Genomic DNA, 57,671 nt, shown 5'->3' with positions numbered 1-57,671 from the left:
TCAAGAAGTGCCGTCCACCATGCAGGACGCGGACAAGTTCTCAGGATGCGTGCATCCTTTTGCGCTCCCCGTGCGTCTCGTTCCCGGGCCTTCGTTTCCCTCAGACCCCCCAGACGTCCCTTTTCAGCGCATTCGCGAACTCGGAGCGTTTCCTTTGATATCCAGCCTCAAGGGCGTGCGCAGAGCCGCCGCGGTCACTCTTGCCACCGGCGTGCTGCTGACCGTCTCGCCCATGGCCTCGTCGTCCGCCCAGGCGGCGACCGCGCCGACCGTCTCCGCCAGCGGCGCGTACATGATGCTCGGCTCCAACGGCACCCCGCTGTACAGCAAGAGCGCGGACACCAAGCGCCAGATGGCGAGCACCACGAAGATCATGACGGTCGCCGTCGTGCTCTCCACCCCCGGGCTCGACCTCAACCGCAAGGTGACCTCGAAGCAGGCCTACCGCGACTATGTCGTCGCCAAGGGCGCCAGCACCGCCGATCTGCGCAGCGGTGATGTACTCACCGTCCGCCAGCTGCTGTACGCGACGATGCTGCCGTCCGGCTGCGACGCGGCGTTCGCCCTGGCCGACACGTTCGGCACGGGCACCACCCGCACCGCCCGCACCCAGTCCTTCATCGCCAAGATGAACGCCAAGGCCACCGAGCTCGGCCTGAGGAACACCAAGTTCGACTCGTTCGACGGCAACTCGACGGCGGGCAACAACTACACCACCCCGCGCGAACTGGCGAAGATCGCCCGCTACGCCATGGGCAACGCCAACTTCCGCGCCGTGGTCAAGGCGCCCTCCTACAAGAGCACCGCGCCGACGAGCACCGGCGGCACCCGCACGTACACCTGGTACAACACCAACAAGCTCCTCGGCTCGTACAGCGGTGCCAACGGCATCAAGACCGGCACGAACACGCCGGCCGGCCCCTGCATGGTCTTCGCGGCCACCCGTGGGACGAAGACCCTGATCGGTGTCGTCCTCAACGACGCCAACCGCTTCACGGACGCCGCAAAGATGCTGGACTACGGCTTCGGCTCCAGCACCGCGAGCACCATGCAGCTGCGCAAGCTGCCCCAGGGCGCCCAGCGCGACTGATCCGGCACCAGCCGCATGCACGAGGTCCCGTGACGCCGATGTGCGTCACGGGACCTCGTGCATTGCATCACGGGCCGGCCGGGCCCTCGGGCTTTCGGCCCGTCACGCCCAGGTGATCAGGCGCTTCGGCTGCTCCAGGACCGCGGCGATGTCCGCCAGGACCTTCGAGCCGAGCTCGCCGTCCACCAGCCGGTGGTCGAAGGACAGTGCCAGCGTGGTGACCTGGCGCGGCTTCACCTTGCCCTTGTGGACCCACGGCTGGAGCTTGATCGCCCCGACCGCGAGGATCGCGGACTCGCCCGGGTTCAGGATCGGGGTGCCGGTGTCGACGCCGAAGACGCCGACGTTGGTGATCGTCACCGTGCCGCCCTGCATCGCCGCGGGAGTGGTCCTGCCCTCGCGCGCCGTGGCCACCAGCTCGCTCAGGGACTCCGCGAGCTGCGGCAGGGTCTTCTCGTGCGCGTCCTTGATGTTCGGCACGATCAGACCGCGCGGTGTCGCGGCGGCGATGCCCAGGTTCACATAGTGCTTGAGGACGATCTCCTGGTTCGCCTCGTCCCAGGCGGCGTTGATCTCCGGGTTGCGCTTGATCGCCACCAGCAGCGCCTTGGCGATGAGGAGCAGCGGGTTCACCCGGAGTCCGGCCATGTCCTTGTCGGCCTTGAGCTCCTCGACCAGCTTCATCGTGCGCGTCACATCGACCGTGACGAACTCGGTGACGTGCGGCGCCGTGAACGCGGACCCGATCATCGCCTGCGCGGTGGCCTTCCGTACGCCCTTGATGGGGATACGGGTCTCGCGGACACCACCGGCCACAGCAACCACCGGCTCCGGCGCCTCGGCCTGCGAAGCCTGTACGGGCACGGCGGCGGGCGCGACCGGAGCAGCGACCGGTGCGGGAGCCACCGCCGCGTGGACGTCCTCGCGGGTGATGATCCCGTCGGGCCCGCTGGGCACGACGGTCGCGAGGTCCACCCCGAGGTCCTTGGCGAGCTTGCGGACCGGGGGCTTGGCCAGCGGCCGGGGTGCGGTGGGCACCGCGGTCCCGTGCCCGTTGAGCTCGGCCTGCACGGCCGCCGCGGCCTGGGTCCGCTCCGCCACCGGAGTCCCCTTGCGCGGACGCCGCTTGGTCGAGGACTCGGCGACGCCGTAGCCGACGAGCACCGGCTGGCGCCCGGTCGGTGCGGCCTTCGCCTCGGCCTCCGGCTCGGCGGCGGCGAGCGTGGGCTCGGTGGCCGCCGGCGGCGGCTCCTCGGCCGTGCCGGAGCCGGGCGCCACGTCCACGGTGATGATCGCCGTACCGACGTCCACCGTGGTGCCCTCGCCGAAGCGGAGCTCGTGCACGACACCGTCGTACGGAATGGGCAGCTCCACCGCGGCCTTCGCCGTCTCGACCTCGCACACCACCTGACCGTCGGTGACGGTGTCACCGGGCTGGACGTACCACTTGAGGATCTCGGCCTCGGTCAGTCCTTCGCCCACATCGGGCATCTTGAACTCACGGAAGCGAGCAGAAACGTCAGTCATCGTCGTCACGACCCTCTCCTCAGTACGCCAGCGAGCGGTCGACGGCGTCGAGCACCCGGTCCAGTCCCGGAAGGTACTCCTCCTCCAGCCGGGCAGGCGGGTACGGAGCGTGGAACCCGCCCACACGCAGCACCGGCGCCTCCAGGTGGTAGAAGCACCGCTCCGTGATGCGGGCGGCGATCTCCGCGCCGGAGCCGTAGAAGACCGGAGCCTCGTGGACGACGACCAGCCGGCCGGTCTTCTCCACGGACCGCTGGACGGCGTCGAAGTCGATCGGCGACATCGAGCGCAGGTCCAGGACCTCGACCGACTTGCCCTCCTCCTCGGCGGCCGCTGCGGCCTCGAGGCAGACCTTCACCATGGGCCCGTACGCGGCGAGCGTCAGGTCCGTGCCGGTGCGGGCGACGCGGGCGGCGTGCAGCGGGTCGGGGATGGCCTCGGTGTCGACCTCGCCCTTGTCCCAGTAACGGCGCTTCGGCTCGAAGAAGATCACCGGGTCGTCGCTCTGGATGGCCTGCTGGAGCATCCAGTAGCCGTCGGACGCGTTCGAGGGGGAGACCACCTTCAGGCCGGGCACGTGCGCGAAGAGCGCCTCCGGCGACTCCGAGTGGTGCTCGACCGCGCCGATGCCTCCGCCGTAGGGGATACGGACGACGACCGGCAGCTTGATCTTGCCGAGCGCACGGGCGTGCATCTTGGCGAGCTGGGTGACGATCTGGTCGTACGCGGGGAAGACGAAACCGTCGAACTGGATCTCGACGACCGGGCGGTAGCCGCGCAGTGCGAGGCCGATCGCGGTGCCGACGATGCCGGACTCGGCGAGCGGGGTGTCGATGACCCGCTCCTCGCCGAAGTCCTTCTGCAGCCCGTCGGTGATCCGGAAGACTCCACCGAGCTTGCCGACGTCCTCACCCATGATGAGGACCTTGGGGTCGGTGTCGAGGGCCTTGCGCAGCGACTCGTTGAGCGCCTTCGCAAGCGACATCTTCTCTGTGGCCATGGCTTACTTGCCCTCCTCGGCAGCGTCCGCGAACGACGCCTGGTAGGCGGCGAACTGCGCGCGCTCCTCGTCGACGAGGGCGTGCCCGTCGGCGTACACATTCTCGAAAATGGCCATGTGGTCGGGGTCGGGCATGGCCCGGACCGCCTCCCGGACGCGCTTGGCGAGCACGTCGCTCTCCTCGTCGAGGGCGGTGAAGTACGCCTCGTCGGCGAGACCCTCCCGCTCCAGGTACGTACGCAGACGCAGGATCGGATCCTTGGCCTCCCAGGCCGCCCGCTCGTCGTCGTGCCGGTACTTGGTGGGGTCGTCGGACGTGGTGTGGGCACCCATCCGGTAGGTGTACGCCTCGACCAGCGTCGGGCCCTCACCACGGCGGGCGCGCTCCAGTGCGGAGCGGGTCACGGCGAGGCAGGCCAGCACGTCGTTGCCGTCGACGCGGACGCCGGGGAAGCCGAAGCCCTGTGCGCGCTGGTAGAGCGGGACACGGGTCTGGCGCTCGGTGGGCTCGGAGATGGCCCACTGGTTGTTCTGGCAGAAGAACACGACCGGGGCGTTGTAGACCGCGGAGAAGGTGAAGGACTCGGCGACATCGCCCTGGCTGGAGGCACCGTCGCCGAAGTAGGCGATGACCGCGGAGTCCGCGCCGTCCTTCGCGACACCCATCGCGTAGCCGGTCGCGTGCAGCGTCTGCGAACCGATCACGATCGTGTACAGGTGGAAATTGTTGGTGTTCGGATCCCAGCCACCGTGGTTCACGCCACGGAACATCCCGAGCAGGTTCGTCGGGTCGACCCCGCGGCACCAGGCGACGCCGTGCTCCCGGTAGGTCGGAAAGACGTAGTCGTCGTCGCGCAGGGCACGGCCGGAGCCGATCTGCGCGGCCTCCTGACCGAGCAGCGACGCCCACAGGCCCAGCTCGCCCTGGCGCTGCAGGGCGGTGGCCTCGGCGTCGAAGCGCCGGGTCAGGACCATGTCCCGATAGAGCCCGCGGATCTCCTCGGGTCCCAGGTCGATGTCGTACTCCGGGTGCTCGACCCGTTCACCTTCAGGCGTCAGCAGCTGTACGAGCTGGGGCTCGGAACTCTGCGGCTTCTTCGCGGCGCTGACGCGCTTACTGCTGCGGCGCGGTTTGCGCGCGGCAGTGCTCTCCACGGTCACGTGCGTTGCTCCTCCGTCGGTCCGGCCCCCGGGTTCGCCGGGAAGGCCAGTGCGGCTCGCCTGTCTCTGTACGTGTGCACGGGGTGGGTGCGACTCGTCCGGGACGGGCGTGACAGGTGCCCCGGCGAGCGCCCTGCCAAAGGCACGTTACCCAGTGCGACACATTACTGCGAAACCCCATTTGACCTGCGATTTTGCTTGGATTTCCAAGTAAATCGAGAAATGCGGGAACAACCACTGGTCACAGCCTTGCAGGCTGCCGGAACAACGGCACGTTATCCCGGTGACCCCGGGCACGGGAAGAGTGAGTATGTGAGACTGATTTCGTGGGCGAAGACGGAAAAATCACGGTATTCCTCTTGGACGACCACGAAGTCGTCCGGCGTGGCGTGCATGATCTGCTGACGATCGAGGACGACATCAAGGTCGTCGGAGAAGCCGGAACAGCGGCGGATGCGCTGGTGAGGATTCCCGCCGTGCGCCCCGATGTGGCAGTTCTGGATGTCCGCCTTCCGGATGGCAACGGCGTCGAGGTGTGCCGTGAGGTGCGGTCCCAGAACGAGGACATCAAATGCCTGATGCTGACGTCGTACGCCGATGACGAGGCACTTTTCGATGCGATCATGGCCGGCGCCTCCGGGTACGTCCTCAAGGCGATCCGCGGCTCCGAGCTGCTGACGGCGGTACGGGACGTGGCCGCGGGCAAGTCGCTGCTCGACCCGGTCGCCACCGCGCGCGTCCTGGAGCGGCTGCGGGACGGCAGCAGCCCCCGGGGGGACGACAAGCTGGCAGGACTGACCGATCAGGAGCGCAGGATCCTGGATCTCATCGGGGAGGGGCTGACCAACCGGGCCATCGGCGAGCGACTGCACCTCGCCGAGAAGACAATCAAGAACTATGTCTCCATCCTGCTCGCCAAGCTGGGCATGGAGCGCCGCTCCCAGGCCGCGGCGTACGTGGCGAGGATGCAGGCGGAGCGGCACTAGCGCAGGCCCCCGAGGCCCCCCGGCATGCCGGCGCTCGCCCCCGGCACCGGCTCCCCTGTGCCGACGGCCCCAGTCCCTGCACGGACGACCGCTGCTCCGGCTGCCCGTGCGCAGCCCTCCTTCCGCTGCCCGTGCGCAGAGGACTGCTCCTCACGGCCACCGCGCACGGGCGTCTGCACGCCCGGAGCAGACCGAAGGACTGTTGCCGAAGAGCGACACGCGCGACACGCAGTGTGATCTATCATCTGACGGGTGCCGCGCTCATCTGCTACTGCCCCACCTCCCCTGGGTGAACTGCTGCGCCGGTACGAGAATCCCGGCGAGCCTCTCTCCTGCGAGCCCGTCACCCAGGGCCTCCTCAACCGCGGCTACCGCCTCGCCACCACCCGCGGCGCCTACTTCCTCAAGCACCACCTGGACGCGCCGACCGCCGACCGCGAGACCATCGCCCGCCAGCACCGCGCCACCCAGCGCCTTCAGTCCCTCGGCGTGCCCGTCGCCCCGCCCGTCCAGGACACGACGGGAGACACCGTGGCCGTGATCGGCGGCCGCTGCTACGCCCTCCACCCCTGGGTCGACGGACGGCACCGGGACGGCGCCCAGCTCACCACAGCCGAGTCGCGCCGCCTCGGCGCACTGCTGGGGCTGGTGCACACCGGTCTCGAGCGGGTGATGGACGTGCCTCGGCACGGCCGGGAGCACGACGAGGACCACAGCAGCGCCGACCCGGTCGACACCTTCGCGCTCATCGACGAACTGCTCGACCTGGTGCGCGGTCACCGGCCCCGGGACGCCTTCGACGCGCTCGCCGAGCACCGGCTGCTGGAGCGCCGCGCCCTGCTGGCGCGTCATGCGCACCGACGGCCTCCCCCGGGCGCGGCCAGCGGCTGGGTACACGGTGATTTCCATCCGCTGAATCTGCTGTACCGGGGTGCGGAGCCCGCCGCGATCGTCGACTGGGACCGGCTGGGGGTGCAGCCGCGCGCCGAGGAAGCGGTACGGGCCGCGGCCATCTTCTTCGTCAGCCCGGCCGGTGAGCTGGAGCTGCCGAAGGTGCGGGCCTACGCGCGGGCCTACCGGCGGGCGGCGGGGGCGGACAGCGCGGAACTGGCCGCGGCCGTGCACCGGGTGTGGTGGGAGCGGCTCAACGACTTCTGGATACTGCGCTGGCGCTACCAGCTGCACGACCGAAGGGCCGACCCGCAGTTTCCTGCGGCGTCGGCCCTGGCGGTGTGGTGGACGCGGGAGTACGAGACCGTGTGCGAGGCGTTCGCCGGGTGAGGACCCCGCCCGGGGCACGCAGGCGGACCGGGCGCGGTCCGCACGCGCCCTTCGTGACCGGTTCGGGCCGAAGGGCAGGACACGTAGTGACGGGTGTGACAAGCGTTACGGGAGGGTGCCGCCGTCAGCGCCCGCGTCCACACCTGTGGAGGTCCCGTCCGAGGTGCCCTCGGACGTCCCTTCGGTCGTCCCCTCCGTGGTGCCCTCGGTCGTGCCCTCCGTGGTGCCTTCGGTCGTCCCCTCGGTGGTGCCTTCGGTCGTCCCCTCGGTGGTGCCCTCGGCGGTGCCGTCCGTGGTGCCCTCGCTCGCGGTCGGCGGATCCGAGGGCGGGTCGACCGGGCTCTCCGGCGCGGAGGGCGTGTCCTCCTCGGACGGCGTGTCCGACGGCGTCCAGGGACGCTCGTTGCCCCCGGTCTGGTGCTCCGGCTCCTCGCCGCTCTCCTCGCTCTCCGTGTCGGAGGGTTCGGGGCTCTTCTCCTCCGGCTTGGCGGGAGTCTCGGTAACCGGCGTCTCCTGCTTCTGGTCCGTGGTGTTGTCCTTCGCCCGGTCCAGCGCGAACACCACACCCGCGGTGATCGCGATCAGCGCGAGCGCGACGAACAGCAGCACCTTGCCCCGGCCACCGCCGTTCTTGCCGCCGCCGTTCGCACCGTGGTAGCCGTTGAAGCCCCCGTCGTCAGGATTGCGCGGCGGCAGTATCGAGCCCTGCGAGGTGTCGCCGTGGGTCGGGTGCCCCATCACGGTCGTCGCTGCCGTCCCCATCGACGGGGTGTGGCCGCCCTCGTGCATCTCGACCGGGCCGGTGTTCCACGTACCGGTGTGGCTGCCCGCCTGCTGGAGCATCTGCAGTCCGTACTGCACCATGCCGCGCATTTCCTCGGCGCTCTGGAACCGGTCGTCCGGGTCCTTGGCCAGTGCCCGCACGACGAGACCGTCCAGCTCCGGCGGCGCCACGTCCGAAGCCTCGGACGGGGGCACGGGGGCGTCCTGGACGTGCTGGTAGACCACGGAGAGCGGGGTCTCGCCGGTGAACGGCGGACGCAGCGCGAGCAGTTCGTAGAGCAGACAGCCCGTGGCGTACAGATCGGAGCGGTGGTCGACGGCCTTGCCGAGCGCCTGTTCGGGAGAGAGATACTGCGGGGTGCCCATGACCATGCCGGTCTGGGTCATCGTCGTCGCCCCGCCGTGCAGAGCGCGGGCGATGCCGAAGTCCATCACCTTCACCGCGCCGCCGTTGGTGATGATCACATTGGCGGGCTTGATGTCGCGGTGCACGATGCCGTGCTGGTGCGAGTACGCGAGCGCCTCGAGGACGCCCGCGACGATGATCAGCGCCTGCTCCGGCGGCGGTGCCTCGGCATTGATGAGCAGATCGCGGATGGTGCTGCCCTCGACCAGCTCCATCACGATGTACGGCACGGACTGACCGTTGACGACGTCCTCGCCGGAGTCGTACACGGCGACGATGGCGTGGTGGTTGAGCCCGGCGACCGACTGTGCCTCGCGCGTGAAGCGCGCCTTGGACACCGGGTCCTCGGCGAGGTCGGCGCGGAGCAGCTTGACGGCGACGATACGTCCGAGCCGTACGTCCTCGGCCGCGAACACCTCGGCCATGCCGCCGCGGCCGAGACGGTGCGTCAGGCGGTAACGGCCGTCGCCGACGAGTCCGCCTTCGCCCCAGGAGTCCACAGCATCCGAGACTCCGCCGCCACTTGCTTCGGGTTCGGGTGCCATCAGTCCTCGCCGTCGTATCTTTAACCGCGCCGCGCGCCCGCGGCCCGTGTCTCGGGTGCTTTGCCACGTCACGCTACAGGCTCCGCGCTGCGCCCCGGTCCGGGATGGACCGGTCATCAAACCCGTTGCCGCTGTACCCAGGCAAATTCCATGAGTTTCCTGTAACGCTTGCGAGACGCTTCTTGTGCGTACGGTCACGGAACGGGCACCCGGCTTGACGTGTCCGTGCCCTCGGGCAGACTTGGCCCGTAAATCCGGATCATCGCCGCCGCCAGGCGCGCCTAGGGGGAAGCACGACATGAGCCAGGACGGGGCACACGGCGGCGGCCGCTACGCGGGCGGCTCGGTCGCGGGCGGCCGGTACCAGCTTCGCGACCTGCTCGGCGAAGGCGGCATGGCTTCCGTATATCTGGCGTACGACTCCGCGCTGGACCGGCAGGTCGCCATCAAGACCCTCCACACCGAACTCGGGCGCGAGCAGTCCTTCCGCGAGCGCTTCCGGCGGGAGGCTCAGGCCGTCGCCAAGCTCTCCCACACCAACATCGTGTCGGTCTTCGACACGGGTGAGGACGAGCTGGACGGCTCGCTGATGCCGTACATCGTCATGGAGTACGTCGAGGGCCGGCCACTCGGTTCGGTGCTGCAGGCCGACATCCAGCAGCACGGGGCGATGCCGGCCGACAAGGCGCTGAAGGTGACCGCCGATGTGCTGGCGGCGCTCGAGACGAGCCATGAGATGAGCCTGGTCCACCGGGACATCAAGCCCGGCAATGTGATGATCACCAAGCGCGGTGTCGTCAAGGTCATGGACTTCGGTATCGCGCGGGCCATGCAGTCGGGCGTCACCTCGATGACGCAGACCGGCATGGTCGTGGGCACCCCGCAGTACCTGTCCCCCGAGCAGGCGCTGGGGCGCGGTGTGGACGCGCGCAGCGATCTGTACTCGGTCGGCATCATGCTCTTCCAGCTGCTGACGGGCCGGCTGCCCTTCAACGCGGACTCGCCGCTGGCCATCGCGTACGCGCATGTACAGGAGGAGCCGGTCGCACCGTCCTCGGTCAACCGGTCGCTGACCCCGGCGATGGACGCCCTGGTCGCTCGGGCGCTGAAGAAGAACCCGAACGAGCGCTTCCCGAGCGCCGCCGCGATGCGCGACGAATGCATGCGGGTGGCGGCGGCGGGTCAGACCGGCGCTCCGGCGATCATCGCCGGCGGTCCGGTCAGCAGCGGGGCGGGGGTGGGCTCGGCCGTGTTCCCTCCGGTGGACCAGATGACCCAGGCCCCGCCGAACGTGCACCAGCCGTACCAGCCGGGCCCCGTTCCGGGACCGCAGCACACCCCGGCTCCCGGGCCGTACGGGCACCCGACAGCGGCTCCCGTGCCGACGCCCTCGCCCGGCTACGGCTATCCGCAGCAGACCCAGCCCCCCGCTCCGGCCTATCAGTCGCAGACTCCGCCCCCGTACACCGTCTCGCCCCAGCACACGGGTGGTTCCGCGGGCGGCAGCAGCGGAGGCGGACGGAACATGCCGGTGATCGTGGGCTCGATCGCGGTGGCCCTGCTGGCCATCGGTGGCCTGATCACCGTCCTGAACCTGGGCGGCAACGACGAGGACCCGGACGCGCGCGGCGGGGGCGAGCCGTCCGCCAGCCAGTCGGAAGTGGCGGGACACAGGGGCCCGAACCTCGGCGCCACGATCGACCTGGAGGAGTGCACCGACCCCCAGGAGGGCAGCGACCCGAAGAAGTTCCAGGCACCGGACTTCCGGTACAAGAACATCGCTTCGGTCAAGAAGTGCATTCAGGCGGCAGGCTGGTCGGTCGTCAAGCAGATCCCGATCGACGAGAACATCTACGGCGAGGGCACGGTCCTGACCCAGTTCCCCACGGACGGCACGGAGCTGCCCGAGGGCGAGGCGGAGTTCACCCTCGAGGTGTCCACCGGTAATCCGCAGTAGCCACGTACGAAGATCAACAGATGGGCCCGGCCAGTCCTGCTCCGCCGTGCAGGTCCGAGGCGATCGCGCTTCCGAAGGGGCACCTCCCGCAGGAGGACCACGGGCTCGACTGAAGAAGGGTCGTCCGCGGCTGCGGATCTGCGGCCCGCCCGATCCCCTCATGGGCTGCTCCAGGGCCCGTTGCGCGTCGCAGCCACGCGCGGCGGGCCCTTCGGCTGTCCCGGAACGGCCAAGGTCCCGGCGTATCGCGCCACGCCCCGGATGCCGCGAATGCCCCGTCATGTGACGCTGAGTCCGACGATCCTGCATCCAGGCATCTCGGCGACTCGCACGGGAGGGGGGTCACCCCAGTGACTCCGAAGCCCCACCTGCACTGCGTGACGACCCTTGCGGCCCTTGCGGTACTTGCGCTGGCCGCGCCCGCCGCGGTTCATGCCGATGGGTACGGGAAGGGTTCCCCGGGAGCTCAGGGAGCTCAGGGAGCTCAGGGTCAGGGAGCTCAGGGAGCTCAGGGAGCAGAAACGTTTTGGCAGCCCGCCGAGGGCACGTACACCGACGACGGACGGGGCAGCCGGGACTCGCGGCACCATGGGGAGCAACGGGACCGCGCCGACGGCAGGGACCACGGGAGGCACGGGGACCGGCAGGTCGGTCACGACCACCGCGCTCCCGGGAAACCCCTCCCCCCGCCATCCGTACGGCTCAGCCGCTCCGACGCATCGGCACCCGGCAATGGCGGCCGCAGCGGCGGCAGTCCCGCCGAGGTACCGGACGCTGGAGCGGACCCACGACCGGCTACGGGCACGGGCACGGGCCCGGATCGAAACCCGAACGGTGGCGCGGCAGCCGGCCCCAGGAGTCCGACACCCTCGCCCTCCCTGGCGGGACGCAGGGCCGGCGAAGGGCTTGACCGGCCCGGTCGCACGGCCCCGCCCATCCCCGTCGCACCCAGTGCTCCGGAGACGTCGGACGACCACGATCACGGCCGGTCGCACGTACGCGAACCCGGCCGGACCACCTCGGCGGCGCCCGAGCACGACACCCACGGCAACACCGTCTCCGCACCGCCCGTCCCTGTGCCCCCGGCGGACCCCCCTGCCACCACCGCACCGGCCGCCGTCGGCAAGGCGGCACCCCAGGCCGCCACCCGGCCGCTGGAGCGGGAGATTCCGATACTGACCCTCGGTACCGGATGCGCACTGATGGGGCTGGGGCTCGGCTATATGGGACTGCGCCTTCGCCGCTACTGAGCCCGGTCCCGAGGGCGGCCGGATCCCCTCCTCGGGTACCGCCGTCCCCCGTACGGCCTACATGACGCATCCGTCTCAGGTCGGTTGTCCCCGCGGACATACTCGGTATACATACTGAGTATGTCGATCCGTCACGGCCTTCTGGCCCTCCTCGAACGCGGCCCTCGCTACGGCTCGCAGCTCCGCACCGAGTTCGAGTCCCGCACAGGATCCACCTGGCCGCTCAACGTCGGCCAGGTCTATACGACCCTCAGCCGGCTGGAACGTGACGGCATGGTCGTACAGGACGGGGAGGACGGGGCCGGGCATGCGCTCTACGCCATCACCGACTCCGGTCGGGACGAACTGCAGTCCTGGTACGGACGGCCTGTCGACCGGACCAGCCCGGCCCGCGACGAGCTGGCCATCAAACTCGCCATGGCGGTCGGCGCGCCGACGGTCGACATCCGCAAGGTCATCCAGTCCCAGCGGCGGCACACCGTGAAGGCGATGCAGGACTACACCCGCCTCAAGGCACAGGCGCTGGAGTCCGAACTGTCCGACCGCGACGACGTCGCCTGGCTGCTCGTGCTCGAGCAGCTCATCTTCCAGACCGAGGCCGAGGCCCGCTGGCTCGACCATTGCGAAGCCCGGTTGATCCGGCTCTCCGCGACGGCGACGTCTTCGGCCGAGGAGCCCGCACCCCCACCTGTTCCGTCCCCGGCTCCGGCACCGGCGCGCACGCATCAGCGCCATGGGCGTGGAGGCTGAGCTCCGTCTCACGCCTCGTCCGCCACGCACTTCTCACATCCGCTCGAGTACGCCTTCGCGTACGCCCAAGGGGGGACCCCTCCATGCCCGACCAGTCCCAGCAGCCCCACCAGCAATCTCAGCAACTGCATTCACAGCAACCTGTGCTGCAGTTGCGGCAACTGACCCGTGTCCACGGCAGCGGTGCCACCGAGGTGCACGCACTGCGCGGCGTCGACCTCGATGTGTACCCGGGTGAACTCGTCGCCGTCATGGGCCCGTCCGGCTCCGGCAAGTCCACGCTGCTCACCATCGCCGGCGGACTCGACATTCCGACTTCCGGTCAGGTGATCGTGGAGGACACGGACATCACCACCGCCGACCGCAAGACGCTGGCCGCTCTGCGCCGCCGCAGCATCGGCTACGTCTTCCAGGACTACAACCTGATTCCCGCCCTCACCGCGGCCGAGAACATCGCCCTGCCGCGCGAGCTCGACGGCACCTCGGCCCGCAAGGCACGCACCGAGGCCCTCGCCGCGCTGGAGGAGATGAGCCTGGCCCATCTGGCCGACCGCTTCCCGGACGAGATGTCCGGTGGTCAGCAGCAGCGTGTGGCGATCGCCCGCGCACTGGTCGGCGACCGCCGTCTTGTGCTCGCCGACGAGCCCACGGGAGCCCTGGACTCGGAGACCGGCGAGTCCGTGCTCGCCCTGCTGCGCACCCGTTGCGACGCCGGCGCCGCGGGCATCCTCGTCACCCATGAGCCGCGTTTCGCGGCCTGGGCCGACCGGGTCGTCTTCCTGCGTGACGGCGCGGTCGTCGACCAGACCTTCCGCAGCGACGCGGAATCCCTGCTGACCGGGCAGGCGGCCGAACAGTGACGAACTGGTACCACTCCTGGCGGGCCGCCATACGTATCGCCCGCCGTGATGCCTGGCGCGCCAAGGGACGCAGCTTTCTCGTCCTGGCGATGATCGCCCTGCCGATCCTCGGCGTCAGTGCCGCCGATCTGACCCTGCGCAGCGCCGAGCTCTCGACCGAGCAGAGCCTCGAGCGTAAGCTCGGCGCAGCCGACGCCAGGCTGTCGGACCCCAATCTCGGCGGGACGCCCGTCCTCCAGGACCCGGAAGGCAGCAACTACGCCCCGGCAGGCAACTTCGGCGACAGAGGTTGGCCCGAGGGCGCGACGGACGTCGGAAAAGCCCTTCCACCGGGCGCGAAGTCGCTCGAGGATTCGACGGGTTCCGGCAAGCTGCGCACCGCGCACGGTCTGCTGAACACCGAAATCCGTGAGCTCACGGCCACGGACCCGATGACCACCGGCATGATGACACTCATCGAGGGCCGGTTCCCCAAGGGGCCCGGCGAGCTTGCGGCGACGACGCATTTCCTCGAGTCCAGCGGGCTGGGTGTCGGTTCCAAGGTCGCGGCGCGGGGACTGAACCGCGAGTACACGATCGTCGGCTCGTACGAGCTGCCCGATTCACTCACCTCCGACCAGGTCAATGCGCTCCCAGGAGCACTGCTCGACCCGCTCGACAAGGCGCTGAAGGCAGACGACCTGCCGGGCGTCGAAAAGAGCACGACCTATCTGGTGACCGTTTCCGGCGGTTTCACGTGGAACATGGTCAGTGAGGCCAATACCAAGGGTGTCCTGGTGGTTTCGCGGGCCGTTCAGCTCGATCCGCCCGCCGACTCGGAGGTGCCCCTCTACCGGACAGACGACTGGGGCAGCTACGAGGAGAGCACGGGCGCACAGGCGGCAGCGCTCGCCGCGATCGGCACCGTCGTCGGCCTCGCCATGCTCGAGATCTGCCTGCTGGCCGGACCCGCCTTCGCCGTGGGCGCCCGGCGTTCGCGCCGTCAGCTGGGACTCGTCGGCGCCAACGGCGGCGACCGCCGTCATATCCGCGCCATCGTTCTGGCAGGCGGCCTGGTGATCGGCTTCATGGCCGCAGTCGTGGGCACGGTCCTCGGCCTCGTCCTGACCTTCGCCCTGCGTCCGCTGCTCGAGGGCTACATGGGTGCCCGCTTCGGCAGCTTCGACATCCGGCCTCTGGAACTGCTCGGTATCGGGCTGCTCGCGGTCATGACAGGCCTGCTGGCGGCGGTCGTCCCCGCCATCACCGCCTCCCGGCAGACCGTTCTGGCCTCACTCACGGGTCGCAGGGGCATCCGCCGCAGCAGCCGTGTGCTCCCCGTGGTCGGCCTGGTCGCGGTGCTGCTCGGCGCGGCGACAGCGCTGTACGGGTCCCTGTTCTCCGACGAGTTCCTCATCGTGGCGGGTGGCAGCGCGATCGCCGAGCTCGGCGTGGTGGCCCTGACGCCGGCGCTGGTGGGGCTCTTCGGCCGGGCCGGCCGCTGGATGCCGCTCTCACCCCGGCTCGCGCTGCGCGACGCCGTACGCAACCGGGGCCGTACGGCTCCCGCGGTGGCCGCGGTACTGGCCGCTGTCGCCGGGACCGTCGCCGTGGCCACCTACGCGGCAAGCAGTGACGCCCAGGACGCGGCCGAATACCGGGCGCAGCTGCCGAGCGGCGGAGTGTCCCTGATGATCGACGAGCCCGGGGGCCGGGACGTCGCCCAGGCCCGCGCGGCGGTGCAGAAGTATCTGCCGGTGGATGTACGGGCGGATGTGGATCGCATCACCGTAGGCAAGAAGCAGTGCACGATCTACGCAGGCACCGACGGCTGCGGCCGCTACGAGATCGTCGTGCCGAAGCAGAACCAGTGCCCGCTGTGGCCGAGCGCACCCGGGACCGGCGATCCGGCGGAGAAGTTCACCGAGGCCCAGCGCCGGGCCCTCGCCAAGGACTGGCGCTGCCGGGAAGACCGGCGGACCGTCTATGCCGATGTCGATGTGGTCGTCGGTGACGCACATCTGCTGAAGGCCCTCGCCATCGAGGACCCGGCAGCCGGGAAGGCCCTGGCCGACGGCAAGGTCGTCTCTCTCGACAAGCGCAAGATCGACAAGAGCGGCACCGTCGGGATCCGGCTGATCACCGATATCAGGGCCGCCGACAAGGCTGCGGAGGAGGGCAAGGAGTCGCCGGGCGAGATCAAGACGTTCCCCGCCTACCAGGTGCCCGAAAAGGTGCAGTCGTACGGCCTCACCTTGATCGTGCCCCCGGCGGCGGCCAAGGCGGCCGGCATCACCACGGTTCCGTTCGGGACGTACTACACGACCGACAGGGCGCCGACCACCGAGCAGCGGCAGAAGCTCGACGGTGAGCTCGACAAGTCGGGTGCGGATGCCACACTCCATATCGAGGAGGGCTACACCAGCAAGCACAGCATCGTGCTGCTGTCGCTGACGGTGTTCGCCGGGCTGATCACCATCGGTGCGGCCGGTATCGCCACCGGGCTCGCCCAGGCCGACGCCGAGGCGGACCTCAAGACGCTGGCTGCCGTGGGCGCCCCACCGAGGGTGCGGCGCACGCTGAGCGGTTTCCAGTGCGGTGTGGTGGCCGCGATGGGTGTGGTCCTGGGCTCCGCAACCGGTGTGCTGCCGGCGGTGGGGCTACGGCTGACCGAGCAGCGCGAGCGCATGAGGTTCTACGAGGAGGCACTCGGCGCCGGTTACGGGGTCGACGCGCCGCCGTACGTCCCGATCGTGCTCCCGTGGGAGACCCTGGCCGCCCTGCTCGTCGTGGTCCCGGTCGGCGCGGCTCTCCTCGCGGCCCTGGTCACGCGCTCCCGCGGGGCCCTGGCCCGCCGCGAGGCGACCTGACCGGCGGATTTCCCGGGTCTGTGGCCCCGTACGAGGGTGGATCACCCTCGTACGGGGGCACACCGTGTGGTGAAGCACATGTGCGAGAGAATGGACGGCATGGAGATGCCGAGGAATGAACGGTCGCCGGAGAGCCCCCATGTCCTCATCGTGGGACAGGACGGGATGGCGCTGGGCGGCGGTCAAGGTGACGACGAGTCGCGCGAGGTCCCGGTGACGGAAATGGTCGAACAGCCTGCGAAGGTCATGCGCATCGGCAGCATGATCAAGCAGTTGCTCGAGGAAGTGCGGGCGGCACCTCTGGACGAGGCCAGCCGTGTCAGGCTCAAGGAAATCCACAGGGGTTCGGTCAAGGAACTCGAGGACGGCCTCGCTCCGGAGCTCGTCGAGGAACTCGAGCGCCTCTCCTTGCCGTTCACCGACGACGCGATCCCCTCGGAAGCGGAACTGCGCATCGCCCAGGCCCAGTTGGTCGGATGGCTGGAGGGTCTGTTCCACGGTATCCAGACGGCGCTGTTCGCCCAGCAGATGGCGGCCCGCGCCCAGCTCGAGCAGATGCGTCGGGCGCTGCCGCCCGGCGCACCGCACGACGACGACGACGCACCCCACGGCGCCATCCGCTCGGGGCCGTACCTGTAAACGGAATCAGCCGGCAGGCGAAGCAGTCCGGGCCGGGTTCCCTCCGGGGAACCCGGCCCGGACTGCTTTCGGTCATGGCACCGTTGCGGTCGCCGGCTCCCGGGCGCCGCCCTGGAGCCGGTCAAGCGGTCCGGAACCCAGGCATGTTCGGGAGGCCAACCCGCCCGGCACCCGTGAAGCCGGCAAGCACGCCCCACAGCATGCACACGCCCGGCGAGCACGCCCGACGGCACCACATGCCCGGCACCGTGCCCTCCGGGGCACCCGCCTCGGCCACATGTGCGGCGACGCTGTTCAGCCGGCCTCAGGTGCCACCAGGATCACCTTGCCCACGTGTTCGCCCGACTCCAGCACCCGGTGTGCCTCGGCCGCCTCCTGCATCGGGAGGGTCCGGTCCACCACGGCCCGTACCGTCCCGGCCCCGACCAGGGGCCACACATGCTCCTGCACCGCTGTCACGATCGCTGCCTTCTCGTGCAGCGGCCGACCTCGCAGGGACGTCGCCGTGACCGCCGCGCGCTTGCCCAGCAGAGCCCCGAGATTCAGCTCGCCCTTCACCCCGCCCTGGAGCCCGATCACGGCGAGCCGCCCGTTCACGGCCAACGCCCTTACGTTCCGGTCCAGATACTTCGCACCGATGATGTCGAGGATCACGTCCGCTCCCGCGCCGCCCGTCGCCTTCCTGATCTCCTCCACGAAGTCCTGTTCGCGGTAGTCGATCAGGATGTCCGCGCCGAGCTCCGCACAGCGGCGCAGCTTCTCCGGCCCACCGGCGGTGACGGCCACCGTTGCACCCACCGCTTTCGCCAACTGGATCGCCATCGTGCCGATGCCGCTCGCACCGCCGTGCACCAGCAGTGTCTCGCCCGGCCGCAGATGAGCCACCATGAACACGTTGGACCACACCGTGCAGGTCACCTCGGGCAGCGCCGCCGCCGTGACCAGGTCCACATCCTCCGGCACCGGCAACAGCTGTCCGATGGGTACGGCCACCTTCTCCGCGTACCCGCCGCCCGCCAGCAGCCCGCAGACCTCGTCGCCGATGCTCCACCCGGAAACCCCGGGGCCGAGTCCGGCGACGCGTCCGGCGCACTCCAGCCCGGGGTACGGAGACGAGCCGGGCGGCGGGTCGTAAAAGCCCTGTCGCTGCAGCAGATCCGCGCGGTTGACTGCGCTTGCGACAACCTCGACGAGGACTTCGCCCTCGCCGGGCTCGGCATCGGGCACTTCCGCCCACACCAGAGCCTCGGGACCACCTGGTTCGGGAATCGTGATCGCATGCATGGCCGCGAGGCTACTCCGACCCGTCCGGCCCGTTAGTCAGCGGCGCCCGGCGTCAGCGCGTTGGTCGCCCGCACGATCGTGATCAGACGATCCGTCAACTGCAGGGGGCTGGCCTTGGGATCGTCGTAGCCGAGCAGCCGGTGCCCCCGCAGCACGCTCACCACCAGACTCTCGATCTCCCGGACGCTCTTGCCGACCTCGCTCTTGGTCACCGGTCGCTCGACGAGATCGAGCCCGCTGCCCTGCTGGATCAGGTCCTCCATCACCGCGCCCGCACTGGGGCTGAGCACGGACAGACCGAGCAGCCTGCCCGCCGCACTGGCACTGGTGATCACCGCATCGGCCCCGGACTGGCGCAGCAGCGGTGCGTTCTCCTCCTCGCGCACCGCAGCGACGATCTTCGCCCCTCGATTGAGCTGACGCGCGGTCAGCGCAACCAGTACCGCCGTGTCGTCGCGCTGTGTGGCGATGATGATCTGACGCGCCTTCTGCAACTCGGCCCGCACGAGCACATCGCTGCGGGTCGCATCGCCGACGACCCCCGCGAACCCGTCCACGGTGGCGGTCTCGATGACTTTGGAGCTCGGGTCGACGACGACGATCTGTTCCTTCTTCAGGCCGGTGGCGCACAGCGTCTGAATCGCCGAACGCCCCTTCGTCCCGAAGCCGACGACAACGGTGTGGTCACGCAAGGTGGCCCTCCAGCGGTTCAGTCGCCACTCGTCCCGGGTCCGCTCCGTGAGGACCTCGAGAGTGGTGCCGACCAGAATGATCAGAAAGAGCACGCGCAGCGGCGTCACCAGCAGCACATTGACCAGCCGCGCACTGTCGCTGTGCGGCACGATGTCGCCGTACCCCGTGGTGGAAAGGGTGACGGTGGCGTAGTAGACGGAGTCGAGGAAGGAGACCTTGCCATCGGCGTTGTCGTGGTAGCCGCCGGCATCGGCATAGACGATGAGCACGGTCGTCGTGAGCACCAGCAGTGCCAACAGCAGACGTTTGCCGACCTGCCGCAGCGGGCGCTCGACGATACGCCGCGGCATTCTCACCCGCGCCGTGACCAGCTGTTCGTCGGCTTGCCTGGCCATGGCGTCCTGGCCGGGAAGTTTCACGTGAAACACCCTTCGGTGGTCGGTGACCACGGCAGATCAAGGACCTCCAGCTCATCACCGGCACCAGCCCCGCCGGGCGGTACGACGGCAAGACCGTGCGCGGAAGCGATACCCCGCAGCATGGCCGGACCGCTGTAGTGCAGCGGAACGAGTTCCTCGCCGCGGCGCATCACCGGCACCAGCCGGGTGTCATGGGGATGACCTTGCACCTCGCCCCGTAGGGACGCGCGATACGGGGCCGGGGTTGCGGCCCGCCCGGACATTCCCCGCAGCAGTGGTTCGGCAAGCGTGACAAGCCCGGACACCGCGGCCAGCGGATTCCCGGGCAGCCCGACCAGATGGCGGCCGGGGGCGAGCCTTGCCAGCAGCATCGGATGCCCGGGGCGTACGGCGACACCGTCGACCATCAGCTCCGCTCCGGCCTTCAGCAGTACCGGATGGACATGGTCGACGGGCCCGGACGCCGTACCGCCGGTGGTGATGACGAGTTCCGCCTCCGATGTGACCACGGCACGGTGCAGCGCCTCGGCGTCATCACCGATACGTCGGGTGGTGAGAACCTCGGCGCCGAGAGCTCGGAGCCACGGTCCGATCATGGGGCCCAGGGCGTCCCGGATCAGGCCGTCATGAGGCAGTCCTTCGCTGAGCAACTCATCGCCGAGCACCAGCACGTCGACACGGGGCCGGCAAACGGTGAGCAGCTGGTCGTACCCCGCGGCAGCGGCGAGCCCGAGCACGGCGGGGCTCACCCGTGCTCCGGCCGGCACGAGTTGATCCCCGGAACGGCATTCCTGGCCGCGAGGTCTGATGTCCTGGCCATGAGGCACCGGACGCCGGGCGTGCAGACGATTGCTGTCGTCGGTCCGGGAGTGCTCACTGCGGACCACGGCCGTTGCACCGGGCGGAATCCGGGCGCCGGTGGCGATGCGTACCGCCGTGCCGTCGGCGAGCCCTTCCGGCTCGCCCTGCCCGGCGAGGATGCCGCTGCCGCCCTGCGCCACATTCCAGGGGCCCGGCCCGGAGACCGCCCACCCGTCCATGGCGGACGTGTCGAACGACGGCAGGTCGGTGAGGGCCGTCAGTGGCTCGGCGAGCACCTGCCCCAGGGCTCGGGCGAGCGGCTGCGTTCGGCTCGGGAGCGGAGTCGCATGGCCGGCGCGTTCCGCGCGTGAGCGAGCCTCGGCCCAGGGAGTCACCCGGTGCCGGGCGCTCGGCGCACCACCCGGTCCCGGCCGTCGCCCCACGAGAGCGAGAGCATCTTCGACGCCGTCGTCGGCTGCATCGGGGGGCGGGGCGGATTGACCCGCGGCATCGGTGGCGCGCCTGGCCGGGACGTCCGGCCCGCGCCCGTCGCCCGGACCTGCGCCGGGCCCTCCGGCCTCGCCGTGTCCGGCAACACCCGGAACATCGAGCCCATGGCCCTGCCCGGTCATCAGCTGCCGGCCCCGTCTTTCCGGCCTTCGTCGGCGTTGCCTTCGGCCTCCGCCGCCCACCGGTCGGCGAGTGCCGACGCCTTACGGGCCGCTTCGGCCACCGCCTGGGCGCTGTCGCCGCCCGCCCTGGCTGCCGCATAGCCGACCAGGAACGTGGTGAGCGGCGCAGCGGGCCGGGCTACACCGTGCGCGGCGTCCCGTGCGAGGTCGAGCAGGACGCCGGTGTCGACATCCAGCTCGATACCGAGTTCGTCCTTGACAGCAGTGATCCATTCATCCAGCACATTCCCATGCTCCCTGATCCGGGCACGTGCTGCGGCGACGTCTTCCCAGGTGTCGCAGTCAAAGGTGTCGACGGGCCCGGCCGCGACCCGGGCGAGCTCCAGCTCCTGCGTGAGCAGCCGAAGGGGCAGCCCGGCGAGTCCGCCGTACTCGGTGGCGACAAGAGCCAGCTCCCGGCGCAGTGGCTCGGTCCGGTAGGCCGCGACCAGTGGCTGGTCGCGGCCATCGCCGTCGGTGAGCAGGGCGGCTTCCTGCCCGCTGGTGTCCAGGGCTTCGAGCAGCCGTCGTACCGTCGTGTCGCCGAGGAACGGCAGATCCGCGGAGAGCACGAGAACGGTCCCCGCCCCCGTCCGCCGTACCCCGGCATCGAGCGCGGCCAGCGGCCCGCCGCCGGGCGGAGCCTCGCGCGTCCAGAGCACCGGGCGCGCGGTGGGCCGGCGGTCGCCCACGACGACGGTACGGCCGGCACCGCGACAGGCCGTGAGCACACGGTCGAGCAGTGACCGGCCGCCAATGCTCACCCCTGGCTTGTCCGCCCCGCCGAGGCGCTTGGCGGCGCCTCCGGCGAGCACGATCGCGTCGTACCCCGAATCCGCAGTCACCCCTGCAGTATGGGCCGTGATCACCCCTGCCGGACGGCCGGGGCTACAGCGTGCGCAGCAGCACCGCCGGGTTCTCCACGCAGTCGGCCACATACCGGAGGAAGCCGCCCGCCGTGCCGCCGTCGCACACCCGGTGGTCGAAGGTGAGCGAGAGCTGCACGACCTGCCGGACTGCGAGTTCGCCCTCGTGGACCCAGGGCTTGGGCATGATCCTCCCCACCCCGAGCATGGCGGCCTCCGGGTGGTTGATGATCGGCGTGGATCCGTCGACCCCGAACACTCCGTAGTTGTTGAGTGTGAAGGTGCCGCCGGTGAGATCCGCCGGGGTGAGGCTGCCCCGGCGGGCCACCTCGGTCAGCCGGGCGAACTCCTCGGTGAGCGACTCGGCCGTACGGCCATCGGCGTCCCGTACCACCGGGACGACCAGGCCGCGGTCGGTCTGGGCCGCGAAACCGAGATGCACCCCGGGAAGCCGCACGATCTCCCGGGCCGCCAGGTCGACGGTGGAGTTCAGCTCCGGGTAGCGGGCCAGGGCGGCCGTACAGATCCGGGCGAAGAGCGCGAGCAGCGAGATCTTCGGCCCGCCCGTCGCGTTCATCGCCCTGCGCGCGGCCATGAGCTCCGTCGCGTCCGCATCGACCCAGCAGGTCGCGTCCGGAATCTCACGTCGGCTGCGGGACAGCTTCTCGGCGACGGCGCCCCGAACCCCGCGCAGCGGGATCCGCTCGGCGCCCCCGGCGGCCGGTGCGCCCGTGAGGGCGGCCGCGGGTGCGGGCACCTCTGCCGGCGTCGTGGTGGGTGCGGGCTGCCGGGCCGGGGCAGGGGCGGCGAGGGATCTGACCGCGTTCTCCACGTCGACCCGCAGGATCAGCCCGTCGGGACCGGATCCGTGCAGCTCCCTCAGATCGACCCCGTTCTCCCTGGCCAGCTTCCGCACCAGGGGCGAGATCACCGCGACGGGTCCTTCGCCGCGAGGCGCGACCGCAGCGGCGGTGTGCTGTTCCCGGGCGATGGTCGCGACGGAGCTTCCGGGTCCCTCGCCGATGACCCCGTCGGGTGCCGGGCTCTCCACGGCGCTGTCCCACACGGGTTCCGGGAAGGCGTGCTCGTCGCCCGGCCGGGTGCCGGTCCCAGGCGCCGTAGGGCCTGCTTCGGCCGAAGAGCCTCCCACTCCTCCCGAGGCCGCATGGGAGACGGCACTCGCCGAGCCGGTGGTGTCGGCCGCGGGCTGTCCGGCGCGCGGGCCCGTCCCGCCGCCCGACCCTGCCCCCGACCCGCCCGACAGTGCTGTCGGGCGGATCCGGCGACGACGGGCCGCCGGGGCACCCGTGCCGTATCCCACCAGCACATTGCCGGAGACCTCGTCCCCGGAGGCAGCCGCGGCATCGGACCCCGTCGCCCCGGCATCCCCGGGCGCCGCGGGCTCGGACGCGCCCACGGCAACGGTCAGCAGGGGCGCTCCGACCGGCAGCTCCGTACCCTCGTCACCGAAGCGCGCGGTGACCACGCCCGCGTACGGGCACGGCACCTCGACCATCGCCTTGGCCGTCTCGACCTCCACGACCGGCTGGTCGATCGCGACGACATCGCCGACCGCGACGAGCCAGCGCACGATCTCCGCCTCGGTCAGTCCTTCACCGAGGTCGGGCAGCTTGAATTCGAGCACCTGGGCCATCAGCTGTCCGCCTCCCACTGAAGCCGGGCCACCGCATCCAGAATCCGGTCCACACCCGGAAGATGGTGCCGTTCCAGCATCGGCGGCGGATACGGAATGTCAAAACCCGCCACCCGCAGCACCGGTGCCTCCAGGTGATGGAAGCAGCGCTCGGTGACCCGGGCGGCGATCTCCCCTCCGGGGCCACCGAAACCGCTCGACTCATGGACGACGACGGCGCGGCCGGTGCGCCGTACCGACGCGCACACCGTCTCGTCGTCGAAGGGCACGAGCGAGCGCAGATCCACGACTTCGAGGTCCCAGCCCTCGGCCTGTGCCGCTTCGGCGGCCTCCAGACAGACCGGCACGGAAGGGCCGTAGGTGAGGAGCGTGGCGCTGCGCCCCCGACGCCTCACCACTGCACGCCCGATCGGTTCGACGGCGGTCGGCGCATCGGGCGACCAGTCGGACTTCGACCAGTAGAGCCTCTTCGGCTCGAGGAAGACCACCGGGTCGTCGGAGGCGATCGCCGCCCGCAGCAGGCCGTACGCGTCCTCGACGGTCGCGGGCGTGACCACATGAAGGCCGGGGGTGGCGATGTAGTACGCCTCGGAGGAGTCGCTGTGGTGCTCGACGCCGCCGATCCCGCCCCCGTAGGGGACACGAATCGTGATCGGCATCGGCATGGCCCCCCGGGTGCGGTTCCGCATCCGGGCGACATGGCTGATCAGCTGCTCGAACGCCGGGTAGGCAAAGGCGTCGAACTGCATCTCCACGACGGGCCGCAGTCCGTACATCGCCATGCCGACGGCCGTGCCGAGGATGCCCGCCTCGGCAAGTGGTGTGTCCGTGCAGCGGTCCTCGCCGAATTCCTTGGCGAGCCCGTCCGTGACCCGGAACACGCCTCCCAGCGTGCCGACGTCCTCACCCATGACATGGACGGACGGGTCCTCCGCCATCGCGTCGCGCATGGCCCGCTGGAGGGCCTGCGCCATCGTGGCGGGCTTGGTCTGCCTGGCAGTGGCCGTGCTCATCGTGCGCCACCCTCCGCACCGTGCGTGCCGTGCGCTCCCTCTGCGCCTTCGGCGTCCAGCTCGGCGCGCAACTGTGCGGCCTGCTCCCGAAGCTGGCTGGTCTGCTCGGCGTAGACATGCGCGAACAGGTCCATCGGTTCGAGCACCGGGTCGGCGTTCATCCGCTCCCTCAGCTGCGCGGCCATCGTCTCCGCGGCGTCGGCCGCCGCCCGTACGGTGTCGTCGTCGAGCAGTCCGCGCCCGGTCAGTTCCCCCTCGAGCAACCGGATCGGGTCGTGCTCGCGCCAGGCTTCCACCTCGCCGTCGCCCCGGTAACGGGTCGCGTCGTCCGCGTTGGTGTGGGCGTCCATGCGGTACGTGATGGCCTCGACAAGGGTCGGGCCCCCACCGCGCCGCGCCCGTGCGACCGCCTCGGTCAGCACCTCGTGCACTGCGGCGGCATCGTTCCCGTCGACGAGCCGGCCCGGCATTCCGTATCCGACCGCCTTGTGGGCGAGGGAGGGCGCGGCGGTCTGCTTGGCCAGCGGTACGGAGATCGCGAAGCCGTTGTTCTGCACGAGGAACACGACCGGGGCCTGCCACACGGCCGCGAAGTTGAGCGCCTCGTGGAAGTCGCCCTCGCTGGTGCCACCGTCGCCGACCATGGCGAGGGCGACGACGTCGTCGCCCTTGAGACGGGCCGCGTGCGCCAGACCCACCGCGTGCGGGAGCTGGGTGGCGAGCGGGGTGCACAGGGGCGCTATGCGGTGCTCACGGGGGTCGTACCCGGTGTGCCAGTCACCGCGCAGCAGCGTGAGGGCCTGGACGGGGTCGAGGCCGCGGGCGACGGCGGCAAGGGTGTCCCGGTAGCTGGGGAAGAGCCAGTCCCGCTCCTCCAGGACGAGTGCGGCCGCGACCTCACACGCCTCCTGGCCGGTGCTCGACGGATAGACGGCGAGCCTGCCCTGCTTGGTCAGCGCGGTCGCCTGTGCGTTGTACCTGCGGCCGCGCACCAGCTCGGCATACAGCCGCAGCAGCAGCTGGGGGTCGGCTCCGGCAGCCGCGTCCGTACCGAGTACGCGGTACGGCTCGGCGTCCGGCAGCAGCGGCGCGGGGTCCGTACGCGGCTTCCACGCCGGGGGCGGGGTGGGCCGGTAAGCGGCACCCGGCCGCTCCTGGACCGTCATGCTGCTCTTCTTCAACGCGAGCACCTCCTCGTGGGAGCGGGCATAAGGACCCGTGGAAGGGCGCGGAGTGTGAGGCGCCTCACCTACCGATTGTTCGGTCGTGAGGGCATTTTGGCTACAGGCACCTCCAGCCTGTGGACAAACGGTTCTCCAGGGCCTGGGATGGGAACAGGTCGTCCACGACAGAGAGGCGGGGGGACGTGACAGCTGAACAAATGGCCGACGGCGAGGACCGCACGCTCTACGAAGCCGTGCCCGGAGCCGCGCAGGGCCCGCCCCCACGCCCCCTGGATGCGATCGACCGCGACATCCTGCGCATCCTCCAGACGGACGGCCGCGCCTCGATACGGTCCGTGGCCGAGCGGGTGCACGTCTCCCGCGCCAATGCGTACGCCCGCATCAACCGGCTCATCGAGGACGGCGTGATCCGCGGCTTCAGTGCCCGCGTGAACCATGAGCGCGCCGGGCACGGCGCCTCCGCCTACATCACGCTCAAGATCGTGCAGAACTCCTGGCGGACGGTCCGCGAGCAGCTCCAGGCGCTGCCGGGTGCCGCGCACATCGCGCTGGTCAGCGGCGACTTCGACGTGCTGCTGCTGGTCCACACGCCGGACAACCGCACCCTCCGGGAACTCGTGCTGACCAAGCTCCAGTCGATCCCCGAAGTGCTCTCCACGCGCACGTTGCTGGTCTTCGAGGAAACCGACCTGGACCCGGACCCGACGCGCTGACACGGCAGGCACACCCGGTCTGCGGCCCGAAGCGGCAGGACCCCGGCCGATGCCGGCGGACAGCAGGCGGCGGACGCGCTACGGGGCCGTGCGCAGCCCGTCGAAGGCCAGCCGGACGACGGCGTCGGCCACCTGCTCCCGGTCGTAGCCGGAGCCTGCCTGCGGCCGGTACCACTCCACCAGGGAATTGACCATGCCGAACAGCAGCCGGGTCGCCAGCCGCATGTCCATGTCCGCCCTGAGATCGCCCTCTGCGGCCGCGGCCTTGAGCAGATCGGCGACCTTGTGGTCGAAGTCCCGGCGCCGCTCCATGGCCCAGCGCTCGGTCCTGGTGTTACCGCGCACCCGCAGCAGCAGCGTGACGTAGGGGAGCTCTGCCATCAGCACCTCGACGGTACGGCGGGTCACGTATTCGACCCGTTCGATGGCCCGCCCGCGCATTGCGCCCGGCTCGTCGAGGATTCCGAAGAGCCCGTCCAGCGCCCGGCTCACCGCTCGGCGGAGCAGCTCCTCCTTGCCCGCGACGTGGTGGTATATGGACGACTTGGAGATCCCGGCAGCCTTGGAGAGGTGCTCCATTGAGGTGCCGTCGTAACCACGCTCGTTGAAGACGCCGACTGCGACGGACAGCAGCGTCTCCGGGGTGTACGTGTCCCGCCGGGCCGTGGTCATGGGGCTGCCTCCTCCGATGCGGCCGCCGTGGCCGCGACATGCCTGCGCAAGCCCTGTGAAGGGGCGTAACGGCCGGCCGGATACTGATCGTGCAGATTCTCCAGGACCTCCAGCACCCATTCCGCGCCGAGCTCCTCGCCCCAGCCGACCGGCCCGCGCGGATAGCTGACGCCGAGGCGCATGGCGGTGTCGATGTCGCCGGCACCCGCCACCTCACGCGCGGCGGCGTCGTGCGCCACGTCCACCAGCATCGCGACGGTACGAGCGACGATCATGCCCGGGACATCGGCGATCACGCTCACCTGCTTGCCGAGCGCCTGGAAGAGGCCGACGGCCTCCTGGAGGGACCCCTCCGCCACCGTCACGGCGGGGGCGAGGGCGATCCGGCCCGCTGTCCGGTAGTCCAGCGCGAGATCGAAGTGGATCACCGGCATGTCGGCCTCGTCGGCCGCCGTGCCGTCGGCGAGGAAGAGCCGGGTACCGCCGGGCAGCTCGATCCAGCCGGGGAACCCGGGTACGGCATCCTCGCCGTACTCGACCCGGATACCCGCCTCCGCGATCAGCTCGGTCAGCACGGCGGCCTGGAAGAGGTCGCCCTGGACGGTGACGGACGCGGGTGCTTCCGCAGGTGCGGCCGTGTGCGGCTCGGGCCGCTCCGCCCCCGCCGTCCCTGCGTACGGGAACCAGCCCTGGCCCGATTTGCGGCCGAGGCGGCCCGACTCGACCAGACGGCGCTGGGCGAGCGAGGGCGTGAACTTCGGATCCTGGAAGAAGGACTCCCAGACCGAGCGCGTCACTGCCTCGTTGACGTCCTGCCCGATCAGATCGGTGAGCTCGAAGGGTCCCATCCTGAAGCCGCCCGACTCCCGCAGGACCGCGTCGATCGTCGCGGGATCGGCGCCTCGCTCCTCGTGGACCCGCAGCGCCTCGGCGTAGAAGGGGCGTGCCACCCGGTTGACGATGAACCCGGGCGTGTCGGCGCAGCGCACCGGAGTCTTGCCCCATGACCTGGCCGTCGCGTACGCGCGCACGGCCGCGGTCTCGTCGGTGGCGAAGCCGCTGACGACCTCGACGAGGGGAAGCAGCGGGGCCGGGTTGAAGAAGTGCAGCCCGACGAACCGTCCGGGCAACCGCAGGGCGCCCGCGATCGCCGTGACGGAGAGGGAGGAGGTGTTGGTGGCGAGGAGGCAGTCGTCGGCGACGATCTTCTCCAGCGCGGTGAACAGCTCCTGCTTCGCATCGAGCCGTTCGAGCACCGCCTCGACCACCAGCGCCGAGTCGGCGAGCTCGGCGAGGTCCACGGCGGGTTGCAGCCGCTCGCGCGCCGCGTCACGCTCCGCAGGGTCCATACGGCCCTTCTCGACCAGCCGGTCGAGACGCGCGGCGATCGCGTCCGCGGCCTGGGCGGCGCGCCCCGGGACGGCGTCGTGGAGGCGCACGCGGTGGCCCGCGACCAGCGCGACCTGGGCGATGCCCTGGCCCATGGTCCCGGTGCCCACGACGGCCACGGTGCGACCGGGTTCGACGGCAGCGGCGTCGGTCGCGCCGGACGGGCCGGTGACAGTGGCGTCGCCGGTGGAAGCGGCCTCGGTGGCGGTCATGGCTGTGATCCTCCCCTACGAGTTGTCCACAGGATCTGCGGACCCCCCTTGTCCCGACCGATCGTTCGGTTACTCTAACTCTGTCCGTGTTTCCCTGCCCAGCTCGACGAGGAGTTGGTCTTTCATGCAGCTCACCGAGACCCACCGGCCGACGCTCGACCAGGCTCTCGAGGCGATCCGCTCCCGGGCGTACTGGTCACCCCACCCGGAGCACCCCAAGGCGTACGGCGAGACCGGGGCGGCCGATGGCCTCGCGGCGTACCAGGCCCTGCTCGGCACTCGTTTCGAGCTCGACCAGCCCGGCACCGACGGCTGGACGGGGGGCGAAGTGTCGCCCTACGGCCCGGAGTTGGGTATCGAATATCCGCATCCGGACCTCGACGTCCTGCTGCCCGCGATGCGCGCGGGCATGGCAGCCTGGCGCGAGGCCGGGCCCGAGACCCGCGCCCTGGTCTGTGTGGAGATCCTGTCCAGGATCAGCGCCCGCACCCATGAGTTCGCGCATGCCGTCATGCACACGAGCGGCCAGGCGTTCATGATGGCGTTCCAGGCCGGCGGCCCCCACGCCCAGGACCGCGGCCTGGAGGCGGTGGCGTATGCGTACGAGGAGCAGATGCGCACGCCTGCTGCGGCCGACTGGTCCAAGCCGCAGGGCAAGCGCGACCCCCTGGAGCTCCGCAAGGCGTTCACAGCCGCTCCGCGCGGCATCTCGCTGCTGATCGGGTGCAACACCTTCCCGACGTGGAACGGCTATCCCGGCCTGTTCGCCTCCCTGGCCACCGGTAACCCCGTGCTGGTCAAGCCGCACCCCCGCGCCATCCTCCCGCTGGCGCTCACCGTGCGGGTCGCGCGCGAGGTGCTCAGCGAGGCCGGCTTCGACCCGAACCTGGTCGCGCTGGCCGCCGAGCGCCCGGGCGAGGGCATCGCGAAGACCCTCGCCGTGCGTCCCGAGATCAAGATCATCGACTACACGGGCTCCACGGCCTTCGGCGACTGGCTGGAGGCCAACGCCCGACAGGCCCAGGTCTACACGGAGAAGGCCGGCGTCAACACGGTCGTCGTCGACTCCACCGACAACTACAAGGGAATGCTGTCCAACCTGGCATTCTCCCTGTCGCTGTACAGCGGTCAGATGTGCACGACTCCGCAGAACCTGCTGGTTCCGCGCGACGGCATCACCACCGATGCGGGCCCGAAGTCGTACGACGAGGTCGTCGCCGACCTCAGCGCCGCGGTGGGCGGCCTCCTGGGTGACGACGCTCGGGCGAACGCCCTGCTGGGCGCCCTGGTCAACCCCGATGTGAAGGCCCGCCTGGAGGCGGCGGCCGGCCTGGGCGAGGTGGCCCTGGCCTCGCGCGAGGTCGCCAACCCCGAGTTCCCGGACGCCGTGGTGCGTACGCCGGTGATCGTCAAGCTGGACGGCGCCAAGCCCGACGACGAGGCGTCCTATCTGTCGGAGTGCTTCGGCCCCGTGTCGTTCGCGGTCGCGGTCGACTCGACGGCGGACGCGGTGGAGCTGCTGCGCCGCACCGTCCGCGACAAGGGCGCGATGACGGTCGGGGCGTACACCACCTCGGCGGATATCGAGCGCGCGGTGGAGGAGGTCTGTCTGGAGGAGTCCGCGCAGCTCTCGCTGAATCTGACCGGCGGGGTCTATGTGAACCAGACGGCGGCCTTCTCCGACTTCCATGGTTCCGGCGGCAACCCGGCGGCGAACGCCGCGCTGTGCGACGGCGCGTTCGTGGCGAACCGCTTCCGCGTGGTGGAGGTGCGCCGCCAGGCCTGACAGCACACGAGTGCCCGGCCCGCACCTCGCGTTCTGGATACGCGGGGCCGGGCCGGGCGCCTGTGTCGCCCACCGTTCTGTCCCCGGTGCTGCCGATGCGACCGGTGCGACCTGTGCGGCCCTGTCGGGTCGGGGCACCGCCCGGTCGTACCCGCCTCAGCCCGGTTCGCCCGAGATCTCCGCATGCCGCTGAATCCATGCGTGCATCGCGATCGCCGCGGCCGCCCCCGCGTTGATGGAGCGGGTCGAACCGAACTGGGCGATCGAGCACACCATGGCGGCATGCTCCCGTGCCTCCTCGGTCAGGCCCGGTCCCTCCTGCCCGAAGAGCAGTACGCATCGACGGGGCAGTGCCGTGCGCTCCAGCGGCACCGCGCCCGGCAGATTGTCGATCCCGATGACGGGCAGCTCCTCGGCAGCCGCCCACGCGGTCAGCGACTGCGTGTCGGCGTGGTGGCGCACATGCTGGTAACGGTCCGTGACCATCGCACCACGACGGTTCCAACGCCGCCGCCCCACGATATGGATCTCCTTCGCCAGAAAGGCATTGGCGGTCCGGACCACGGAACCGATGTTGAAGTCGTGGCCCCAGTTCTCCACGGCCACATGGAAATCATGACGCCGGGTGTCCAGGTCGGCGACGATCGCCTCCCGCGTCCAGTACCGGTAGCGGTCGACGACATTGCGCCGGTCCCCATGGGCCAGCAGCTCCGGGTCGTAGGGACCGCCCTCCGGCCACGGGCGCGGATGAGGACCTACGCCGACCTCGGGGCCGTAGCCCTCGTCGTACTGAACCGGTTCCTGGGTCTCGCTGCTCACCCGACGAGAGTACGTGCGGCCTGCTCCTCGGGCGCACTCCGCTGCTCGGGCACGTGCCGCCTCCGGTGGCGCAGGACCCGGTCCCGCCCCGTCGTGGCTCGGCTGCCGAGCCACAGGAGAAACGCCGTGGGCAGGAACACCGCGTCCGCGGCGATCATCGCGAGCGAGAAGAACGGCAGTCCCAGCAGCACGGCGATTCCGGCGTGCTCCAGCATCATCGCCACCAGCAGGACGTTCTTGACCTTGCGGTTGAAGAGCGTGAAGGGGAAGGCGACCTGCACGATCACCGTGCCGTAGGTCAGCAGCATCACGATCAGACCGCTGCCGGCCAGAATGCCGGAGAGCGCGGGCCAGGGCGTGAAGTAGTCGAGCTTGAGCGGGTAGTAGAGCGCACTGCCGTCCTGCCACCGCGAACCCTGGATCTTGTACCAGCCCGCTGTGGCGTAGATCAGACAGACCTCGGCCATGATCACGACAAGAGTGGCGTTGTGGGTCAGGTTGGTGAGGACATCGAGCAGCGTGCGCAACTCGCTGTTGCGGGCATGGCGGTTCACCGCCCACCACACACCCTGGGAGACCCACAGCCCCCAGAGAAGGGTGAGGACCCACCACTCCCCGCCGACGCGATCCAGAACCGTCCCCACGAGCAGGACCACGCCGAGCACCGACCACAGCACCGGGCCCACCAGGTCCCGTGTCCGCCCGGGCTCGGCCCGTGCGGCGTCACGCCGGAGGCGCCTGGCGTCCAGGGACCACACCTGACCGCATCGTGTGAGAACGAGATAGATCGCCATCAGGTGGATGACGTTGTCGCCGCCGTCGCCCATGAAGATGGATCGGTTCTGCAGCGACAGCACACCGATCATGAAGAGCACCGACATGGTGCGGGTCCGCCAGCCCAGCATCAGCAGCGCGCCGGAGAGCATGGCGGCGGCGTACATGGCCTCGAACCAGACCGTGCTGTCGGACCACATCATGGCGCTGAAGGCATGGTTGTTGGCGATCAGCTGCCGGGCCATGTCCCAGCCCCAGGGGCCCTCGGGCCCGTACAGCTCCCGGCGGTGCGGGAACTCGCGCAACAGGAAGAGCAGCCAGGTGGCCGAGAAGCCTATGCGGACGATGGCACTCTGGTACGGGCCCAGGGCAGTCGAGGTCACACGCTGTATGGCGTGCGCCAGCCTCCGCTCCGGGGCCCGGCGGGTCCGGATCGTATGGCTCCCCGGGGTCATGTGGTCTCCGAGGTTCCCGTGGTCGGGAGCGTCATGGTGCTCACGGCGGGGACGGGGGTCATGCTCACGGTCGGGGTTCGCCGCGTCGAGGGCCTGGTTCACTTGCCCGCCTCCGAGCTGCCTGCGCTGCCTGCGCCGTCGTTCCGGGCGCCCAGGGGCAGGTCCGCGGCGGTCACCTTCCACCAGGGGAGCACCCTGTAGTACGGCCGGGTGTCCGTCCTCTCCTTGCTCCACATCGGTGCCTTCACGGCCCGCGTGACGGACCGGAGCTGTATCCGCTCGACCTTGCCACCGAGGTCGTACTTCTCGAGCCGCAGCATCACGATCCGCCGGACATAGCGCTCGGAGAGCTGGCCGCGCAGGCCGTTCGGCCGGTTGTCGTCGGTGTGCGAGTTGGAGTAGAAGTCCCAGCCGCGGCGGAGTTCGTTCTGGTGGACGTGGCTGGGGAGGAGATTGCCGCGGATCGCTGCGCCGTCCTCGGCCGAGAGATCGATCCACTTGCCCGTCGTGCGGCCGCCGCCGGGATGCGCGATCTCGGCACGTGCCTGGACGCCTATGTTCTGCTGCAGCGGGTTGGGGGCGAAGAGCTTCCAGTTCTGCTCGAACTCGGGGTAGATCCACCCGTCGACGGCCTCGCCGTGCTGCTTGGTCACCGTGTTCGACGGCGCGACATGCAGAAAGATCATGGCCAGATGGGCACAGGCGAGAGCCCCGATGACCGCGAGGGCGACAGCCGCCACCACTTGGTAGGGGAGGGAGAGGCTCACTATGCCGCCCTGGGCGTCTCCGCCGCCCGCAGGCGCGTCGTCGCGCCTCGCGCTCCCGTTGCCGTACGAGTCCATCCCGCCCCGATCCCCATGGGTCTCTTCGGTCCACCGCGGTTATCCACAGGGTTGACACCTTACGGGCCCCAGACTCACCATTGAAGTCATTCAACCGAACGATCGGTCGGTAGGGGCCCAAGATGACGGCAGTGACTGCAGGGACAGCTGCGGCTACGGCACACCAGGCGCGGTTCGACGCTGCCGTGGCCGCGGACGAGCGCATCGAGCCGCGCGACTGGATGCCCGACGAGTACCGCGCCTCGCTGGTCCGCCAAATGGCCCAGCACGCGCATTCCGAGATCATCGGCATGCAGCCCGAGGCGAACTGGATCACGCGTGCACCCTCGCTGCGCCGCAAGGCGATCCTGATGGCCAAGGTGCAGGACGAAGCGGGCCACGGTCTGTACCTGTACAGCGCGGCGGAGACCCTCGGGACGAGTCGTGACGAGCTGCTCGACAAGCTCCACTCGGGTCGCCAGAAGTATTCGTCGATTTTCAACTACCCGACGCTGACCTGGGCCGACGTCGGCGCGATCGGCTGGCTGGTGGACGGCGCCGCGATCACGAACCAGGTGCCTCTGTGCCGCTGCTCCTACGGTCCCTACGCACGCGCGATGGTCCGGGTCTGCAAGGAGGAGTCCTTCCACCAGCGCCAGGGATACGAGCTGCTGCTGGCGCTCTCGCAGGGCACGCCCGCCCAGCACGAGATGGCGCAGGACGCGGTGAACCGCTGGTGGTGGCCGTCCCTGATGATGTTCGGTCCCCCGGACGACGCATCGGCGCACTCGGCGCAGTCCATGGCCTGGAAGATCAAGCGGCATTCGAACGACGAGCTGCGCCAGCGCTTCGTGGACATCTGTGTTCCGCAGGCGGAAACCCTGGGCCTGACCCTTCCGGACCCCGACCTCCGCTGGAACGAGGAGCGCGGTCACCACGACTTCGGCGCGATCGACTGGGACGAGTTCTGGCAGGTCCTGAAGGGCAATGGCCCCTGCAACGAACAGCGGATCACCCAGCGCCGCCGAGCCCATGAGGAAGGCGCCTGGGTCCGCGAGGCAGCTGCGGCGTACGCCGCAAAGGCGGCCGGATCCAGGGACGGGTCCCCGTCCGCTGCCGGCGGGAAGCGCGACGACGAGCGTATGGAGGCAACGGCATGAGCAGCTCGACCGACTGGCCGCTGTGGGAGGTGTTCGTACGCTCCCGGCGCGGGCTCTCCCACACCCACGCAGGCAGCCTGCACGCCCCGGACGCCGAGATGGCGCTGCGCAATGCCCGCGATCTCTACACCCGGCGCAACGAGGGCGTCTCCATCTGGGTGGTGCCGTCCACGGCCATCACCGCTTCCTCGCCGGACGAGAAGGACCCGTTCTTCGAGCCGTCGGCCGACAAGCCCTACCGTCACCCGACCTTCTACGACATCCCGGAAGGGGTGAAGCACCTGTGACCGCCGCACTCGCCCTGGGCGACGACGCGCTGGTGCTCTCGCATCGGCTGGGGGAGTGGGCGGGACACGCCCCGGTCCTGGAGGAAGAGGTCGCGCTGGCCAATATCGCTCTCGACTTGCTGGGACAGGCCCGAACCCTGCTGTCCCTCGTCGGCGACGAGGACGAGCTGGCGTACCTCCGCGAGGAGCGGGCCTTCCGCAATCTCCAGCTGGTCGAGCAGCCGAACGGCGACTTCGCGCACACCATCGCCCGGCAGCTCTTCTTCTCCACGTTCCAGCGGCTGCTGTTCGAACAGCTGGCGGCCGGCGACAGCGAATTCATGGGGCTCGCGGCAAAGGCGGTCAAGGAGGTCGCGTACCACCAGGACCATGCCGAGCAGTGGACCCTGAGGCTGGGCGACGGCACGGCCGAGAGCCATGAGCGGATGCAGCGGGGCTGCGACGCGCTGTGGCGTTTCACCGGCGAGATGTTCCAGCCGGTGGAGGGCCTGGACGTGGACTGGGACGCACTGCGTGCGGGCTGGCTGGCCTCGGTCACGGCCGTGATGCAGCGCGCGACGCTGGTCGTGCCGGATACGGCCGACACCGGCGGCTGGTCGGCAGGGGCAGGCCGGCAGGGGCTGCACACGGAGTCGTTCGGGCGGATGCTGGCCGAGATGCAGCATCTGCACCGCAGCCACCCGGGGGCGTCATGGTGACCGACACGCTCCTGGAAGCCGAGCTGCGCAGGCTCGCCGGGTCCGTGCCCGACCCGGAGCTGCCCGTGCTGACGCTGGAGGAGCTGGGTGTGCTCCGCGGGGTCCAGATCCTCGGGCCCGGCAGGGTCGAGGTCGAACTGACCCCCACCTACACCGGCTGCCCGGCCATCGAGGCAATGTCCTCGGACATCGAGCAGGTGCTCCATGAGCACGGCGTGGCCGAGGTGTCCGTCGTCAGGGTGCTGTCCCCCGCCTGGTCGACGGACGACATCAGCGCGGAGGGCCGGCGCAAGCTGGAGGAGTTCGGAATAGCCCCGCCGAGCCCGAGCCGAGCGGAAGGACCGGTCGCCCTCACCCTCACTGTGCGCTGCCCGCACTGCGGGTCCACGGACACGGAGCTGCTGAGCAGGTTCTCCTCCACCGCGTGCAAGGCTCTGCGCCGCTGCACGTCCTGCCTCGAACCGTTCGACCATTTCAAGGAGTTGTAGATGTTCCATCGGCTCCGCGTCACCGATGTCGAGCGGCTCACGGACGACTCGGTGGCCGTTACTCTCGCGGTCCCCGCCGAGCTGCACGACGCCTTCCGTCATGCGCCTGGCCAGCACATCACCGTCCGCCGCACGGGAGCGAACGGCGAGGAGATCCGGCGCACGTACTCGATCTGCACCCCGGCCACCGCCGCGGGCGAGGGTCCCGTTCTGCGCGTGGGGATCCGCCTGGTCGACGGCGGTGAGTTCTCGACGTACGCCCTCAAGGAGCTGGCCCCGGGGGACACGGTCGAGGCCATGCAGCCGATGGGCAGGTTCGTCCTGGAGCCACGACCCGGACACTTCGCGGCCATTGTCGGTGGCAGCGGCATCACCCCGGTGCTGTCCATCGCGAGCACCTTGCTGGCACGGGAGCCGGAAGCCCGGTTCTGTCTGATACGGAGCGACCGCACGGCGGCCTCCACGATGTTCCTGGAAGAGGTCGCCGACCTCAAGGACCGCTACCCGGACCGTTTTCAGCTGATCACCGTACTGTCCCGGGAGGAACAGCAGTCGGGCCTGCCTTCGGGCCGCCTCGACCAGGAGCGGCTGACCGGGCTGCTGCCCTCGCTGCTTCCGGTGTCGGAAGTGGACGGTTGGTTCCTCTGCGGACCGTTCGGTCTGGTCCAGGGCGCGGAGCGGGCGCTTCGTGGTCTGGGCGTGGACCGGAGTCGGATCCACGAGGAGATCTTCCATGTGGACGCGGCACCCGCCCCGGCTCCGCTCGCTGCACCGGCCCACAGCACGCTCAGCGCCACGCTCGACGGCCGCTCGGGCAAGTGGCCGGTCCAGGAAGGGGAATCACTGCTGGAGACCGTGCTGAGGGCTCGTTCCGATGCACCGTATGCCTGCAAGGGCGGCGTGTGCGGGACCTGCCGGGCGTTCCTGGTCTCGGGAGAGGTCCGTATGGACCGCAACTTCGCACTGGAGCAGGAGGAGACGGAAGCGGGCTATGTGCTGGCCTGCCAGTCGCACCCGGTGACTCCCGAAGTGGAGCTGGACTTCGACCGCTGACGGCGGTGGCTCTTCCGGTCTGCCATCGCCATTCCCTTCCGCTAGAACCTGTTCTATCTTGACGACCCGTCAGATCCAGGGGATCCGACGGATACGGACGGGCCGGTGCGCGGGAGGACAGGGCAGTGGACTTCACCTTCACCGAGGAGCAGCAGGCGGCCGTTGAGGCGGCGAAGGCGGTTTTCTCGGGCGTGACGCCCGATGGAGTGCCGAGCCCCGCGCTCTCAGCGGGCGCCGTGGCCCAGGAGTTCGACCGGCCGCTGTGGGCCAGGCTCGCCGAAACGGACCTGCTGAGTCTGGTGCTTGCGCCCGAGTACGGCGGGGCGGGTCTGGACGCCATCGCGCTCTGCCTGGTGCTGCGCGAGTCAGCGAAGGTGCTCGCTCGGGTGCCCTTGCTGGAGACGAGTGCCGTCGCGATGGCACTGCAGCGCTTCGGCAGCGCGGATCTCTGCGAGAGTCTCCTCCCCCGGATCGGGCGCGGCGAACTGGTGATCACCGTCGGAGCCAACGGCCGGACGGGCCATGACCCGGCCGAGCTTGCCGTCACCGCTCGCCGGGACGGCGACGTCTGGGTGCTCGACGGCGTCCAGACGGGATTGCCCTGGGCCCAGTGCGCCGACCTGATCGCCGTCCCTGCCCATACCGGTGACGGGCGGGCGGTGCTGGCCCTTGTGCCCCACGGCCACGAGGGTCTGGCCCTCGCCGAGCAGATCTCCACCAATGGCGAGCTGTTCGCCGAGGCCCGGCTCGACTCCGTACGGATCGAGAGCTCCGCGCTCATCGGAACCGAAGGGGCCTGGGAGTGGCTGCGCGGGCTGCTCGCCACCGGCACGTGTGCGCTGTCCCTCGGGCTGGGTGAACGTGTGCTGTCCATGTCGAGTGAGTACACGGGCAAGCGCGAGCAGTTCGGATTTCCCGTTGCGACCTTCCAGGCTGTGGCCGTCCAGGCGGCGGACCGCTACATCGATCTGCGCGCGATGGAGGCGACCCTCTGGCAGGCCGCCTGGCGGATCGCCTCCGACGCGGGTGGGGCGCTGCCGCCGTCCGGCGATATCGCGGTGGCGAAGACATGGGCGTCCGAAGGGGTCCGCCGCATCGTGCAGACCGCGCAGCATCTGCACGGCGGCTTCGGCGCCGACACCGACTACCCGCTCCACCGGTACCATGCCTGGGCCAAGCAGCTCGAGCTCTCGCTCGGTCCGGCGGCGGCCCATGAGGAGGCCCTGGGCGATCTGCTCGCCGCCCATCCGCTGGGCTGAGGAGCCTTCCGGGGGACCGGCACCCCGGGGCTGGGGGATTACAGCACGTATGCCGGGCGGCCGTCGTCGGTGACCATCGGGCGCCCGGCGGCCTCCCATGCCTGCATTCCGCCGTCGATGTTCACGGCGTCGATGCCCTGCTGCACCAGGTACTGGGTGACCTGGGCAGAGCGGCCGCCGACCCTGCACATCACATGCGCCCGGCGGCCCTCGGACACGGCCTCGGTGACCTCGCCGAAGCGGGCCACGAAGTCGCCGATCGGGATGTGCAGGGCCCCCTCGACATGACCGGCCGCCCACTCGTCGCCCTCACGGACGTCGAGGACCAGACCGTCGGCCGGGACGGACGCGGCGTCGATCGAGGGCAGCGTGGCGAAATTCATGGGTGATGGCCTTCTCTCGTGCCTAGGCGCTCGTACCGCTCTTGGGTGTACCGCGCATGACGGATGTTCCTGGAAACCTACTGCACCAGCTCGGCCAGCTCGGTCTCGCGCTGCGCGACCTGCGCCAGCAGTTGCTCCGCGATCTCGTCCAGCAGCCGGTCCGGGTCGTCCGGTGCCATCTTCAGCATCGCACCGATCGCACTGTCCTCCAGCTCGCCGGCGATGACCGTCAGCAGCTCCTTGCGCTGGGCCAGCCACTCCAGGCGGGCGTAGAGCGCCTCGCTCTCACTGAGCGTGGGGACCTCCGGCACCGGCCCGGCATCCCACTCCCGCGACAGTTCACGCAGAAGGGCCTCGTCCCCGCGTCCGTAGGCCGCGTTCACACGGGTGATGAACTCCTCCCGCCGGGCCCGTTCCTTCTCCTCCTGGGCCAGATCCGGGTGCACCTTGCGGGCGAGCTCCCGGTACAGCTTGCGGGCCTCCTCGCTGGGCCGCACCCGCTTCGGCGGCTGCACGGACTGGTCCGTCAGCATGGCCGCGGCCTCGGGCGGCAGACCGTCCGAGTCGACCCAGCCGTGGAACAGCTCGTCGACCCCGGGCATGGGCATCACCATGGCCCGGGCCTCCTGCGCCTTGCGCAGATCCTCGGGGTCCCCGGTGCGGGCGGCACGTGCCTCGGCGATCTGGGCGTCGAGCTCGTCGAGCCGGGAGTACATCGGGCCGAGTCTCTGATGGTGCAGCCGGGAGAAGTTCTCCACCTCGACCCGGAAGGTCTCCACCGCGATCTCGAACTCGATCAGCGCCTGCTCGGCGGCGCGGACGGCCCGCTCCAGCCGCGCCTCGGGCCGCTCACCGCCTGCCGCGCCCGAGCCCTGCCCGTCCGGTGTCTCCTGGCCGTTCGGTGCTTCCCGGTTGTCCGATGGTTCCTGGCTGTCCGGGGCTTCCTGAGCGCCGGACGCGCCCTTGTCACCCGGTACGCGCTGCTCGTCCACGCTGCTCTGCTTGTCCACGCAGTCGTCGTCCTGCTCGTCGTCGGTCCGGGTCGTCGGCGCCCCGGGAGGGTCCTCGGTCACCCGCCCAGCGTATGGCAGAGCACGGGCCGCCCGGGCTCGCCGGGCCTCCGTCCTGTCACACACCCAGCTCGGCGGCGAGCCGCCCGCTCCGCACCGCCGCCACAAGCCCGGCGTGGTCGGCCTCGGTGCGATCCGCGTACAGCACCGCGAAGCCGGCCACGGCCTCGTCGAGTTCCTCGTTCTTTCCGCAGTACCCCGCAACCAGCCGGGGATCGACGCTGTGTGCATGGGCCCTCGCGAGGAGGGCGCCTGTCATCCGGGCGTAGTCGTCTATCTGGTCGGCCGCGAGCGCCGCCGGGTCCACACTCCCCTTGCGGTTTCTGAACTGCCGCACCTGGAAGGGCCTGCCCTGCACGGTCGTCCAGCCGAGGAGGATGTCGCTGACCACCTGCATACGCTTCTGGCCCAGCACCACCCGGCGGCCCTCGTGCATCGGCTCGGGCGCATCGAAGCCCGCGGCCCCCAGGTGCGGCAGCAGGGCGGAGGGCCGTGCCTCCTTCACCTGGAGCACCAGCGGCTCGCCACGGTGGTCGAGCAGCAGCACCACATAGGACCTGGTCCCCACGCTTCCGGTGCCGACGACGCGGAACGCGACATCGTGAATGGCGTATCGCGCGAGCAGCGGCAGCCTGTCCTCGGAGACCGTCTCCAGATACTCGCCGAGCGCCGCGGCGACGGCATGTGCCTCCGGGTCCGGGACCTGGCGCAGCACGGGCGGCGCGTCCACGAAGCGGCGCGCGCCGTCCGGCCCGGGTTCCGTCGCTTTGGCGGCGAACCGCGCGCTGGTGTTGCTCCGGGCCTTCTCCGAGACGCGCTCCAGCGTGCCGAGCAGGTCCCGGGCGTCCGTGTGCGAGACGAGCTCCTCGTCCGCAATCGCGTTCCACGCGTCGACCACCGGAAGCCTGGCCAGCAGGCGCATGGTCCGGCGGTAGGCCCCCGCCACGTCGAAGGCGGCCTTGCGGCATGTGTCCTCATCGGCACCGGCCTCCCGGCCGGCGAGCACGATCGATGCGGCGAGCCGCTTGAGGTCCCACTCCCAGGGACCGATGACGGTCTCGTCGAAGTCGTTCAGATCGATGACCAGGCTTCCGCGGGCGTCGCCGTACAGCCCGAAGTTCGCCGCATGGGCATCGCCGCAGATCTGGGCCGCGACACCGGTGACGGGCGTGGCGGCCAGGTCATGGGCCATCAGGCCCGCCGCACCCCGCAGAAACGCGAAGGGGGTCGCGGCCATCCGGCCCACCCGGATCGGTGCGAGCTCGGGCACCCGGCCGCGGCTGGACTCCTCGACCGCCTGCACGGCATCCGGCCGTCCCGCCGTCATGACCAGGGTGTCGTGCGACGAGCGCGGCACCTCGGTCCGCAGCGCCTTGCCGGCCTGCTTCGGGGAGTCGGGAACGTTTCGTGACGTCCGGCGCGGCGCGAACCCGGGCACCTCCGGCACCCGCTCGCCCCCGGAAGCCGGCCGCTGCACCGGCACCATCGCTTCGACCTCACCCATGGCGGGACCGCCTCCCCCGACGTCGTGCAACATCAAACACAGGAGACGACGGTACCGCCGCGTCAGGCGGGCGTCTCCCCCTGTGGACAACCCAGACCGCTCCCCCGCACACCCGGCAGATACGCCTCTGCCCAGCGGCCAAGCTCCTTGAGCGCGGGCTCGAGCGCCGCACCGGCCTCCGTGAGCCGGTATGCGACGCGCAGCGGCGGCCCCTCATCGACCTCGCGCACGATCAGCCCCGCCGCGCCCAGCTCGGTCAGCCGGTCCGACAGCATGCGCTCGCTGATGCCGGGAATCGCCCGTCGCAGCTCGGCGAAGTGCACCGGCCGCTGCAGCAGCACGGACACGATCATGCCGGTCCAGCGTTTGCCGAGCAGCCCGAAGACGCGGGTGATCGCCCCGTCGACCTGCCTGCACGTCTGCTCACTGTGATCCGCCATGCCTCCAGGGTACTGGTCTCTCGTGAGGAGGTGAAAAAAAGTAAGCGACTGTGTTATTCATAGTTACGCACGGAACTAATGAACCGAGCTCACCCTTCACTGCATCTGGAGAACGTCATGGCCACGCTGCTGCACATCGATTCCGCCGTCTTCCCGCAGGGCTCCACCTCGCGCGAGGTCACGGCCACCTTTGTGAAGTCCTGGCTGGAGGAGCACCCCGAGGGCAAGGTCGTCTACCGCGACCTGGCCGCCAACCCGCTGCCCCATCTGGACTCCGCGGCCGCCGCTGCAGGCGCTGACGACGCACTCCGCGCCGAGCTCGCCGCCGAACTCGCCGAGGCGGACGCCGTACTGATCGGTGCCCCCATGTACAACTTCACGATCCCGTCCACGCTGAAGGCATGGCTGGACCAGGTGATCATCGTCGGCCACAACGCGGCCCGCCCGGACGGCCCCGTGGCGGGCACCCCGATCACCGTGGTCGCCAGCCGCGGCGGCTCGTACGCCCCCGGAACCCCGCGCGAGAGTTTCGAATTCGTCCAGACCTACCTGGAGAAGGTGTTCACCGGGATGCTCGGCGCGGAGGTCGACTTCATCGTCCCCGAGCTGACCCTGGCACCGGTGAAGCCCGAGATGGCCGAACTCGCCCCGCTCGCCGAGGCTTCCCGCGCCAAGGCATTCGAGCAGGCGGCGCAGAAGGCGAAGGATCTGGCTGCGCGCCTCGCGGCCTGACGACGGTCCGACGACGTCCTGGGCCCCGCCTGACGACGTTCAGCCGGGGCCAGGCCCGCACGCCGGGCCGGGTGCCGACGGGCCGACGCCCTGGTCGTCCCAGTCGTCCTGCGCGTCCCGGCTGTCCCGGCTGTCCCGGTCGTCCTGCGCGTCCCGGCTGTCAGGTCGACGTTTCACGTGAAACGTCACCAACCGCGACGTCCTACAGCCCCGCGTCGCGCGCCAGCAGTGCCGCCTGCACTCGGTTGTCGCACTCCAGCTTGGCCAGGATCCGGCTCACATAGGTCTTCACCGTGGCCTCGCTCATGTGCAGTCTGCGCCCGGCATCCGCGTTGGAGAGCCCTTCTCCCAACAGGGCAAGCACCTCTCGCTCCCGCCCGCTCAGCGCCGCCACCCGAGCCCGCGCCTGTGCACTGCGCGCCGCCACCCGTCCCGAGGCCAATTGGTCCACCACATGCCGCGTGGCTCCCGGCGAGAGATAGGCGTCACCGGCGACCGCGGCCCGCACCGCGCGGATCAGCTCGGCGGGGGCGGTGTCCTTGAGCAGGAACCCGGCACCACCGTGCTCCAGCGCCCGCAGGACGTTCTCACGCTCACCGAAGGTCGTGAGAACGATGACCCTGGCTTTCGGTACCACTCTGCGCAGCTCTGCGAGCGCGGAGAGGCCGTCCATGACCGGCATCTGTATGTCGAGCAGAACCACGTCCGCGCTGTGCGACCGGGCAAGGTCGACGGCCTCTCGGCCGTTCGTGCCCTCGGCCACGACTTCGATCTGCGGGTCCGAGGTGAGGATCATCCGGATCCCGGCGCGGATCAGCGGCTCGTCGTCGGCGATCACGACCCTGATCGGCGCCCCCGAAGACCCGGTCACAGACATTCCCCCTGCTTTGCTACCGCGTTCGCTACCGGCTCGCGTCGTACGACTTCTTCTCGACCAGCTTGCCGTCCTTGAAGCAGAACCGGAACACCGGTTCGCTGTCCCAGCTGTCTCCGGTCTCGGAGGACAGCAGCACCAGGCACGACGAACCCTCCGGCGCCTTCGGTCCCGTCCCCGACAGACCGGCCGTCGCGAAGGTGTCGCCGTCCGGCAGCTGATCGCGTACGTCCTTCTCCGCCATCCCGACCTTGACGGCATCGTATTCGTCGGGGTTGATCATCCCTTTGTTGACCGAACCCAGCAGGAAGACCAGCCCGAAAAGACCCACCACAACCAGCAGCACCACGGCGGCCACAGCGATTCCGCACCCCAGCGCCACACCGTTGGTCCTGTTCCTGCCACCCATCGCCAACTCCCTTTCCGAAACCGTCCAGTCCATGACCGGAACACCGTTTCCGACGGGGACCCACGGCGACTGCTGTCGGAAGTCGTCCGCGGTATCGACGAACGGCGCGGGGGCGGGTGCGGCCTCGACGATGCCGTAGGGAAGCACGCCGGCCACACGGAAGCCGCCGCCCGCGACGGGCCCCGCGTGCACCATCCCGCCCACCAGTCGGGCGCGCTCATGCAGACCGGTCAGCCCCTGACCACCACTGACGACCTCCCCGGCGGCACCCGGCGCTGCCCCGTTGACGACTTCCACCACGAACGAGTCCGGCTCGTAGCGCAGTTCCACGACGATCGGCGCGCCCGGCGCATGCTTGAAGGCATTGGTCAGTGCCTCCTGAGCGATGCGGTACGCCGCGTGGTCCGCGGCCGCCGCGAGCGGCCTGCCCTCTCCCACACATCGCAGCTCCACCACATAGCCCGGCCCCGCAGCCCTGGCGGCGTCGACCAGACCCGCGATGCCAGCCGTGCCCCGTGCGGCCCGACCGGATTCGTCCACGGCAGGCGCAGGCGCCTCCACTCCGTCCCTGAGGATGCCGACGACCTCGCGCAGCTCATGCATCGCGGTCACCGATGCCTCCCTCAGCACCCCGACGGCTTCCCGCTGCCGGTCGGTCAGCTCGCGGTCCACCTCCAGGGCACCCGTGTGCACGGCGATGAGCGCCAGCTGATGTCCAAGACTGTCGTGCATGTCCTGGGCGATCCGCTGCCGCTCACGCAGCCGCGCCTGGCCCGCCACCATCTCGCGCTCGCGCAGCAGTTGGACATTGCGGTCCTGGAGCGTATGCAGCAGGGTCCGGCGCTGAGTCCAGTACCGGCTGGCCAGGCCCGGCACGACCGTTGTCGCCAGGAAGAACAACGTGGTGAACAGCAGAACGGTCAGAGCGCCGTCCCGGGCCGCAGCGTCGGTGAGCGTGATGCCGATGTAGAGCACATAGGCCCCGGTGAACGCCGCAAGTGCCCGTCCTGCGCCCGGGATCCGCCGGCCGGCCGACCAGCCGACCAGCATCAACAGCGGGAAGAACCCGCCGGCGACGGGAGTGAGCCCGGAGGTCACCACCAGCACACTCGCGGGCAGTCTCCGCCTCATCAGCGACAGGACCACGGCCCCCGCCGCCTGACTGGCGACGACTCGCTCCGTCGAGCCCGTCAACTCGGCCACCCCGGCAACCATCAGGCCAAGGACGAGCGCGACGACGACCTCACCCGCGATTCGGCGCCGCGGCCACAGCTCCGGTGGGGCCAGCCACCGCAGGCCGGCCCGTATCCCGGCACGAACGGTCCGGCTCCTGGCCCCGGTGCCTGTCTCGGCCCCGGTGCGTATGTTCGATGACGCATCCACGTCAGCACCCTAATCAGCGGCCGGAGCCGCCCGCGGCCCACTTTCGTCGTACCGCGGAGCGACCAAGGTCGCGGCCGCTCCTCGTCGAGCGCTTCTCTGCCGGTGCTCCGTGTGCGCGAGTTCCCGACGCAATCAGCTGGTGACGCGCGAGGACGAACAGGCGGAGACGCGCGACGAGGAGAACAACGGGGCTGCCGGGCCTCCGGGCACGGCCGGCCGCCGCGTCGTCCGGGCACGGCGGCCGACCGTCGCGTCACTCCCGTACGCCTGCCGGAAACATGGCCCGGCCCCGCAGCGAGAGCCCCGCCGGGGCCACGGCCGAGACCACGGCCAGGACCATGCAGGCGGCCACGACCATGCCGAGCGCCGTCCATGGGACCTCGATCGAGGTCCGCACGGAAAGCAGCCCCAACGCGCTCCACATGCCCAGCAGGTTGAGCCCTGCGACCAGGAGACCCAGCACTCCGCCGACCCCGACCACCATCAGGGCCTCGCCACCGACCAGGCGCAGCACCTGCCTCCTGGTGGCCCCGGCCAGGCGCAGCACGGCCAGGTCGCGGCCCCGGTCGGCGGTCGCCATGACCATGGTGCCGGCGACGGAGATGCCCGTGTACAGGAGGGCGATGCCAAGGACCAGGAGGAAGCCGAGCCTGGTGGTCCGGTTGTTCTCGGGGCGACTCGCCCGCACCCACTGGTCCTGGGTGAAGACATGCCCGCCGGAGGCGCGCACGGCATCGCGCAGTGCGGCACCCGCCACGGCAGCGTCGGCTCCGTCCACGAGGCGGACGTCGACGCGGTCCGCGGACGCGCCCGGGGCGTTGCCAGGGGTGACATAGACGCCGTTGTCGCCGGTGCCGGTGGCCATCACCGCGGCGATCCGCAGCGACTTCCTGGTGCCGTCACCAAGCCACACATCCACGCGCCGGCCCACGGTGTGCCGCTCCCACTCCTCGTTGACGATGATCGATTCATCGTCGAGGTCGCTCACCCTCCCCGCGGCGAGCGGCAGCCGGGTGGTGGCGGCGAGCAGGGCGGGGTCGGCGGTGCGGGCCTCGGACTTGATGAGCGCGACGCCTTCCTCCAGGACGTAGACGGCGCTCGACGCGGTCTCGGACACCTTGACGCCGGACACCGTGCGCAGCCTTTGCAGCGTCGTCCGGTCGAAGGCGTCGCCCGCCGGAGTGACCACGAAGTCGGCGGCCGTCCGTTCGCGGAGCTCGGCGGTTTTCGCCTCGTTCAGCGTCGCGGTGGCTCCGAGGAGCGAGCCTGCCAGCGCGACCGTGACCAGCACGGGCGCCGCGACGGAGGCAGTGCGCCGGACACCGGCGGAGGCGCTCTCCCGCACGAGCATGCCGGTGGCGCCCGGGAGCTGGGCCGGCAGCCAGGCGATCAGTCGGGCGAGCGGGCGCACCAGCACCGGCGCGAGCAGCGCAACCCCGGTGATCAACAGCATCGGCCGGCTCACATAGGTCTTGCGCTGGAGCAGGTCACCCGGGTCGCTCACCAGGGCCAGGCACAGAGTCGTTGCGGCGGTCAGCAGCAGGGCCGTTCCGCACAGCCGGCGGCCCCGCGTCATCGCGTGGCTGTCCACCGCCGCCTCGCGCAGCGCCTCCGTCGGTCCGGTCCGTCCGGCCCGCCAGGAGGCGGCCACCGCCCCGCACAGCGCGACGAGCAGACCCGTCCAGAAGGCCATGGGGTACGGCCAGGTGTGGTCACCGATGGTGAACCAGCGGGGCGCGAGGCCACCGTCGACGACCCATTCGGCCAGCCGCGGCGCTCCGTACGCCCCGAGCACGCAGCCGGTGGCCGAGGCGAGCACGCCGACCGCCAGGGCCTCGGCGAGAACCATGCGGCGGATCTGCCCCGGGGTCGCCCCCGCGGTGCGCAACAGGCCGAACTCCCGGCGCCGCTGGGCGACGGCGAACGCGAAGGTGGACGCCACGACGAACACCGAGACGAACCCTGTGACGCCCCCGGCCGTGCCGAACATCGCGTTCATGGCGGTGAGGGCTTCGCCGTCCCTGTCGGGATCGGCGTCGGCAAACCGGCGCGCGTCACCGGTGAGGACCGTGACGGCGTCGCTGCCACGCACCGCCTCGCGCACGGCCTCGGGATCGGCGTCCACCACGAGCTGGGTGCTTGCCGGCGACAGTTGGGCGGCGCGCCGGTCGCTGTAGAAGACGGCGTTCTCGAAGCCGAGGCCGGCGACTGTGCCGACGACCCGCACGGTGCCACGGTCGGTTCGTACCCGGGCGCCCGGCTCCGCCCAGTCGCCGCTGACGACGACCTCGTCGGCCGCGCGGGGTGCCCGTCCCGCCTCGGTGCGGTACGGGGCGAAGGCGGCCGTGGACCAGGGGTGGCCCACCAGATCTCCGGGACCGCCCCGGGCCCTTACGGCGAACGAGCGGTCCTCGACGACGGTACCGAGCTCCTTCAGCCTCGTGACGAGGCCGGCGGGCACGGCACGCGGGTGCGCGAGTTTCTGCACCCGGTCGCCGATCGGCGTGTGCACCCGCAGGGTGCTCGCCCCCGTGACCACGACCGGGGCCGCGGCGAACCGCTCGGGCCTGCGCTCGGGCGCGTCCGTCGAGGACGCCAGCGCCAGACCCATGACGGCCATCAGCGCCACTCCCAGCGAGAGGGCGACGAAACTGCCGACGAAGGTGACCCAGCGGACGCGCAGGGTGCTCAGGGCGGTGCTCAGCACGGGGCGGCCTCCAGCCGGGTCATGCGTGCGGCGATGCCCTCGGCGGAGCCTCCGGCCAACTCGCCGTTGACCCGTCCGTCGACGAGGAAGACCACGCGGTCGGCGTAGGAGGCGGCCACCGGATCGTGCGTGACCATGATGATCGTCTGTCCCTCGCGGTCGACCATCCCGCGCAGCAGATTGAGCACCTCGCGGCCGGTCTCCGAGTCGAGGGCGCCGGTCGGCTCGTCGCCGAAGAGGACCTCGGGGCGGGTGATCAGGGCGCGGGCCAGGGCGACCCGCTGCTGCTGGCCGCCGGACATCTCCGTCGGCCGGTGCCGGGCCCGGTCACCGAGCCCGACCTGCCGGAGCACCTCACGGACCTGGGCTCTCGCGGGGCGGCGGCCGGCGAGCCGAAGGGGCAGCGCCACGTTCTGCTCGGCGGTCAGTGACGGCAGCAGGTTGAACGCCTGGAAGACAAAACCGATGCGCTCGCGGCGCCACAGGGTGAGCTTGTGCTCGCTCAGCCCGGTCAGGTCGGTCCCGCCCATGGTGACCGAGCCCGACGTGGGCCGGTCCAGCCCCGCCGCGCACTGGAGCAGCGTCGACTTGCCGGAGCCGGAGGGGCCCATCACTGCGGTGAACGTCCCCTTCGGGAAGGAGAGGGAGACCTCGTCGAGGGCGGTGACGGCGCCGCCGCCCGCCCCGTACCGCCTGCTGACGGTGTGCAACTGGATCGCGTCGCTGTTCATCTGTCCCCATCCATTCGGTGTCCCTGTCCCCATTGGCATGGCGCTCCGGCTCGTTCAATGGCCCACACCGCCGGGCCGTGTCCGTGGCCGCGCCATGTGGCCGGTGTCCGTGGCCGTCCCTGGGTGCCCGGTCGGCCGGTGTCCGTGGCTGCGCCCGGCGGTGACTTCACGAAACCGCGCGACAGGACCTCGGCGCAGTGCGGCAGAACCGAGAGTCGGGGTAGGGCCAGGCCTACCTCCCTTCCTCCCCCTGGACCGATGGCCCGGGCGCGGGCGGGCCTCCTACGGTGGGCCCATGCACCCTCGGACTGTGTGGCAGGCCATGGCCACCCCTGGCTTCCTGCTGTCGTCGTGGCCTTGGCGCGCGGCCGGATACCTGGTCAGCGGCGCGTTGACCGGCATCGTCGCCCTGGTGGCGATCGTGGCCATGGCGGCGGCCGGCGGGGTCCTCCTCATCGTCCTGGTGGGTGTCCCTGTGCTCGTCCTCACGGCGTTCGCCGGAATCCCGGTGGCCTGGGTGGAGCGGTGTCGACTGCGCCTGGTCGACCTGCACCCGGCGCCCGACCTGCACCGGGCGCCCGCCGAGCCGGGCCTGCGGAGCTGGCTGACGACGCGTATGCGGGAACAGGCGACCTGGCGGGAGCTCGGGTACGCGCTGCTGCTCGCGGGTCTGCTGTGGCCGGTCGACATCGCCGCCCTCACAGTCGCCGTGTTCCTGCCGCTGTCCGTGGCCGCCACGCCCCTGCTGATGGCCACGGTCGGCGACGGTCATGAGGCCAAGGTGCTCAAGCAGTGGACGGTCACCACATGGCCAACGGCCTTCGGTGTTGCCGTGATCGGGCTCGTTCTCCTGGGGATCGGTGCCTACGCGCTGGGCGTGGCGGCGGGTGCCCGCGCGGGACTGACCCGACTCCTCATCGCCTCGCACGAGGACGATCTGGGCGCAAGGCTCAGGGAACTCACGCGCTCCCGGGTCCGGTTGATGGACGCATTCGAGGCGGAGCGGCGGCGTATCGAGCGCGATCTGCACGACGGAGCACAACAGCGGCTGGTGGCACTGACGATGACACTCGGCCTGGCCCGGCTGGACGCGCCGCCCGGGCCCCTCGCCGATCAGCTCGCCAAGGCGGGTGAGGAAGCGGGCAAGGCACTCGCGGAGTTGCGTGAACTCATCCGGGGCATCCATCCCAAGGTCCTCGCGGACTACGGGCTGGAAGCAGCGGTCGCCGATGCCGCCGACCGCTCCCCGGTCCCCGTGGACGTCGATCTGAAACTGCCGGGACGACTGCCCCAGGCCGTCGAGACCGCCGCCTACTTCGCGGTCTGCGAGGCACTGGCCAACGTCGCCAAGCACAGCGGGGCCGGCCGCGCCGAGGTGAGCGGCGAACACCGCGACGGGCGGCTTTTCCTGGAAGTGAGCGACGACGGCCGGGGCGGCGCCGACCCCGGGAAGGGCAGCGGGCTCACCGGACTCGCGGACCGCGTGTCGGTTCTGGATGGCAGACTTGCCCTGTCCAGTCCGCCGGGCGGCCCGACCCTGTTGCGTGTGGAGTTTCCTTGCGAGTGGATCGACCGCTCCGCGTAGTCCTGGCCGAGGACAGTGTGCTGCTGCGGGAAGGACTCATCGGCCTCCTCACCCGCTGCGGCCACGAAGTGGTCGCAGCCGTCGGTGACGCGGAGTCGCTGATCGCCGCGGTCGACGAGCATGCGCCCGACATCGTGGTGACCGATGTGCGCATGCCCCCCGGGTTCCAGGACGAGGGGCTGCACGCGGCGGTGCAACTGCGCGAGAAGCGGCCCGCACTCCCCGTCCTCGTCCTCAGCCAGTATGTGCAGCGGGCCTACGCCTCCGAACTGCTGGACTCGGGCGACGGTTCGGGCGTCGGCTATCTGCTGAAGGACCGGGTCGGGCAGATCGAGGACTTCATGGACGCACTGCTCGAGATCGCCGACGGCGGGACCGTCGTCGACCCCGAGGTGGTGCGCCAGTTGCTCCGCCGCCGCCGTGACCCACTGGAACGGCTCACGCCGCGCGAGCGGGAGGTGCTGGCCGAGATCGCGCAGGGCAAGTCGAACGGTGCCATCGCCCGTGCTCTGGTGGTCTCAGAGGCGGCCGTCGGCAAGCACATCAGCAGCATCCTCACCAAGCTGGATCTGCCTCCCGCGGAGGAGACCCATCGCAGGGTCCTGGCCGTACTCGCCTTTCTGCGGGCATGAGTCTGCGGGCATGACTCCGTGATTCCGCGGCGCCGCGGCGCTGATCGCACCCGGACTCGGCACTGATCACGTACCGAAGGCGGGCCTTCGCGGGTGTGCCTCGGCCGTACGGGTGCGGCTCACCCCCGGCTCGCTGACATGCGCGCTTCCCACTCCCGTGCCTGCGCGCCCCTCCGGCCCGCGCGGCCCACCCGCACAGGTGCACAGCACGGACTCGCGGCCACGCACTGCGCGGCTACGCGGCTACGCGGCACCACCCGTGGCCGGACCGGTCCCCGAGCGTGGTCGGGTGGATGGTCAGGTGGGTGGTGAGGAACGCCCACATGGCCGGTGCCATCCGCTGCGCCAGGTCGTCGGCGGTGCACAGATCGGCGGAGAGGCTGACGTCGGCGAGGTGACCATGCGGGAGGGTGCGGGCGATCTCCTCGGCCAGGGCCGGAGGACGGCGGTGGCCGCTGCCGGGAATGATCAAGGTGGGAACCGGGATGGCGGCAAGGTCGGCGACGCTGGTGAATGCGCGATCGCGGCCGATGGCGCACGCCGCGGCAATGCTGGCGGGATCCGAGCGGGGGATGGCCTCTCGGACCAGATTTCCCATCACCGGAGCGAGACCGGGCAGGACGGACTTCCAGGCGGCGTCGATGCCCTCGTGGAGCACGCGGGCGGCAAAGCGGTCCGTCATCGCCGTTTCGCCCTCCCGGACCGCCCCGGTTCCCTCGGGTTCCATGGCAGTGCAGTCCTCGACTTCCTCGGCGCTGATGACGACTCCGGCCAGGATGCGTTCGGGCTGGGTCGCGGCCATGCGGAGAGTGATGGTGCCGCCCATGCCCGTACCGCCCAGGGCCGCCCTGTGGAGTCCCAGATGCCTCAGCAGTGCCCCGACGTCGTCCGCGTACTGGGCCCAGGTGTGCCGGGCCGGGTCCGTGCACACCGAGCGGCCGTAACCGCGGATGTCCGGCAGGACAACGGTGTAGCTCTCGGCGAGGCGGCGGGCCAGGGGCACCAGACTGTGGTGGTCCCGCCCCCCGCCGTGCAGGAGGATCAGGGCCGGCCCCCTCCCGAGCGTGGTGGCGTGCAGGGGACACCCGTCACTGCCGTGGTAGCTGAACGTGTCCATGCGTCATCCTCCAGTCCCTGTTCCGGGCGGGACGCTTCCGGAAGTGTTCGCGGCAGCCCGGTTCCGGCACCGAAGACCGACGACGCCGCGGGGCGAGAGCGATACCGACGGTCGTCCGGCCGGCGGTGAGCACGAGAAGGAGCGGTCCGTCCCTGCCCGGGGTACCGCCCCGGACTGCGCCCCCGATGGATCGAGCGCCATGGTCACCAGCGTCGGAGCTGCATCGCACGGCGACCATCCGGCAGATGTCCGGAACCGCCCCGCCGACCGGCTGGTGGTGTCCCCGCCGCCCGGCCGCACAGCTGCGGGCACCGGCGGGGATCCGCCCGGCATGGTACGAATCGGACAGTGGTCCGGCAGCGATTGGAGCACACGTGATCCGGGTATTGGTGGTCGACGACGAGGCCCTGATCCGTACGGGCTTCCAGCACATCCTCGACGCGGCCGACGACATCGAGGTCGTTGCAGCGGTTCCCGGTGGCCAGGCGATCAGGACGGCACAGGAGGTACGTCCGGACGTCGTGCTGCTGGACATCCGGATGCCGGACGTGGACGGACTCACCGTCCTCGCCGGCCTCCGCAGGCTCCCGCACCCCCCGGTGGTGGCCATGCTCACAACATTCGACATGGACGAGTACGTGGCAACGGCACTGCGCTCGGGTGCCGCCGGATTTCTCCTCAAGGACACCGACCCCGAGGGCCTGCCGTTCCTGGTCCGCACCCTGGCCGACGGCGGCACCGTACTGTCGTCCAAGGTCACCCGAGCGGTTGTGGACGGCTATCTCGAGGCCGGATCACAGGTACCGGCGGCCCATGTTCTGGAGCGGCTGACCGCCCGCGAACGCGCCGTACTCGTCCTCGTCGCCGAGGGCCTGTCCAACAGCGACATCGCCGCGCGGATGCACCTCGGCACCGGCACGGTCAAGGATCATGTCAGCGCGATCCTCACCAAACTGGGGGTGGGCAGCCGTGTTCAGGCCGCCCTGCTCGCCGAACGGGCCGGTCTGCTCAGAACGCCGCGCAGCCAGGAACCGCGTCACCGGGAGCCGCCCCGTCAGGAACCATGTGACCAGGAGGAACCACGTCACCGGGAGGGGGGATGATCACCCACCGTCTGCCGGCCAACCGCCTGCCGCTGCTGCTGGACGGCGCCCTCGTCGGCGCCTCGCTGCTCGACGGCTGGTTCCATGTCGGCACCGACGAGCCGATGCGCCTGGTCTTCGCCCTGATCGCCGCCCTCTCTCTGGTGCTGCGGCGCCGCCTGCCCCTGCCCACGTTCGTGCTCACCTTGCCGGCCGTCCTCCTCTCCGACGCGATCTTCGCCGCGCTGGTCGCGCTGTACACGCTCGCTTCCCTCAGCCGCCGTCGCGGCCTGCTGGTCGTCTGCGCCCTTGCGTTCACGATCAGCGACATGACTTCATGGCCGTCGCCCAACTTCGATCTGTCGGACCCCACGACCTTCGTCACTCTCGGCTACAGCGCGGCGACGGCGGCCGCTCCCGTCTTCCTCGGCCAGCTCGTGCAGACCCGGCGTGATCTGTCGCTGCGGCTCACCGAGATCTCCGAGGCACGGGACCACGAGCGGCTGCTCACCGCACAGACGGTGCTGGCCAAGGAGCGCGCACAGCTCGCGAGGGAGATGCACGACGTGGTCTCCCACCAGGTGAGCCTGATCGCGGTACGGGCCGGAGCGCTCCAGGTCGGCACGCGGGACGCCGAGGTCAAGGAAGCCGCAGCCACGATCCGGCGGCTGAGCGTGCAGACCCTGGACGAACTGCGGTACATGGTGAGCGTGCTGCGCGCCTCCGGAGGCCGCCCCACCGAGCTGACCCCGCAGCCGTCCCTGGCCGACCTCCAGCGGCTGGTCGACGGCAGCGGTATCGAGGCCGAACTGCAGACGGATCTGCCGGACGGTCTGCCGCCGACCGTCCAGCGCGCCGTCTACCGCACCGTCCAGGAAGCGCTGACCAACGTACGCAAACACGCCCCCGGCGCCACAGCGACGGTTCGCGTCCGGCGCGAGAACGGTGCCATCCGTCTCACGGTCACCAATACCGCGCCGACCCGGCCCGCTCTCCCCCTGCCGAGTGCGCACTACGGACTGGTCGGCCTGCGCCAGCGCGCCGCGCTCCTCGGTGGGACGGTGACCTCCGGTCCGACCGCGGACGGCGGCTACGAACTCCGGCTGGAGTTCCCGGCCGAGGGAGTGGCCTGACCAGGGGCCGCGGTCTGACACCGAGGCGGCGCCGGAGTCCGGCCGGATGCACGCCACGGGGAAGGACTGCGCCGTCGGCCGGGAGGTCGTCGAACGCGGAGCCTCACTCCTGAACGCCTTGGCCGCCGGGCACTCGGGACAGGCGCGCGGTCACGACCGTGCCGTCCGGCAGCCCCGCGCGGTCGGGGCACGGGGGAATTCCACGGCGTCCGATCCGCAAACGAAGGCGTGCGCAACCGTAGAGTCGGGCCGTGGACTGGTCACCGGATCCAGAAGCGTTGCGCGGTCGTGTGGCGGTGGTCGCCGGAGCGACTCGAGGAGCCGGGCGAGGAATCGCCTCGGCGCTGGGAGAAGCCGGCGCGACGGTCATCTGTACGGGCCGCAGCAGCCGGAAGAGGCCCATCCGGTCCGACTACGCCGGCCGTCCCGAGACGATCGAGGAGACTGCCGACCTGGTCACGGCGCTCGGTGGCACCGGTGTCGCGGTGGCCGTGGACCATCTTGAGCCCGACCAGGTGCGGGCACTGGCCGAGCGGGTTCGTCACGACCACGGCCGTATCGACGTACTCGTGAACGACATCTGGGGCGGCGAGCTGCTCAAGGGCGGCCCCGACCGGTGGAACACGCCGATCTGGGAACACGACCTGGACGACGGGCTGCGTATCCTGCGGCTCGCGATCGACAGTCACCTCATCACGTCCCACCACCTGCTCCCCCTCCTCATCGCCGAGCCGGGCGGTCTGCTCGTGGAGGTGACCGACGGAACCACCGAGTACAACGCATCGCGGTATCGGATCTCGGTCTTCTACGACCTGGCCAAGTGCGCCGTGAACCGGCTGGCCTTCTCCCAGGGACATGAGCTGAAGGCGTACGGAGCCACCGCAGTGGCCATGACGCCCGGATGGCTGCGCTCGGAGATGATGCTCGACAATTTCGGTGTCTCCGAGGAGAACTGGCGCGACGCCCTGGACCCGACCGCCGTCGGCACCCACCCCACCGCACCACCGGGCTTCGCACAGTCGGAGTCGCCACGCCATGTCGGGCGCGCTGTCGTCGCGCTGGCATCGGACGAAGAACGGGGCAGATGGAATCAGGCGTCGGTCAGCTCCGCCCAACTCGCGCGTGAATACGGGTTCACCGACATCGACGGCTCTCGGCCCGACGTCTGGCGGTCCACCGATGAGAACCCCGGGCCCGGATCCGACGCGGACCGCGACGACCAGCGGTGAGCCCTGTCGGCCCGCCGACCGCTGGAAGCTCACAGAGCGCGGGCCACTGCGGTGTCCTCACGGGCCGGGTTGCCGCCCCACCGTGCATGGGGTGGAACTTCCTCACCCTTCATCAGGAAGGTGTCCGCGGCGAGTTGTGCCTGATCGCCGACGGTGGTGCCGTAGTGGATGAACGCGTTCACGCCGAGGGTCACGCCCGCACCGATCGTGGCGCGGTCGGACTTGAAGGCGCCGTCCTCCTGCGAGTGGCACTGGATGACGGTGCCGGCGTTGAGGGTGCAGCCGTCCCCGATGCTGACGAGGGTCCGCTCGGTGATCGTGCAACCGTCGTCGAAGACCCGGCGGCCGATCCTGACGCCCAGCAGCCGCCAGACCATGGTCTTGAACGGGGTGCCGTTGAAGGCCTGCATGTACTGGTGCGACGTCAGCTTCCAGAAGCGTTCGTGCCCCCAGAAGTCAGGCTGGTAGATCGAGCAGTACAGCGGCTTCACCGGGCGGATTCGGGTGACGGTCCGTTCGACCAGCGCGAAGTACACGACGGTGAACACCAGGGTGAGCAGACCGGCCAGCGCGAAGGCCGGCGCCCCAATTCTCTGACTGAGCTCGACGGCACCCATGGTGATGAGGGCGAGTACGAAGAAGTGGAACCATCGCACCAGCAGGTGCAGGCCCGCGGTGAACGCGTTGTGCCTGTTCTTGGCGGCAAGGCGGCGGCGCAGCTCGTCACCGTGGGCCAGGTGGTCGAACCGGGTGTCGCGCAGCACCGTGCGCGGGATCTCGAAACTGGGCGATCCCAGTAGTCCCACGCCTTCACGGACCGGCCCGTCGATGGGCACCATGACCTTGGTCGCGAGCAGGCAGTTGTCGCCGGTACGGCCGCGTGAAGGGTAGGCGATGCGGTTGCCGAGGAAGTTGCTAGGCCCGATCGAGGTCGGGGTGCAGCGGAAGGACGAGCTGGAGAAGTCGGCGTTGATGATCGACAGCCCGTCGGCGACCATCGTCCCGCTGCCGACCGTGCTGAGGTAAGGGGTGTCGTGCTTGACCAGCGTGCCGAAGTTCGACCCGGTCTGCTCGATGTGGCACAGGTCGTATCCGAGGCACCGCAGGTAGTGCACGATCGCGGAGCTGTCCCCGAAGAGCGTGGTGAAGAACCTGATGTTGGTCAGCCGCGTGATCGCCCGCTGGACGCCGTGGTGGAAGCCGTACAGCGGGTAGGTCCTGCCCGGTTCGATCGCCAGGCTGAGCAGCCGTGGCACCGTGCTCACCACCAGCAGGCCCACGACTATGCCGCCGAAGAAGGCCACGAGGGAAGCGACGAGCGCCTCGAGGTAGAACCCGGGGCTGGTGAAGGCCGGCGGCCCTGGGGTGAACACCGCGTTGAGCTGCGGCACCACGGTGAACACGAGGCTCACGCCCGCCAGCGTCAGCGGTAGGTACACCAGCAGCACGGCGAGCATCTGCAACAGGCTGTAGGAGGCCCTGCGAAGGGGGCCGCACGCCGCGGGTTCGACGGCCCGGAAGTCGGTCGTCGTCGGCTGCGCCGGCGTGCCGTGCCAGGCCTCTCCGGCCGGCACCGCCTGCCCGGTGTGCAGGGAGGAGGCGTGGCCCAGCTGGGTGTCGTCGCCCATCGACGTCCCGATGTCGACGACTGCCTGTTCGCTGACGGTCACATCAGCACCAAGGGTGACGGGGCCCGTCTCGATCCAGCCGTCGTGCGCCCGGTAGCAGGACAGCAGTACGTCCTTGCGGACGACCGTGCCGTCACCGATGGTGAGGAGGTCCGTGCAGACGGGGGCGGTGCGGGAAAGGATGGTGACGCCCTTTCCGATGTGTGCGCCGAGGGCTCTGAGGTACAGCACGTACAGCGGTGAACCGGTGAACAGACGCACCGGGCTGGTACGGATGAGGGCCTTCACGCACCAGAAGCGCAGGTAGGCGAAACTCCAGAGGCGGAACCTGCCCGGGGTGAAACGGCCGATGAGGATCCACTTGGCCGCGACGGGCAGCGCGCAGACGCCGAAGAAGAGCGCCGTACTGAACAACACCGCCCGCAGGTAGACGCCGGCCGTCCCCGAGCCTTCCACGGTCCACTCGTAACCGAAGACGGCAATCGTGGCGCCGAGGGAGGAAAGGACGAGGAAGATCAGCATCTGGGCCGTCCCGCACAGCGTGTACCGCCATGGACCGGCCTGCGGTGCGCCCGATGTGCCGGATGGGGCATCGCCGCGCCCCGGGGCCGGCCGGGAGGTCGGTGACGGCGCGTGCGAGGAGGCCGGGGACCGGTCGAGGTCGGGAGCCTCCGTGAACGCGGCGGCCAGACCCCGGACCGTGGGGTGCCGGTAGATGTCCTTCATCGACACCGTCGGCAGATCGTCCCGCTTGCGCACCCGCGCACAGAACTGGGC

Annotated in this window: 49 protein-coding genes; 23 read left to right on the top strand and 26 right to left on the bottom strand. The window is 70.4% G+C overall.

Annotated features, from left to right (window positions below):
• Window positions 1–154 precede the first annotated feature (154 nt).
• On the top strand, window positions 155–1,090 hold the full coding sequence (locus AC068D_RS09560) for a D-alanyl-D-alanine carboxypeptidase family protein (protein WP_478822387.1): 936 nt from the start codon (window positions 155–157) through the stop codon (window positions 1,088–1,090).
• A 102-nt stretch (window positions 1,091–1,192) separates the two neighbouring features.
• Here AC068D_RS09560 and AC068D_RS09555 read toward each other — a convergent pair whose 3' ends face one another.
• From AC068D_RS09555 to pdhA (AC068D_RS09545), 3 genes are read right to left on the bottom strand one after another with little or no spacing between them, the layout of a single operon-like run.
• Window positions 1,193–2,626, bottom strand: coding sequence for a dihydrolipoamide acetyltransferase family protein (locus AC068D_RS09555; protein WP_478822386.1), 1,434 nt, complete (start codon window positions 2,624–2,626; stop codon window positions 1,193–1,195).
• Between the two features lie 10 nt (window positions 2,627–2,636).
• Window positions 2,637–3,617, bottom strand: a complete 981-nt coding sequence (locus AC068D_RS09550; RefSeq protein ID WP_478822385.1) for an alpha-ketoacid dehydrogenase subunit beta — start codon at window positions 3,615–3,617, stop codon at window positions 2,637–2,639.
• 3 nt (window positions 3,618–3,620) lie between these two features.
• A complete protein-coding gene (gene pdhA / locus AC068D_RS09545) occupies window positions 3,621–4,778 on the bottom strand; it encodes a pyruvate dehydrogenase (acetyl-transferring) E1 component subunit alpha (RefSeq protein WP_478822384.1) in 1,158 nt (385 codons plus the stop codon).
• A gap of 326 nt (window positions 4,779–5,104) precedes the next feature.
• On the opposite strand from pdhA (AC068D_RS09545), the gene AC068D_RS09540 reads away from it, so the two are divergent.
• Together AC068D_RS09540 and AC068D_RS09535 are read left to right on the top strand one after the other, a co-directional pair.
• Entirely contained in the window at window positions 5,105–5,764 is a 660-nt protein-coding gene (locus AC068D_RS09540) for a response regulator (RefSeq protein WP_478822383.1), read from the top strand.
• A gap of 252 nt (window positions 5,765–6,016) precedes the next feature.
• A complete protein-coding gene (locus AC068D_RS09535) occupies window positions 6,017–7,045 on the top strand; it encodes a phosphotransferase (protein WP_478822382.1) in 1,029 nt (342 codons plus the stop codon).
• 105 nt (window positions 7,046–7,150) lie between these two features.
• Here the strand turns inward: AC068D_RS09535 and AC068D_RS09530 are convergent, their stop codons facing one another.
• Window positions 7,151–8,779, bottom strand: coding sequence for a protein kinase domain-containing protein (locus AC068D_RS09530; RefSeq protein ID WP_478822381.1), 1,629 nt, complete (start codon window positions 8,777–8,779; stop codon window positions 7,151–7,153).
• 298 nt (window positions 8,780–9,077) lie between these two features.
• On the opposite strand from AC068D_RS09530, the gene AC068D_RS09525 reads away from it, so the two are divergent.
• The 6 genes from AC068D_RS09525 to AC068D_RS09500 all read left to right on the top strand — a co-directional run bounded on the left by AC068D_RS09525 (window position 9,078) and on the right by AC068D_RS09500 (window position 17,084).
• Window positions 9,078–10,736, top strand: a complete 1,659-nt coding sequence (locus AC068D_RS09525; protein ID WP_478822380.1) for a protein kinase domain-containing protein — start codon at window positions 9,078–9,080, stop codon at window positions 10,734–10,736.
• Between the two features lie 1,076 nt (window positions 10,737–11,812).
• A complete protein-coding gene (locus tag AC068D_RS09520; protein ID WP_478822379.1) occupies window positions 11,813–11,986 on the top strand; it encodes a hypothetical protein in 174 nt (57 codons plus the stop codon).
• Window positions 11,987–12,106: 120 nt separating this feature from the next.
• Window positions 12,107–12,736, top strand: a complete 630-nt coding sequence (locus AC068D_RS09515) for a PadR family transcriptional regulator (RefSeq protein ID WP_478822378.1) — start codon at window positions 12,107–12,109, stop codon at window positions 12,734–12,736.
• 83 nt (window positions 12,737–12,819) lie between these two features.
• Window positions 12,820–13,596, top strand: a complete 777-nt coding sequence (locus AC068D_RS09510; protein ID WP_478822377.1) for an ABC transporter ATP-binding protein — start codon at window positions 12,820–12,822, stop codon at window positions 13,594–13,596.
• Window positions 13,593–16,445, top strand: coding sequence for an ABC transporter permease (locus AC068D_RS09505; RefSeq protein WP_478822376.1), 2,853 nt, complete (start codon window positions 13,593–13,595; stop codon window positions 16,443–16,445). Before AC068D_RS09510 ends, AC068D_RS09505 begins: the two co-directional genes overlap by 4 nt.
• A 99-nt stretch (window positions 16,446–16,544) precedes the next feature.
• Window positions 16,545–17,084: a bacterial proteasome activator family protein gene (locus tag AC068D_RS09500; protein WP_478822375.1), complete on the top strand. Its 540-nt coding sequence runs from the start codon at window positions 16,545–16,547 to the stop codon at window positions 17,082–17,084.
• Between the two features lie 294 nt (window positions 17,085–17,378).
• Here AC068D_RS09500 and AC068D_RS09495 read toward each other — a convergent pair whose 3' ends face one another.
• From AC068D_RS09495 to pdhA (AC068D_RS09465), 7 genes are read right to left on the bottom strand one after another with little or no spacing between them, the layout of a single operon-like run.
• A complete protein-coding gene (locus AC068D_RS09495; RefSeq protein ID WP_478822374.1) occupies window positions 17,379–18,368 on the bottom strand; it encodes an NAD(P)H-quinone oxidoreductase in 990 nt (329 codons plus the stop codon).
• 32 nt (window positions 18,369–18,400) lie between these two features.
• Window positions 18,401–19,456, bottom strand: coding sequence for a potassium channel family protein (locus tag AC068D_RS09490; protein ID WP_478822614.1), 1,056 nt, complete (start codon window positions 19,454–19,456; stop codon window positions 18,401–18,403).
• A 20-nt stretch (window positions 19,457–19,476) separates the two neighbouring features.
• Window positions 19,477–20,913: a molybdopterin molybdotransferase MoeA gene (locus tag AC068D_RS09485; protein ID WP_478822373.1), complete on the bottom strand. Its 1,437-nt coding sequence runs from the start codon at window positions 20,911–20,913 to the stop codon at window positions 19,477–19,479.
• A complete protein-coding gene (locus tag AC068D_RS09480) occupies window positions 20,913–21,797 on the bottom strand; it encodes an NTP transferase domain-containing protein (RefSeq protein WP_478822372.1) in 885 nt (294 codons plus the stop codon). Before AC068D_RS09480 ends, AC068D_RS09485 begins: the two co-directional genes overlap by 1 nt.
• Window positions 21,798–21,840: 43 nt before the next feature.
• Entirely contained in the window at window positions 21,841–23,472 is a 1,632-nt protein-coding gene (locus AC068D_RS09475; RefSeq protein WP_478822371.1) for a dihydrolipoamide acetyltransferase family protein, read from the bottom strand.
• Window positions 23,472–24,485, bottom strand: coding sequence for an alpha-ketoacid dehydrogenase subunit beta (locus AC068D_RS09470; RefSeq protein ID WP_478822370.1), 1,014 nt, complete (start codon window positions 24,483–24,485; stop codon window positions 23,472–23,474). The genes AC068D_RS09475 and AC068D_RS09470 overlap by 1 nt, the downstream gene beginning before the upstream one ends.
• The gene (gene pdhA, locus AC068D_RS09465) at window positions 24,482–25,651 is read right to left on the bottom strand and encodes a pyruvate dehydrogenase (acetyl-transferring) E1 component subunit alpha (protein WP_478822613.1); all 1,170 of its coding nucleotides are present in this window, start codon (window positions 25,649–25,651) and stop codon (window positions 24,482–24,484) included. The genes AC068D_RS09470 and pdhA (AC068D_RS09465) overlap by 4 nt, the downstream gene beginning before the upstream one ends.
• 215 nt (window positions 25,652–25,866) lie before the next feature.
• Between pdhA (AC068D_RS09465) and AC068D_RS09460 the strand changes: the two genes are divergently transcribed.
• The gene (locus AC068D_RS09460; protein ID WP_478822612.1) at window positions 25,867–26,382 is read left to right on the top strand and encodes an Lrp/AsnC family transcriptional regulator; all 516 of its coding nucleotides are present in this window, start codon (window positions 25,867–25,869) and stop codon (window positions 26,380–26,382) included.
• Between the two features lie 78 nt (window positions 26,383–26,460).
• On the opposite strand, the gene AC068D_RS09455 is transcribed toward AC068D_RS09460, so the two are convergent.
• Together AC068D_RS09455 and AC068D_RS09450 are read right to left on the bottom strand one after the other, a co-directional pair.
• Window positions 26,461–27,054 carry a TetR/AcrR family transcriptional regulator gene (locus AC068D_RS09455; RefSeq protein WP_478822369.1) on the bottom strand — a complete coding sequence of 198 codons (594 nt, stop codon included), beginning with the start codon at window positions 27,052–27,054 and terminating at the stop codon, window positions 26,461–26,463.
• Window positions 27,051–28,655, bottom strand: a complete 1,605-nt coding sequence (locus AC068D_RS09450) for a 3-hydroxyacyl-CoA dehydrogenase (protein ID WP_478822368.1) — start codon at window positions 28,653–28,655, stop codon at window positions 27,051–27,053. Before AC068D_RS09450 ends, AC068D_RS09455 begins: the two co-directional genes overlap by 4 nt.
• Before the next feature lie 124 nt (window positions 28,656–28,779).
• Between AC068D_RS09450 and paaN the strand changes: the two genes are divergently transcribed.
• Window positions 28,780–30,441 carry a phenylacetic acid degradation protein PaaN gene (gene paaN / locus AC068D_RS09445; protein WP_478822367.1) on the top strand — a complete coding sequence of 554 codons (1,662 nt, stop codon included), beginning with the start codon at window positions 28,780–28,782 and terminating at the stop codon, window positions 30,439–30,441.
• A 156-nt stretch (window positions 30,442–30,597) separates the two neighbouring features.
• Here the strand turns inward: paaN and AC068D_RS09440 are convergent, their stop codons facing one another.
• From AC068D_RS09440 to AC068D_RS09430, 3 genes are all read right to left on the bottom strand, one after another.
• Window positions 30,598–31,260, bottom strand: coding sequence for a TrmH family RNA methyltransferase (locus tag AC068D_RS09440; protein WP_478822366.1), 663 nt, complete (start codon window positions 31,258–31,260; stop codon window positions 30,598–30,600).
• Window positions 31,257–32,489 (bottom strand): HTTM domain-containing protein, encoded by a 1,233-nt coding sequence (locus tag AC068D_RS09435; RefSeq protein ID WP_478822611.1) that lies wholly within the window; start codon window positions 32,487–32,489, stop codon window positions 31,257–31,259. The genes AC068D_RS09440 and AC068D_RS09435 overlap by 4 nt, the downstream gene beginning before the upstream one ends.
• A 98-nt stretch (window positions 32,490–32,587) precedes the next feature.
• Window positions 32,588–33,331, bottom strand: a complete 744-nt coding sequence (locus AC068D_RS09430) for a DUF5819 family protein (RefSeq protein ID WP_478822365.1) — start codon at window positions 33,329–33,331, stop codon at window positions 32,588–32,590.
• A gap of 122 nt (window positions 33,332–33,453) precedes the next feature.
• Between AC068D_RS09430 and paaA the strand changes: the two genes are divergently transcribed.
• From paaA to AC068D_RS09400, 6 genes are all read left to right on the top strand, one after another.
• Complete coding sequence (gene paaA / locus AC068D_RS09425; RefSeq protein ID WP_478822364.1) at window positions 33,454–34,470, top strand: 1,2-phenylacetyl-CoA epoxidase subunit PaaA; 1,017 nt, start codon at window positions 33,454–33,456, stop codon at window positions 34,468–34,470.
• Complete coding sequence (gene paaB / locus AC068D_RS09420) at window positions 34,467–34,757, top strand: 1,2-phenylacetyl-CoA epoxidase subunit PaaB (protein ID WP_478822363.1); 291 nt, start codon at window positions 34,467–34,469, stop codon at window positions 34,755–34,757. The genes paaA and paaB overlap by 4 nt, the downstream gene beginning before the upstream one ends.
• A complete protein-coding gene (gene paaC, locus AC068D_RS09415; RefSeq protein ID WP_478822362.1) occupies window positions 34,754–35,455 on the top strand; it encodes a 1,2-phenylacetyl-CoA epoxidase subunit PaaC in 702 nt (233 codons plus the stop codon). The genes paaB and paaC overlap by 4 nt, the downstream gene beginning before the upstream one ends.
• On the top strand, window positions 35,449–35,943 hold the full coding sequence (paaD, locus tag AC068D_RS09410) for a 1,2-phenylacetyl-CoA epoxidase subunit PaaD (RefSeq protein ID WP_478822361.1): 495 nt from the start codon (window positions 35,449–35,451) through the stop codon (window positions 35,941–35,943). Before paaC ends, paaD begins: the two co-directional genes overlap by 7 nt.
• Window positions 35,944–36,996, top strand: coding sequence for a 2Fe-2S iron-sulfur cluster-binding protein (locus tag AC068D_RS09405; protein WP_478822360.1), 1,053 nt, complete (start codon window positions 35,944–35,946; stop codon window positions 36,994–36,996).
• A 125-nt stretch (window positions 36,997–37,121) separates the two neighbouring features.
• Window positions 37,122–38,255, top strand: coding sequence for an acyl-CoA dehydrogenase family protein (locus AC068D_RS09400; protein WP_478822359.1), 1,134 nt, complete (start codon window positions 37,122–37,124; stop codon window positions 38,253–38,255).
• A 38-nt stretch (window positions 38,256–38,293) separates the two neighbouring features.
• Here AC068D_RS09400 and AC068D_RS09395 read toward each other — a convergent pair whose 3' ends face one another.
• The 4 genes from AC068D_RS09395 to AC068D_RS09380 all read right to left on the bottom strand — a co-directional run bounded on the left by AC068D_RS09395 (window position 38,294) and on the right by AC068D_RS09380 (window position 41,652).
• A complete protein-coding gene (locus tag AC068D_RS09395; RefSeq protein WP_478822358.1) occupies window positions 38,294–38,638 on the bottom strand; it encodes a rhodanese-like domain-containing protein in 345 nt (114 codons plus the stop codon).
• Window positions 38,639–38,715: 77 nt separating this feature from the next.
• A complete protein-coding gene (locus AC068D_RS09390; protein WP_478822357.1) occupies window positions 38,716–39,711 on the bottom strand; it encodes a J domain-containing protein in 996 nt (331 codons plus the stop codon).
• Between the two features lie 55 nt (window positions 39,712–39,766).
• Window positions 39,767–41,212, bottom strand: coding sequence for a DUF2252 domain-containing protein (locus tag AC068D_RS09385; protein ID WP_478822356.1), 1,446 nt, complete (start codon window positions 41,210–41,212; stop codon window positions 39,767–39,769).
• Between the two features lie 62 nt (window positions 41,213–41,274).
• On the bottom strand, window positions 41,275–41,652 hold the full coding sequence (locus AC068D_RS09380) for a winged helix-turn-helix transcriptional regulator (protein WP_478822355.1): 378 nt from the start codon (window positions 41,650–41,652) through the stop codon (window positions 41,275–41,277).
• Between the two features lie 117 nt (window positions 41,653–41,769).
• On the opposite strand from AC068D_RS09380, the gene AC068D_RS09375 reads away from it, so the two are divergent.
• Window positions 41,770–42,384 carry an FMN-dependent NADH-azoreductase gene (locus AC068D_RS09375; protein WP_478822610.1) on the top strand — a complete coding sequence of 205 codons (615 nt, stop codon included), beginning with the start codon at window positions 41,770–41,772 and terminating at the stop codon, window positions 42,382–42,384.
• Between the two features lie 202 nt (window positions 42,385–42,586).
• On the opposite strand, the gene AC068D_RS09370 is transcribed toward AC068D_RS09375, so the two are convergent.
• The 4 genes from AC068D_RS09370 to AC068D_RS09355 all read right to left on the bottom strand — a co-directional run bounded on the left by AC068D_RS09370 (window position 42,587) and on the right by AC068D_RS09355 (window position 48,488).
• Complete coding sequence (locus AC068D_RS09370) at window positions 42,587–43,261, bottom strand: response regulator transcription factor (protein ID WP_478822354.1); 675 nt, start codon at window positions 43,259–43,261, stop codon at window positions 42,587–42,589.
• Window positions 43,262–43,286: 25 nt separating this feature from the next.
• The gene (locus tag AC068D_RS09365; RefSeq protein ID WP_478822609.1) at window positions 43,287–44,975 is read right to left on the bottom strand and encodes a sensor histidine kinase; all 1,689 of its coding nucleotides are present in this window, start codon (window positions 44,973–44,975) and stop codon (window positions 43,287–43,289) included.
• Between the two features lie 328 nt (window positions 44,976–45,303).
• Window positions 45,304–47,757: an FtsX-like permease family protein gene (locus tag AC068D_RS09360; protein WP_478822353.1), complete on the bottom strand. Its 2,454-nt coding sequence runs from the start codon at window positions 47,755–47,757 to the stop codon at window positions 45,304–45,306.
• Window positions 47,751–48,488 (bottom strand): ABC transporter ATP-binding protein, encoded by a 738-nt coding sequence (locus AC068D_RS09355; RefSeq protein WP_478822352.1) that lies wholly within the window; start codon window positions 48,486–48,488, stop codon window positions 47,751–47,753. Before AC068D_RS09355 ends, AC068D_RS09360 begins: the two co-directional genes overlap by 7 nt.
• Before the next feature lie 295 nt (window positions 48,489–48,783).
• Between AC068D_RS09355 and AC068D_RS09350 the strand changes: the two genes are divergently transcribed.
• Together AC068D_RS09350 and AC068D_RS09345 are read left to right on the top strand one after the other, a co-directional pair.
• Window positions 48,784–50,073, top strand: a complete 1,290-nt coding sequence (locus AC068D_RS09350) for a sensor histidine kinase (RefSeq protein WP_478822351.1) — start codon at window positions 48,784–48,786, stop codon at window positions 50,071–50,073.
• On the top strand, window positions 50,046–50,705 hold the full coding sequence (locus AC068D_RS09345; RefSeq protein ID WP_478822350.1) for a response regulator transcription factor: 660 nt from the start codon (window positions 50,046–50,048) through the stop codon (window positions 50,703–50,705). Before AC068D_RS09350 ends, AC068D_RS09345 begins: the two co-directional genes overlap by 28 nt.
• Before the next feature lie 235 nt (window positions 50,706–50,940).
• Here the strand turns inward: AC068D_RS09345 and AC068D_RS09340 are convergent, their stop codons facing one another.
• The gene (locus tag AC068D_RS09340; RefSeq protein ID WP_478822349.1) at window positions 50,941–51,822 is read right to left on the bottom strand and encodes an alpha/beta fold hydrolase; all 882 of its coding nucleotides are present in this window, start codon (window positions 51,820–51,822) and stop codon (window positions 50,941–50,943) included.
• A 374-nt stretch (window positions 51,823–52,196) separates the two neighbouring features.
• On the opposite strand from AC068D_RS09340, the gene AC068D_RS09335 reads away from it, so the two are divergent.
• The 3 genes from AC068D_RS09335 (at window position 52,197) to AC068D_RS09325 (ending at window position 55,266) form a co-directional block, all read left to right on the top strand.
• Entirely contained in the window at window positions 52,197–52,925 is a 729-nt protein-coding gene (locus AC068D_RS09335; RefSeq protein WP_478822348.1) for a response regulator, read from the top strand.
• Window positions 52,922–54,037: a sensor histidine kinase gene (locus tag AC068D_RS09330; RefSeq protein ID WP_478822347.1), complete on the top strand. Its 1,116-nt coding sequence runs from the start codon at window positions 52,922–52,924 to the stop codon at window positions 54,035–54,037. Before AC068D_RS09335 ends, AC068D_RS09330 begins: the two co-directional genes overlap by 4 nt.
• A 251-nt stretch (window positions 54,038–54,288) precedes the next feature.
• Window positions 54,289–55,266, top strand: a complete 978-nt coding sequence (locus AC068D_RS09325; protein WP_478822346.1) for an SDR family oxidoreductase — start codon at window positions 54,289–54,291, stop codon at window positions 55,264–55,266.
• Window positions 55,267–55,295: 29 nt separating this feature from the next.
• Here AC068D_RS09325 and AC068D_RS09320 read toward each other — a convergent pair.
• A partial coding sequence (locus tag AC068D_RS09320; protein WP_478822345.1) for a Pls/PosA family non-ribosomal peptide synthetase occupies window positions 55,296–57,671 on the bottom strand: 2,376 nt, incomplete at its 5' end.

The sequence above is a fragment of the Streptomyces sp. NPDC043861 genome (genome assembly GCF_056435905.1).
The sequence above is the reverse complement of the archived record's forward strand: the minus strand, read 5'-3'. Positions and strand labels throughout refer to the sequence as shown.

Coding starts and splice junctions, on each gene's coding strand:
- AC068D_RS09550 (WP_478822385.1), bottom strand. CDS start 3,617: ATGGCCACAGAGAAGATGTCGCTTGCGAAGGCGCTCAACGAGTCGCTG.
- AC068D_RS09530 (WP_478822381.1), bottom strand. CDS start 8,779: ATGGCACCCGAACCCGAAGCAAGTGGCGGCGGAGTCTCGGATGCTGTG.
- AC068D_RS09525 (WP_478822380.1), top strand. CDS start 9,078: ATGAGCCAGGACGGGGCACACGGCGGCGGCCGCTACGCGGGCGGCTCG.
- AC068D_RS09515 (WP_478822378.1), top strand. CDS start 12,107: ATGTCGATCCGTCACGGCCTTCTGGCCCTCCTCGAACGCGGCCCTCGC.
- AC068D_RS09510 (WP_478822377.1), top strand. CDS start 12,820: ATGCCCGACCAGTCCCAGCAGCCCCACCAGCAATCTCAGCAACTGCAT.
- AC068D_RS09500 (WP_478822375.1), top strand. CDS start 16,545: ATGGAGATGCCGAGGAATGAACGGTCGCCGGAGAGCCCCCATGTCCTC.
- AC068D_RS09495 (WP_478822374.1), bottom strand. CDS start 18,368: ATGCATGCGATCACGATTCCCGAACCAGGTGGTCCCGAGGCTCTGGTG.
- AC068D_RS09490 (WP_478822614.1), bottom strand. CDS start 19,456: ATGGCCAGGCAAGCCGACGAACAGCTGGTCACGGCGCGGGTGAGAATG.
- AC068D_RS09485 (WP_478822373.1), bottom strand. CDS start 20,913: ATGACCGGGCAGGGCCATGGGCTCGATGTTCCGGGTGTTGCCGGACAC.
- AC068D_RS09475 (WP_478822371.1), bottom strand. CDS start 23,472: ATGGCCCAGGTGCTCGAATTCAAGCTGCCCGACCTCGGTGAAGGACTG.
- AC068D_RS09470 (WP_478822370.1), bottom strand. CDS start 24,485: ATGAGCACGGCCACTGCCAGGCAGACCAAGCCCGCCACGATGGCGCAG.
- pdhA (WP_478822613.1), bottom strand. CDS start 25,651: ATGACGGTCCAGGAGCGGCCGGGTGCCGCTTACCGGCCCACCCCGCCC.
- AC068D_RS09460 (WP_478822612.1), top strand. CDS start 25,867: ATGGCCGACGGCGAGGACCGCACGCTCTACGAAGCCGTGCCCGGAGCC.
- AC068D_RS09455 (WP_478822369.1), bottom strand. CDS start 27,054: ATGACCACGGCCCGGCGGGACACGTACACCCCGGAGACGCTGCTGTCC.
- AC068D_RS09450 (WP_478822368.1), bottom strand. CDS start 28,655: ATGACCGCCACCGAGGCCGCTTCCACCGGCGACGCCACTGTCACCGGC.
- paaN (WP_478822367.1), top strand. CDS start 28,780: ATGCAGCTCACCGAGACCCACCGGCCGACGCTCGACCAGGCTCTCGAG.
- AC068D_RS09435 (WP_478822611.1), bottom strand. CDS start 32,489: ATGACCCCGGGGAGCCATACGATCCGGACCCGCCGGGCCCCGGAGCGG.
- AC068D_RS09430 (WP_478822365.1), bottom strand. CDS start 33,331: ATGGACTCGTACGGCAACGGGAGCGCGAGGCGCGACGACGCGCCTGCG.
- paaA (WP_478822364.1), top strand. CDS start 33,454: ATGACGGCAGTGACTGCAGGGACAGCTGCGGCTACGGCACACCAGGCG.
- paaB (WP_478822363.1), top strand. CDS start 34,467: ATGAGCAGCTCGACCGACTGGCCGCTGTGGGAGGTGTTCGTACGCTCC.
- paaD (WP_478822361.1), top strand. CDS start 35,449: ATGGTGACCGACACGCTCCTGGAAGCCGAGCTGCGCAGGCTCGCCGGG.
- AC068D_RS09405 (WP_478822360.1), top strand. CDS start 35,944: ATGTTCCATCGGCTCCGCGTCACCGATGTCGAGCGGCTCACGGACGAC.
- AC068D_RS09395 (WP_478822358.1), bottom strand. CDS start 38,638: ATGAATTTCGCCACGCTGCCCTCGATCGACGCCGCGTCCGTCCCGGCC.
- AC068D_RS09385 (WP_478822356.1), bottom strand. CDS start 41,212: ATGGGTGAGGTCGAAGCGATGGTGCCGGTGCAGCGGCCGGCTTCCGGG.
- AC068D_RS09380 (WP_478822355.1), bottom strand. CDS start 41,652: ATGGCGGATCACAGTGAGCAGACGTGCAGGCAGGTCGACGGGGCGATC.
- AC068D_RS09375 (WP_478822610.1), top strand. CDS start 41,770: ATGGCCACGCTGCTGCACATCGATTCCGCCGTCTTCCCGCAGGGCTCC.
- AC068D_RS09370 (WP_478822354.1), bottom strand. CDS start 43,261: ATGTCTGTGACCGGGTCTTCGGGGGCGCCGATCAGGGTCGTGATCGCC.
- AC068D_RS09355 (WP_478822352.1), bottom strand. CDS start 48,488: ATGAACAGCGACGCGATCCAGTTGCACACCGTCAGCAGGCGGTACGGG.
- AC068D_RS09350 (WP_478822351.1), top strand. CDS start 48,784: ATGCACCCTCGGACTGTGTGGCAGGCCATGGCCACCCCTGGCTTCCTG.
- AC068D_RS09340 (WP_478822349.1), bottom strand. CDS start 51,822: ATGGACACGTTCAGCTACCACGGCAGTGACGGGTGTCCCCTGCACGCC.
- AC068D_RS09330 (WP_478822347.1), top strand. CDS start 52,922: ATGATCACCCACCGTCTGCCGGCCAACCGCCTGCCGCTGCTGCTGGAC.